60 protein-coding genes and 1 tRNA gene (1 of these 61 only partly in view) are annotated in these 55,023 nt (G+C 57.0%); 29 read left to right on the top strand and 32 right to left on the bottom strand.

What is annotated here, in order from left to right; all coding sequences use genetic code 11:
* Positions 1–590, bottom strand: partial view of a DUF4153 domain-containing protein gene (locus AC2FLO_RS06635; RefSeq protein ID WP_496753771.1) — the 5' portion only. It extends 937 nt beyond the left edge of the window; 590 of the gene's 1,527 nt are visible here — the first part of the coding sequence; it begins with the start codon at positions 588–590; the stop codon falls past the left edge of the window.
* A 280-nt stretch (positions 591–870) separates the two neighbouring features.
* On the opposite strand from AC2FLO_RS06635, the gene AC2FLO_RS06630 reads away from it, so the two are divergent.
* Positions 871–2,397 (top strand): malonate--CoA ligase, encoded by a 1,527-nt coding sequence (locus AC2FLO_RS06630; RefSeq protein ID WP_496753773.1) that lies wholly within the window; start codon positions 871–873, stop codon positions 2,395–2,397.
* A gap of 65 nt (positions 2,398–2,462) precedes the next feature.
* Complete coding sequence (locus tag AC2FLO_RS06625) at positions 2,463–4,148, top strand: tryptophan halogenase family protein (RefSeq protein WP_496753774.1); 1,686 nt, start codon at positions 2,463–2,465, stop codon at positions 4,146–4,148.
* 73 nt (positions 4,149–4,221) lie between these two features.
* On the opposite strand, the gene AC2FLO_RS06620 is transcribed toward AC2FLO_RS06625, so the two are convergent.
* From AC2FLO_RS06620 to ugpB, 5 genes are all read right to left on the bottom strand, one after another.
* A complete protein-coding gene (locus AC2FLO_RS06620) occupies positions 4,222–5,157 on the bottom strand; it encodes a glycerophosphodiester phosphodiesterase family protein (RefSeq protein WP_496753776.1) in 936 nt (311 codons plus the stop codon).
* Positions 5,157–6,212, bottom strand: coding sequence for a sn-glycerol-3-phosphate ABC transporter ATP-binding protein UgpC (gene ugpC / locus AC2FLO_RS06615; protein WP_496753777.1), 1,056 nt, complete (start codon positions 6,210–6,212; stop codon positions 5,157–5,159). Before ugpC ends, AC2FLO_RS06620 begins: the two co-directional genes overlap by 1 nt.
* Positions 6,213–6,215: 3 nt before the next feature.
* Complete coding sequence (gene ugpE, locus AC2FLO_RS06610) at positions 6,216–7,052, bottom strand: sn-glycerol-3-phosphate ABC transporter permease UgpE (protein WP_209506351.1); 837 nt, start codon at positions 7,050–7,052, stop codon at positions 6,216–6,218.
* 20 nt (positions 7,053–7,072) lie between these two features.
* Positions 7,073–7,954: a sn-glycerol-3-phosphate ABC transporter permease UgpA gene (gene ugpA / locus AC2FLO_RS06605; protein ID WP_209505975.1), complete on the bottom strand. Its 882-nt coding sequence runs from the start codon at positions 7,952–7,954 to the stop codon at positions 7,073–7,075.
* A gap of 63 nt (positions 7,955–8,017) precedes the next feature.
* Positions 8,018–9,328, bottom strand: coding sequence for a sn-glycerol-3-phosphate ABC transporter substrate-binding protein UgpB (ugpB, locus tag AC2FLO_RS06600; RefSeq protein WP_496753778.1), 1,311 nt, complete (start codon positions 9,326–9,328; stop codon positions 8,018–8,020).
* A gap of 178 nt (positions 9,329–9,506) precedes the next feature.
* Between ugpB and AC2FLO_RS06595 the strand changes: the two genes are divergently transcribed.
* Positions 9,507–10,412, top strand: coding sequence for a LysR substrate-binding domain-containing protein (locus tag AC2FLO_RS06595; RefSeq protein WP_496753779.1), 906 nt, complete (start codon positions 9,507–9,509; stop codon positions 10,410–10,412).
* A 99-nt stretch (positions 10,413–10,511) separates the two neighbouring features.
* Here AC2FLO_RS06595 and AC2FLO_RS06590 read toward each other — a convergent pair whose 3' ends face one another.
* On the bottom strand, positions 10,512–12,665 hold the full coding sequence (locus AC2FLO_RS06590; RefSeq protein ID WP_496753781.1) for a HEAT repeat domain-containing protein: 2,154 nt from the start codon (positions 12,663–12,665) through the stop codon (positions 10,512–10,514).
* A gap of 293 nt (positions 12,666–12,958) precedes the next feature.
* On the opposite strand from AC2FLO_RS06590, the gene AC2FLO_RS06585 reads away from it, so the two are divergent.
* The 6 genes from AC2FLO_RS06585 to AC2FLO_RS06560 all read left to right on the top strand — a co-directional run bounded on the left by AC2FLO_RS06585 (position 12,959) and on the right by AC2FLO_RS06560 (position 16,286).
* A complete protein-coding gene (locus AC2FLO_RS06585; protein WP_480483831.1) occupies positions 12,959–13,330 on the top strand; it encodes a YciI family protein in 372 nt (123 codons plus the stop codon).
* Between the two features lie 3 nt (positions 13,331–13,333).
* Positions 13,334–14,569, top strand: a complete 1,236-nt coding sequence (locus AC2FLO_RS06580; RefSeq protein ID WP_496753783.1) for an RNA polymerase sigma factor — start codon at positions 13,334–13,336, stop codon at positions 14,567–14,569.
* A gap of 68 nt (positions 14,570–14,637) precedes the next feature.
* The gene (locus AC2FLO_RS06575; RefSeq protein WP_480586555.1) at positions 14,638–15,024 is read left to right on the top strand and encodes a VOC family protein; all 387 of its coding nucleotides are present in this window, start codon (positions 14,638–14,640) and stop codon (positions 15,022–15,024) included.
* Positions 15,025–15,048: 24 nt separating this feature from the next.
* A complete protein-coding gene (locus AC2FLO_RS06570) occupies positions 15,049–15,270 on the top strand; it encodes an MAPEG family protein (protein ID WP_496753785.1) in 222 nt (73 codons plus the stop codon).
* Positions 15,270–15,614: a TfoX/Sxy family protein gene (locus AC2FLO_RS06565; RefSeq protein WP_496753786.1), complete on the top strand. Its 345-nt coding sequence runs from the start codon at positions 15,270–15,272 to the stop codon at positions 15,612–15,614. The genes AC2FLO_RS06570 and AC2FLO_RS06565 overlap by 1 nt, the downstream gene beginning before the upstream one ends.
* A gap of 12 nt (positions 15,615–15,626) precedes the next feature.
* Entirely contained in the window at positions 15,627–16,286 is a 660-nt protein-coding gene (locus AC2FLO_RS06560) for a DUF2461 domain-containing protein (RefSeq protein ID WP_496753787.1), read from the top strand.
* Between the two features lie 337 nt (positions 16,287–16,623).
* On the opposite strand, the gene AC2FLO_RS06555 is transcribed toward AC2FLO_RS06560, so the two are convergent.
* From AC2FLO_RS06555 to AC2FLO_RS06525, 7 genes are all read right to left on the bottom strand, one after another.
* Positions 16,624–17,058 (bottom strand): c-type cytochrome, encoded by a 435-nt coding sequence (locus AC2FLO_RS06555; RefSeq protein WP_496753789.1) that lies wholly within the window; start codon positions 17,056–17,058, stop codon positions 16,624–16,626.
* A gap of 11 nt (positions 17,059–17,069) precedes the next feature.
* Positions 17,070–17,936, bottom strand: coding sequence for a CopD family protein (locus tag AC2FLO_RS06550; RefSeq protein ID WP_496811653.1), 867 nt, complete (start codon positions 17,934–17,936; stop codon positions 17,070–17,072).
* A 2-nt stretch (positions 17,937–17,938) separates the two neighbouring features.
* Positions 17,939–18,280 carry a copper resistance CopC family protein gene (locus AC2FLO_RS06545; protein ID WP_480559583.1) on the bottom strand — a complete coding sequence of 114 codons (342 nt, stop codon included), beginning with the start codon at positions 18,278–18,280 and terminating at the stop codon, positions 17,939–17,941.
* A gap of 10 nt (positions 18,281–18,290) precedes the next feature.
* Positions 18,291–18,722: a c-type cytochrome gene (locus AC2FLO_RS06540; protein WP_480483822.1), complete on the bottom strand. Its 432-nt coding sequence runs from the start codon at positions 18,720–18,722 to the stop codon at positions 18,291–18,293.
* Between the two features lie 95 nt (positions 18,723–18,817).
* Entirely contained in the window at positions 18,818–19,183 is a 366-nt protein-coding gene (locus AC2FLO_RS06535) for a hypothetical protein (protein WP_496804395.1), read from the bottom strand.
* A 755-nt stretch (positions 19,184–19,938) separates the two neighbouring features.
* A tRNA-Ala gene (locus AC2FLO_RS06530) sits at positions 19,939–20,014 on the bottom strand.
* A gap of 143 nt (positions 20,015–20,157) precedes the next feature.
* Positions 20,158–20,484 (bottom strand): TIGR02300 family protein, encoded by a 327-nt coding sequence (locus AC2FLO_RS06525; RefSeq protein ID WP_267366159.1) that lies wholly within the window; start codon positions 20,482–20,484, stop codon positions 20,158–20,160.
* Between the two features lie 100 nt (positions 20,485–20,584).
* On the opposite strand from AC2FLO_RS06525, the gene AC2FLO_RS06520 reads away from it, so the two are divergent.
* The 3 genes from AC2FLO_RS06520 to AC2FLO_RS06510 all read left to right on the top strand — a co-directional run bounded on the left by AC2FLO_RS06520 (position 20,585) and on the right by AC2FLO_RS06510 (position 23,202).
* A complete protein-coding gene (locus AC2FLO_RS06520; protein ID WP_496753795.1) occupies positions 20,585–21,280 on the top strand; it encodes a M48 family metallopeptidase in 696 nt (231 codons plus the stop codon).
* A gap of 30 nt (positions 21,281–21,310) precedes the next feature.
* On the top strand, positions 21,311–21,958 hold the full coding sequence (locus tag AC2FLO_RS06515) for a GntR family transcriptional regulator (RefSeq protein WP_480473964.1): 648 nt from the start codon (positions 21,311–21,313) through the stop codon (positions 21,956–21,958).
* A 113-nt stretch (positions 21,959–22,071) separates the two neighbouring features.
* On the top strand, positions 22,072–23,202 hold the full coding sequence (locus tag AC2FLO_RS06510; RefSeq protein WP_496753797.1) for a lytic murein transglycosylase: 1,131 nt from the start codon (positions 22,072–22,074) through the stop codon (positions 23,200–23,202).
* A gap of 3 nt (positions 23,203–23,205) precedes the next feature.
* On the opposite strand, the gene AC2FLO_RS06505 is transcribed toward AC2FLO_RS06510, so the two are convergent.
* Positions 23,206–24,168, bottom strand: coding sequence for an acetyl-CoA carboxylase carboxyltransferase subunit alpha (locus AC2FLO_RS06505; protein WP_267366162.1), 963 nt, complete (start codon positions 24,166–24,168; stop codon positions 23,206–23,208).
* 185 nt (positions 24,169–24,353) lie between these two features.
* The gene (locus tag AC2FLO_RS06500) at positions 24,354–24,950 is read right to left on the bottom strand and encodes a LysE family translocator (protein ID WP_267366163.1); all 597 of its coding nucleotides are present in this window, start codon (positions 24,948–24,950) and stop codon (positions 24,354–24,356) included.
* Positions 24,951–25,023: 73 nt separating this feature from the next.
* Here AC2FLO_RS06500 and AC2FLO_RS06495 point away from each other — a divergent pair, with 73 nt between their 5' ends.
* Entirely contained in the window at positions 25,024–25,476 is a 453-nt protein-coding gene (locus tag AC2FLO_RS06495) for an Lrp/AsnC family transcriptional regulator (protein WP_496753798.1), read from the top strand.
* 119 nt (positions 25,477–25,595) lie between these two features.
* Positions 25,596–26,174 (top strand): PA14 domain-containing protein, encoded by a 579-nt coding sequence (locus AC2FLO_RS06490; RefSeq protein WP_496753799.1) that lies wholly within the window; start codon positions 25,596–25,598, stop codon positions 26,172–26,174.
* Between the two features lie 51 nt (positions 26,175–26,225).
* On the opposite strand, the gene AC2FLO_RS06485 is transcribed toward AC2FLO_RS06490, so the two are convergent.
* Positions 26,226–27,188: an L-malyl-CoA/beta-methylmalyl-CoA lyase gene (locus tag AC2FLO_RS06485; protein ID WP_496753801.1), complete on the bottom strand. Its 963-nt coding sequence runs from the start codon at positions 27,186–27,188 to the stop codon at positions 26,226–26,228.
* Positions 27,189–27,483: 295 nt separating this feature from the next.
* On the opposite strand from AC2FLO_RS06485, the gene dgcN reads away from it, so the two are divergent.
* The 3 genes from dgcN to AC2FLO_RS06470 all read left to right on the top strand — a co-directional run bounded on the left by dgcN (position 27,484) and on the right by AC2FLO_RS06470 (position 30,397).
* Complete coding sequence (dgcN, locus tag AC2FLO_RS06480) at positions 27,484–28,485, top strand: N-acetyltransferase DgcN (protein ID WP_267365121.1); 1,002 nt, start codon at positions 27,484–27,486, stop codon at positions 28,483–28,485.
* A 75-nt stretch (positions 28,486–28,560) separates the two neighbouring features.
* Positions 28,561–29,526: an N-acetyl-D-Glu racemase DgcA gene (dgcA, locus tag AC2FLO_RS06475; RefSeq protein ID WP_480586517.1), complete on the top strand. Its 966-nt coding sequence runs from the start codon at positions 28,561–28,563 to the stop codon at positions 29,524–29,526.
* 10 nt (positions 29,527–29,536) lie between these two features.
* The gene (locus AC2FLO_RS06470; RefSeq protein WP_480586515.1) at positions 29,537–30,397 is read left to right on the top strand and encodes a D-amino-acid transaminase; all 861 of its coding nucleotides are present in this window, start codon (positions 29,537–29,539) and stop codon (positions 30,395–30,397) included.
* A gap of 43 nt (positions 30,398–30,440) precedes the next feature.
* Here AC2FLO_RS06470 and AC2FLO_RS06465 read toward each other — a convergent pair whose 3' ends face one another.
* From AC2FLO_RS06465 to AC2FLO_RS06455, 3 genes are all read right to left on the bottom strand, one after another.
* A complete protein-coding gene (locus tag AC2FLO_RS06465; protein ID WP_496753803.1) occupies positions 30,441–30,755 on the bottom strand; it encodes a DUF1244 domain-containing protein in 315 nt (104 codons plus the stop codon).
* A gap of 88 nt (positions 30,756–30,843) precedes the next feature.
* Positions 30,844–31,083, bottom strand: coding sequence for a DUF6868 family protein (locus AC2FLO_RS06460; protein WP_480586512.1), 240 nt, complete (start codon positions 31,081–31,083; stop codon positions 30,844–30,846).
* A gap of 86 nt (positions 31,084–31,169) precedes the next feature.
* On the bottom strand, positions 31,170–31,907 hold the full coding sequence (locus AC2FLO_RS06455; RefSeq protein WP_496753805.1) for an N-formylglutamate amidohydrolase: 738 nt from the start codon (positions 31,905–31,907) through the stop codon (positions 31,170–31,172).
* A 143-nt stretch (positions 31,908–32,050) separates the two neighbouring features.
* Between AC2FLO_RS06455 and pyk the strand changes: the two genes are divergently transcribed.
* Positions 32,051–33,496, top strand: coding sequence for a pyruvate kinase (gene pyk / locus AC2FLO_RS06450; RefSeq protein WP_496753807.1), 1,446 nt, complete (start codon positions 32,051–32,053; stop codon positions 33,494–33,496).
* Positions 33,497–33,528: 32 nt separating this feature from the next.
* Here the strand turns inward: pyk and AC2FLO_RS06445 are convergent, their stop codons facing one another.
* A complete protein-coding gene (locus tag AC2FLO_RS06445) occupies positions 33,529–33,963 on the bottom strand; it encodes an Lrp/AsnC ligand binding domain-containing protein (RefSeq protein ID WP_480483856.1) in 435 nt (144 codons plus the stop codon).
* A 208-nt stretch (positions 33,964–34,171) separates the two neighbouring features.
* On the opposite strand from AC2FLO_RS06445, the gene AC2FLO_RS06440 reads away from it, so the two are divergent.
* The 6 genes from AC2FLO_RS06440 (at position 34,172) to AC2FLO_RS06415 (ending at position 38,306) form a co-directional block, all read left to right on the top strand.
* Positions 34,172–34,609, top strand: coding sequence for a universal stress protein (locus tag AC2FLO_RS06440; RefSeq protein WP_496753809.1), 438 nt, complete (start codon positions 34,172–34,174; stop codon positions 34,607–34,609).
* A gap of 13 nt (positions 34,610–34,622) precedes the next feature.
* Positions 34,623–36,173, top strand: coding sequence for an alanine/glycine:cation symporter family protein (locus AC2FLO_RS06435; protein ID WP_480487220.1), 1,551 nt, complete (start codon positions 34,623–34,625; stop codon positions 36,171–36,173).
* Positions 36,174–36,356: 183 nt separating this feature from the next.
* Complete coding sequence (gene rpmI, locus AC2FLO_RS06430; protein WP_010443552.1) at positions 36,357–36,557, top strand: 50S ribosomal protein L35; 201 nt, start codon at positions 36,357–36,359, stop codon at positions 36,555–36,557.
* Between the two features lie 15 nt (positions 36,558–36,572).
* Positions 36,573–36,938, top strand: a complete 366-nt coding sequence (gene rplT, locus AC2FLO_RS06425) for a 50S ribosomal protein L20 (protein WP_039523695.1) — start codon at positions 36,573–36,575, stop codon at positions 36,936–36,938.
* Positions 36,939–37,162: 224 nt separating this feature from the next.
* Positions 37,163–37,711 carry a YeeE/YedE thiosulfate transporter family protein gene (locus tag AC2FLO_RS06420; RefSeq protein ID WP_496811652.1) on the top strand — a complete coding sequence of 183 codons (549 nt, stop codon included), beginning with the start codon at positions 37,163–37,165 and terminating at the stop codon, positions 37,709–37,711.
* 4 nt (positions 37,712–37,715) lie between these two features.
* Positions 37,716–38,306, top strand: a complete 591-nt coding sequence (locus AC2FLO_RS06415; protein WP_496753811.1) for a YeeE/YedE thiosulfate transporter family protein — start codon at positions 37,716–37,718, stop codon at positions 38,304–38,306.
* A gap of 93 nt (positions 38,307–38,399) precedes the next feature.
* Here the strand turns inward: AC2FLO_RS06415 and AC2FLO_RS06410 are convergent, their stop codons facing one another.
* Entirely contained in the window at positions 38,400–39,791 is a 1,392-nt protein-coding gene (locus tag AC2FLO_RS06410) for an aminotransferase family protein (protein WP_496753813.1), read from the bottom strand.
* Positions 39,792–40,012: 221 nt separating this feature from the next.
* Between AC2FLO_RS06410 and AC2FLO_RS06405 the strand changes: the two genes are divergently transcribed.
* On the top strand, positions 40,013–41,641 hold the full coding sequence (locus AC2FLO_RS06405; RefSeq protein ID WP_496753815.1) for an acyl-CoA synthetase: 1,629 nt from the start codon (positions 40,013–40,015) through the stop codon (positions 41,639–41,641).
* On the opposite strand, the gene AC2FLO_RS06400 is transcribed toward AC2FLO_RS06405, so the two are convergent.
* From AC2FLO_RS06400 to hmgA, 7 genes are all read right to left on the bottom strand, one after another.
* A complete protein-coding gene (locus AC2FLO_RS06400) occupies positions 41,638–41,973 on the bottom strand; it encodes a DOPA 4,5-dioxygenase family protein (protein ID WP_496753816.1) in 336 nt (111 codons plus the stop codon). The genes AC2FLO_RS06405 and AC2FLO_RS06400 overlap by 4 nt on opposite strands.
* An 86-nt stretch (positions 41,974–42,059) precedes the next feature.
* Complete coding sequence (gene maiA / locus AC2FLO_RS06395) at positions 42,060–42,698, bottom strand: maleylacetoacetate isomerase (RefSeq protein ID WP_496753818.1); 639 nt, start codon at positions 42,696–42,698, stop codon at positions 42,060–42,062.
* A gap of 11 nt (positions 42,699–42,709) precedes the next feature.
* Complete coding sequence (locus AC2FLO_RS06390) at positions 42,710–42,907, bottom strand: DUF2783 domain-containing protein (RefSeq protein ID WP_209506076.1); 198 nt, start codon at positions 42,905–42,907, stop codon at positions 42,710–42,712.
* 5 nt (positions 42,908–42,912) lie between these two features.
* Positions 42,913–44,523, bottom strand: coding sequence for an FAD-dependent oxidoreductase (locus tag AC2FLO_RS06385; RefSeq protein WP_496753820.1), 1,611 nt, complete (start codon positions 44,521–44,523; stop codon positions 42,913–42,915).
* A gap of 134 nt (positions 44,524–44,657) precedes the next feature.
* Positions 44,658–45,608, bottom strand: coding sequence for an MBL fold metallo-hydrolase (locus tag AC2FLO_RS06380; protein WP_267365050.1), 951 nt, complete (start codon positions 45,606–45,608; stop codon positions 44,658–44,660).
* An 87-nt stretch (positions 45,609–45,695) separates the two neighbouring features.
* Complete coding sequence (fahA, locus tag AC2FLO_RS06375) at positions 45,696–46,952, bottom strand: fumarylacetoacetase (protein WP_496753822.1); 1,257 nt, start codon at positions 46,950–46,952, stop codon at positions 45,696–45,698.
* A gap of 215 nt (positions 46,953–47,167) precedes the next feature.
* Entirely contained in the window at positions 47,168–48,523 is a 1,356-nt protein-coding gene (gene hmgA / locus AC2FLO_RS06370; protein WP_267365046.1) for a homogentisate 1,2-dioxygenase, read from the bottom strand.
* A 57-nt stretch (positions 48,524–48,580) separates the two neighbouring features.
* Between hmgA and AC2FLO_RS06365 the strand changes: the two genes are divergently transcribed.
* The 3 genes from AC2FLO_RS06365 (at position 48,581) to AC2FLO_RS06355 (ending at position 51,188) form a co-directional block, all read left to right on the top strand.
* The gene (locus AC2FLO_RS06365) at positions 48,581–49,033 is read left to right on the top strand and encodes a MarR family winged helix-turn-helix transcriptional regulator (RefSeq protein ID WP_480586488.1); all 453 of its coding nucleotides are present in this window, start codon (positions 48,581–48,583) and stop codon (positions 49,031–49,033) included.
* Positions 49,034–49,093: 60 nt separating this feature from the next.
* Positions 49,094–50,344 (top strand): adenylate/guanylate cyclase domain-containing protein, encoded by a 1,251-nt coding sequence (locus tag AC2FLO_RS06360; RefSeq protein ID WP_496753823.1) that lies wholly within the window; start codon positions 49,094–49,096, stop codon positions 50,342–50,344.
* A 238-nt stretch (positions 50,345–50,582) separates the two neighbouring features.
* A complete protein-coding gene (locus tag AC2FLO_RS06355) occupies positions 50,583–51,188 on the top strand; it encodes a PIN domain-containing protein (RefSeq protein ID WP_496806822.1) in 606 nt (201 codons plus the stop codon).
* A 73-nt stretch (positions 51,189–51,261) separates the two neighbouring features.
* Here the strand turns inward: AC2FLO_RS06355 and AC2FLO_RS06350 are convergent, their stop codons facing one another.
* On the bottom strand, positions 51,262–52,071 hold the full coding sequence (locus AC2FLO_RS06350; RefSeq protein ID WP_496753827.1) for a division plane positioning ATPase MipZ: 810 nt from the start codon (positions 52,069–52,071) through the stop codon (positions 51,262–51,264).
* A gap of 486 nt (positions 52,072–52,557) precedes the next feature.
* Here AC2FLO_RS06350 and AC2FLO_RS06345 point away from each other — a divergent pair, with 486 nt between their 5' ends.
* On the top strand, positions 52,558–54,168 hold the full coding sequence (locus AC2FLO_RS06345; protein ID WP_496753831.1) for an MFS transporter: 1,611 nt from the start codon (positions 52,558–52,560) through the stop codon (positions 54,166–54,168).
* A 54-nt stretch (positions 54,169–54,222) separates the two neighbouring features.
* On the opposite strand, the gene rpmE is transcribed toward AC2FLO_RS06345, so the two are convergent.
* The gene (gene rpmE, locus AC2FLO_RS06340) at positions 54,223–54,444 is read right to left on the bottom strand and encodes a 50S ribosomal protein L31 (RefSeq protein ID WP_267366773.1); all 222 of its coding nucleotides are present in this window, start codon (positions 54,442–54,444) and stop codon (positions 54,223–54,225) included.
* Between the two features lie 11 nt (positions 54,445–54,455).
* Positions 54,456–54,839: a 50S ribosomal protein L19 gene (gene rplS, locus AC2FLO_RS06335; protein WP_496753832.1), complete on the bottom strand. Its 384-nt coding sequence runs from the start codon at positions 54,837–54,839 to the stop codon at positions 54,456–54,458.
* Positions 54,840–55,023 lie beyond the last annotated feature (184 nt).

The raw sequence follows: 55,023 nt of genomic DNA, 5'->3' as shown, positions 1-55,023 counted from the left end.
GCAAGGAAGACCGCACCCAATAGCAGCGGCAAGGCCAGCGAGGCTGCGTGGCGGCGGCTGTCGGACCCAAGATCGGCGGCCACAGCGGTGCGACATGTGTCGCGCAGTAAAAGCGTTGCGCCGATGGAAGGCAGGCGCAGGGCGGAGCGCAGCAGCAGACGTTCGTTTGCTGCTTGACCGAATAGCGCCCAGGTGGCCAGACTGACCAAACCAGCAAGGCTGAACAATAAAGATAGAAGCTGCAAATCGATGACTACCGGCAGGTTGGTCAATAACGCGAATGCGGCGGCTATGAGCCACTCCGTTGCAGTCGCCCGCCGGGGTTTCATCGCCATGATCGCGACGGACAAGACCAGCGCGAAGACTGAGACAGAAATGCCTAGCGGTTGTTCCCAAAACAACCAATCAGCAAGCGCTACCAGCGATGCAAGAAGTGGGATCGCATGGCGCATTTTCAGCGTGGACATCAGAGAACCACTTTGCTGTCGTCTGTTGCCTCCCCACCGCGGGGCCTCGTCCATCTTTCCCAGCCACCACGCGTCCAGCACGATGCTGTCCGGCACGCCGCGAATTGTCAGTTCCTGCCTCATGTCCTGTCTCCTGCTTGCAGGTTTCCTTTCCCGGCAGATTGCCTGCGGCGATTGCATCTTTGGCGCGACGTATCCGCAGCCCTCATGGGGCTTTCGTGCAGAAAATGTGCAGAGGCGGTGAAAGGCATTACCAACCACGATTTCCGAGCTGCAACTCGCGCCGCGCAATAAATGCGACGTGTCCAGACATTGAACTGCAAGCAAAAGCGCAGTGTGACACAGTTGAACCTTCCCCTGAGAAGCGGTTCGCCGTTATGGCTGGGGAAACGGAGGATCAAAAATGGCTAACCCTCTCTATGATGATCTGTTTGGCATTCACGCCGACAAAGATACGGTTTTCCTGCACCTGACAGACGGGACGACCATCACCTATCGAAACTTTCTGAGCACAGCCGCCCGGATCGCCCATGTGGCCACGCAACTGGGCCTAAAACCCGGGGACCGGGTTGCGGCTCAGGTCGATAAATCGCCTGAGGCGCTGGCGCTATACGCGGCATGCGCGCAGGCAGGCCTAGTTTTCCTGCCGCTGAACACCGCCTATACCGTGGACGAACTGACGTATTTCATCGAAAACAGCGGCGCGTCACTTGTTGTCTGCGACGGCCGAAGCAAAGACCAACTGACCCCGATTGCCGCGCGTTTTGGGGGCAGGGTGGAAACGCTGAATGCGGATGGCTCGGGCTCGCTGATGGATCTGGCGGTTGCAATGCCAGACAGCTTTGCGACCGTGGATCGGGACGGTGAGGATCTGGCGGCGTTTCTTTACACGTCGGGCACCACCGGACGTTCAAAGGGCGCGATGCTGACCCAGAACAACCTGTTGTCCAATGCGCGGACACTGGTCGAAGAGTGGCGGTTCACGTCGGAAGACGTTCTGTTGCACGCGCTGCCGATCTTTCACACGCATGGGCTGTTTGTGGCCACCAATATCATTTTGGCTGTCGGCGGAAGCATGATCTGGCTGCCAAAATTCGACCCGGATCAGATCATTAACAGGATGCCCGGAGCCACGTCGATGATGGGCGTTCCGACCTTCTATACGCGCCTGCTGGCAGACGCGCGTTTTACCAGCGAGCTTACCGAACACATGCGCCTGTTCGTTTCGGGTTCGGCCCCATTGCTGGCGGATACCCATGCACAATTCCAGGAGCGTACCGGGCATCGTATCCTAGAACGCTATGGCATGACTGAAACCAATATGAACACCTCAAACCCCTATGACGGCGAACGTCGCGCGGGCACGGTCGGGTTTCCCTTGCCAGGGGTCGAACTGAAGATATGCGATGTAGACGGCAACCCTTTGCCGCAGGGTGAAATCGGTGAGATCGAAGTGCGTGGCCCAAACGTGTTCAAGGGATATTGGCAGATGCCGGAAAAGACGGCTGCCGAGCTGCGCGAGAACGGGTTTTTCATCACCGGTGATCTGGGACGGGTCGACGAAGATGGGTATGTCCATATCGTCGGGCGCAACAAGGACCTGATCATCTCGGGTGGCTACAATATCTACCCCAAGGAAATTGAGCTGGTTCTGGACAGTCACCCCGGTGTTCTGGAGAGCGCAGTGATCGGCGTGCCGCATCCCGACTTCGGTGAAACCGTGCTGGGCCTGATTGTAGCGGAACCCGGGCAGTCTCCGGATCTCGACGCGGTCATGGGTGCAGTGCGCGACAGCCTGGCGCGGTTCAAACATCCCCGCACGCTTATTCAACTGGATGAATTGCCCCGCAATACAATGGGAAAAGTCCAAAAGAACATCTTGCGTGACCAGTTCAGGGACATGTTCAAAGCCGGGTCACAAGGCACATAATGGCAGAGCCTAGATAAGCGTCGGAAACTTGATATAGTCCTCAAAACCAATGGGGACAGAAGAATATGAACAATCGTTTGCGCAAAATCACCATCGTAGGTGGCGGCACGGCAGGCTGGATGACCGCGTTGATCCTGGACATGGTGTTTTCACGCACTTCAGCAACAAAAGACCGACCACATATCTGCCTGATCGAAAGCCCCAATATCTCGACCGTGGGTGTTGGTGAGGCTACGGTGCCGCGCATGCCGGTCACGCTCCGTCAGGCGGGCATTTCCGAACGGGATTTTTTCCGCGAGACAAACGCGTCCTTCAAGCTGGGTGTGAAGTTCTGCAACTGGAACAAAGACCCCAAAGGAAAACGCATCGATTACGTGAACCCCTTTGCCCATGGCCAGATGCTGGAAGGGTTGGACGCCGCCGAGTATTTCCTGCGCTTTGGCAACGGAGAGCGGGACTTTACACAGTCCATCTCGCCCCACGATCATCTGGGACGTCTGTGCAAAGGCGCGCGACAGCTGGGTCAGCCCGAGTTTGAACAGCGTTTTGGCTATGCCTATCATCTGGATGCGGTGAAGTTTGCGGGTATGCTTACCACGGTCTGCACAAAGCGCGGCGTCGAGCATATCCAGGACGAGGTACAGAAGGTCGAGCTGGATGAACAAGGCAACGTCAGCCATCTGATGCTGGAGCGGGCAGGACGTCATGACATCGAAATGGTTATCGATTGTACCGGGTTCCGTGGTTTGATCATCAATCAGGCGCTGGGCGAGCCGTTCTTGGATTATTCGGACTATCTGCCCAATGACCGCGCCATGGCGTTGCAGGTCGAACACCGCAATCCCAATAAAATCGAAAGCCTCACGCGGTCGACCGCGCTAGGCGCAGGGTGGACGTGGCGGGTGCCGCTCTACAATCGTGTGGGTACAGGCTATGTGTTCTCCTCGGCGCATCGAACGGATGATCAGGCGGCCGACGAATATCTTGAATGGCTGGGTGACAGCGGCAAGGGTTTGACGCCGCGGATCATCCCGATGCGCGTCGGGCGCGTGCGCAATGCCTGGGTCAAGAATTGTGTGGCAATCGGTCTGTCAGGCGGGTTTATCGAGCCGTTGGAAAGTACCGCGATCCACATGATTGACCACGCAGTACGCTGGTTTGCAGAACACTTGCCGACGCGCGACGTCGCCCCTGCACTGCGGGCAAGATACAACCGGCAGATGGACAAGCTTTATAACGAGGTTCTGGAATTCATCTGCCTGCACTACCGATTGGGCAATCGAAAGGATGATCCCTATTGGATCGACGCGCGGACAGAGATGAAGATACCGGATCGGCTGGCCGAGAATCTGGAGTTGTGGCAGCACCGTCTGCCGATGGATCACGATGTGGAATTTGCTACGCTGTTTGACCATCGCGTTTATCAGACGGTTTTGTTGGGCAAACAGGTCTATGATACGGGTTACGGTACCGGCATACGAGATCGTTTGCGGCCGTTGAAGAAAGTGATTTGGTTCCAGGGCATGCAGCGCGCGAAAGAGGATCTTGCGCAGATAGTCAAAGTGATGCCGGATCATAAAACGCTGCTGCGCGATATCCGGGGTGAGCTGGAAAAACCGGTCTTTGGGATGGCGAACGTGGCGAAACCGACGGTTGCGATGCCGGGCACGAAACCCGCACCTGTTACGATCCAGAACATGCCGAACTTTGCTGAAATCCAAAGCGGCGCGAAGGATTTGCAACTGTTCTAGCGGTTCTCTGCCTTTACGAAGGAAATTTAAGAAACTGAAGGACGAGGCATTCAGCCCCGGCCTTCAGGGCGGTTTAGCGCCAGCTCATACCCCGGTCAGACAAGTGCCTTTGAACCCGACCCGGATAATCAGAAACAATGGCATCCACACGCAGGTCGATCATCCTGGCAATATCTTCAGGGTCATTGACCGTCCAGACCGCAACGCAAAGGTCCAAATCCTTGGCCAGTTCGACGTTTTCAGCAGTTACATCCGCATAATACGGGCACCACAGTGAGCCACCCGCTTGCTTGACCAATCGCGGAATATCGCCTTCGCGGCCGCGAAAATCCGGGCAGACTGCCTTGGACGAATCCTCCCCTACATCCTCGGTGTTTTCGGGAAGTTGGGTCAGATAAGAAGATGGTATATCCGGCGCTTGCCGCTGACATTCTTCTAACAGATTCCAGTCGAAACTGTGCAGCACCACACGCGACGACAGGGCCTTGGAACGAACCTCTTGCAGGACAAGACTGACAAACTTCTCTCTGTAGCGCGCGTCATGGGCCAAATCGGAGTCCGATTTCAGCTCGAGCATCAGACAGGCATCGCTATGTTGGGGGTCACTCACCAGATCCAGCAGGTCAAGCAGCCTTGGAACGCGAACGCCATCCATTAGCGCCTGATCTGGAAATCGCCGACCATAGGCAGAATTCCCATCCAACCGCCCGATATCGAAATTCTGAATCTGCTCAAACGTCAGAGTTGAAACCTTCGGCTCTTCCCCGGTCAAAAACTGACCGTCAGCATCGCGAAAACTGGGGGCGTGCAGCCGGTGATTATGGGTTATGGCGGGGATGTCGTCAGCCGTGAGGACAACATCAAACTCCAGAAGCGGCACGCCAATGGACAGCGAAAAGTCGAAGCCAATCATGCTGTTTTCAGGCAACACACCTCGCGCACCCCGGTGGCCTACGATGCGGATCAGGTTGTCGCCCCCCCGGAAAGCCTCGACCTGTGGGAATGCCATCAGCCTTCCAGCCTTTCACCGGTGGATCGGTCAAACAGATGCATATGGTCTGAGGACACAGAAAACCGCATGTTCGGATGTCGGCCTTCGATCGGGTGCACACCCGGAAGGCTGATCGTGATCGGATCGCCCAAGCCGGTCAGTTGACCGTGTAACAGCGTGTTTGCCCCCAGTGGCTCTGCCATCTGAATCGTAGCCTCAATCGGGCCATTGTCATCCAGCAATAGATGCTCGGGTCGTACCCCCAGCTTGAAGGCAGTATCAGGGCCCTGCGACGAACCAACCGCGACCCCACCAATCATGACGGTTCCGTTTTCGCGTTGGGCCTCAAAGACATTCATCGCGGGGCTGCCGATGAACTGTGCTGCAAACAGGGTTCTTGGCGTTTCGTATACCTCTAGCGGTGTGCCAACCTGTTCGGCGATACCGCCGTTCATGACGATCATCCTGTCGGCCATTGTCATAGCTTCAACCTGATCGTGGGTTACATAAAGCGAGGTGATCCCCAGTTTTTCCTGTAGTTCACGAATCTCAAGCCGCATCTGCACGCGAAGCTTTGCGTCCAGGTTCGAAAGTGGTTCGTCAAACAGGAACACCGCAGGTTCACGGACAATCGCGCGCCCCATAGCCACCCTCTGACGTTGGCCGCCTGACAATTGTCTGGGTTTGCGGTCGAGCAATGGTTCAAGCTGCAACAGCCTGGCCGCCTCGGTCACTTTTTGATCGATCTGAGCCTTGGGCAACCCTGCGATCTTCAGGCCATAACCCATGTTCTGCCGGACCGACATATGCGGGTAGAGCGCATAGTTCTGGAACACCATGGCAATGTCACGATCCATCGGCTCTTTTTCGTTGGCCCGTTCCGCACCAATCCGGATTTCACCCGCGGTCACGGTCTCAAGCCCTGCCACCATGCGCAACAGCGTGGATTTTCCGCAGCCCGAAGGGCCGACGATGACAATGAACTCGCCATCTTCGATGTGGATGTCGATGCCATGTATGACATCTGTCGGGCCAAAGCTCTTTTTGACATTCTCCAGGGTTACTGTTGCCATTTTCTATTTCTCGCTATCGACAAGGCCGCGGACAAAAAGCTTTTGCATCGACACCACCACGATGACCGGTGGGATCATTGCCAGAATGGAGGTTGCCATGATGACCGGCCAATCAGCCACATCATCGCCAGACGGGAACATCTGCTTGATGCCCATCACAATGGTGTTCATTTCAGGGTCGGTGGTGATAAGCAGTGGCCACAGATACTGGTTCCACCCATAGATAAACAGGATGACGAACAGTGCCGCGATGTTTGTCCGACTCATCGGTACGACGATATCGATGAAAAACCGCATAGGCCGGGCACCATCCACACGCGCAGCTTCGGCCAGCTCGTCCGGGATTGTCAGGAAGAACTGACGGAACAGGAAGGTCGCCGTGGCCGAGGCGATCAGCGGAAAGATCAGTCCGTAGTAGCTGTTGAGCATGCCGAACCCGGCCACGACCTCAAATGTCGGAACGATGCGCACTTCGACCGGCAACATAAGGGTCAGGAAGATCAGCCAAAAGAACGTTGTTCGACCGGGAAAGCGGAAATAGACGATTGCAAATGCCGAAAGCAGTGAAATGATGATCTTGCCCACTGCAATCCCGATGGCCATTACAAGGCTGTTGAACAGCATCGTTGCGACGGGGACATTCACGCCGGAAAACAAGGCTGCCTTGTAGTTCTCCCAGAACTGATCACCCGGCAAAAGCGGCATGGGTGGTGATACAACTTCCGGCTGGGTAACGGTTGAGGCGACAAATGCCAGCCAAATCGGAAAGAAGATGACCAGGACGCCAAGGATCATCAGGGCATGTGTCAGCCAGATACCCGCTCCGCGCTTTTCGACCATTCCGTGCTGTTGGGCTGCCATCAGTAATGCACCCTCTTTTCCACGTACTTGAACTGAATGACGGTCAGAAGGCCGACGACAATCAGCAAAATGACCGATTGCGCCGAAGACGAGCCCAGATCCTGACCGACAAACCCGTCTGAAAAGACTTTGTAAACCAGAATGGTCGTGGCCTGCTGCGGTCCACCACCGGTGATTGTGTGGATTACGCCGAAAGTTTCAAAGAACGCATAGACCACATTCACTACAAGCAGGAAAAACGCTGTCGGCGACAGCAACGGCAGGACAATCGTGAAAAACCTGCGCCAGAACCGTGCGCCATCGATCGCTGCGGCCTCGATGACCGACCGCGGAACCGACTGGAGTGCGGCGAAGAAGAACAAAAAGTTATAACTGATGCGCCCCCAGGCCGAAGCGACAACCACAAGCCCCATCGCCTCGGTGCCATTCAAGACGTGGTTCCAGTCATAGCCCAGCTGTCCAAGATACCACGACACGACACCGACGCGCGTGTTGAACATGAACAGCCATAGCACACCCGCAACCGCCGGTGCGACTGCATAAGGCCAAATCAGCAGCGTCCGATAAGCTCCGGATCCTTTGATCAGCCGATCTGCAATGACTGCCAGAAACAGGGCCGGGATCATGGAGCAGAGCGTAACAAGCGTCGAAAACACGGCCGTGGTTACAAAGGATGCGCGATAAAACTTGTCGCTTAGCAGAAATTCAAAATTGCCCAGACCGACGAACTTGGACGACAACCCGAACGGATCTGGGATGAACAGCGACTGCCACACAGCTTGTGCAGCGGGATAAAAGAAGAATACGGCAGAAATGACGACCTGTGGGGCGATCAGCGCCAATGGCAACAGCCAGCCGCGGAATGTGACGCGTTTTTCCATCCTGATGACCCGCCGGGAATAGTGGATGCGGGCTCTGCCGAGCCCGCACCGGATTTCAGAGGTTTATTGATTCGCCGATTCGAACCTGCGCAGAAGCGCGTCACCGCGTTCTTTGGCGCTGTCCATGGCTTCCTGGGCGGTTTTCTCACCGGACCAGATGGCCTCAAGTTCCTCATCGATGATACCGCGAATTTGATCGAACGACCCCAGACGCAGACCTTTCGAATTTGCTGTCGGCTCTTTCGCGGTCATCTGGATCACAGCGATATCGGTGCCCGGGTTTTCATCATAGAAACCGGCCGCACGGGTCGCTTCACCGGCTTCTACGGTAATCGGAAGATAGCCGGTATTCTGGTGCCATGCCGCCTGAACGTCGGACGAGGACAAGAAGCTCAGGAACTCGCCAACGCCTTTGTATTCTTCGGGATCATGACCTTCCATCACCCAAAGGGATGCACCGCCGATGATGGTGTTTTGAGGCTCGCTTGTGACCGCTTCCCAATACGGCAGCGGGCGCACATCAAAGTCGAACTCGGCCTCGGCTTTGATCCCGGCATACCCGGCCGAGCTTTCGGTGAACAAGGCACATTCTCCGGCCCTGAAGTTTGCGCCGCCTTCATTTCTGCGACCGGTATAGATGAATTTCCCATCCTTGGCCCAGTCACCCATGGCGCTCAGGTGCGCGACCTGTACCGGGCCGTTCAGCATCAGTTCTGTGTCCAGACCGGCAAAACCATTGTCCTGCGATGCAAACGGAACGTTGTGATAGGCTGACAGGTTTTCCAGGTGAATCCAGCTTTGCCATGCCGTCACCAGCGGGCAGTCCTCGCCTCCGGCTTTGAGTTGCTCCAGCACATCGCCGACTTTTTCCCAAGTTGACAGGTCAGTATCAGGATCAACACCTGCCGCCTGCATGGCGTCGCGGTTGACCCACAAGACCGGCGTGGAAGAGTTGAACGGCAGCGACAACATATCTCCGTCGGTGGTGGTGTAGTAACCCTTCACCGCGCCGATATAGGCATCGGGATCAAAAGACGCGCCACTTTCAGCCATGACTTCGTAGACCGGCTTGATCGCGCCTTTTGCTGACATCATCGTTGCGGTGCCAACTTCGAAAACCATCAGGATGTGTGGCTGTTCGCCAGCACGGAAAGCGGCAATGCCAGCGTTCAGGGTTTCTGAATAGTTGCCCTTGTGGCTTTCGACCACGACAAACTCATCCTGACTGGCGTTGAATTCTTCAACCTGCGCTTTGACAAGTTCGCCAAGGCGGCCGGTAAAGGCATGCCAGAATTGAACTTCGGTTTGTGCCATTGCCGCCAAGGGGGACAAGGCAGTTGTAACGGCAAGAGCGCCAAGCAAATTCTTTTTCATGATTCCTCCCATGCATCAGGTTTGATGCTTCGTTGAGTACCGACTGCAACGCGTATTCGACACACATGACGATTTCACGACGTTACCGTTACAGAAATATAATTCAAGCCCTACTTATTGGCAAAAAACATAATACAATGTTATACAGCGTGAATAAAAAAGCGGAACTGGGTCTGCAATGAGACAAACTTTGAGAATTCGGCAATTGGAAGCACTCATGGCGGTGACCACCAATGGTTCGGTCACAGCAGCGGCCGCCGATTTGGGGGTGAGCCAACCAGCTGTCAGCAGGTTGCTGTCGGATCTTGAAAAATCGTTTGGATTTCAACTTTTTGATCGCCGCAAAGGGAGATTGGTGCCAACCCAGGAAGTTCGCTATCTGCAACCCAGCGTGGATCGTGTCCTGGAATTAATGAAGCAGATATCGGACGCGAGTCAGAATATCACACAGCGTAAAGCCGGGCACATCCGCGTCGCCTGCCTGCCCGGTTTCGCCACCAGCCATCTGCCGGATGTTGTGGCAAGTTTTCTGAAAGACCGGCCAGGTGTCACCATGACGATCGAACCGGACAGGCCGGAACGGATATTGGAATGGATGGTTGGCGAACAATATGACTTTGGAATCACCGATGGCTTCAACGGTCATCCGGGGGTCGAAAGCAGAAATGTCGATGTGCGCACGGTTTGCGTATTCCCGAAAAATCACGCGCTTGAGAACCTCTCGGAGGTGACGCCATCCGATCTTGCAGATGAGAACATCATACATACGCGGCGCGACAGCGATTTTTTCGGACGGCTTTCGAAGGCATTTCAGCAGGCCAACGTTACACTCAACTCTCATATCGAAGTCCGGCAATTTACGGCAGCATGTGAATTGGCCATAAAAGGCGTCGGTGTCTCAATCGTCAGCGAACTGGACGCTGTCCATTACACAGACCGGGAGCTAAGCTACAGGCCATTCAAGCCGTTTTTGCCGCATACTCTTTCGCTGGTACGCCCGGTTTTGAAGCAGCCGTCTTTGATAACACTGGAGTTCATCGAGCATTTCAGCGAAAGTCTGAATGCGTTCAGAACACTTGCGTGAGGCTGCGGTCACCGGGACGAAGGATACCTGCCCGCGTTTCCAGCCAACACTCTCCAGAAAAAGCAGGAGCCAAGGGATCGAATACGCCCAAAGCCGTCGTTATTGTGAGGCTCCGCGTATCTGTTCAATGGCTCGGGCGGCAAATCTACCCGACAAAGACCCGTCTGCGGCTGCTTCCAATGCAGGCAAAGCGGGGGATGCTTTCCCGCCGATTCCACCCAATGCGTTGGCGGCTTCTTTTCTGACAAAAACCGAAGGGCTGCCCAACAGCATGATCAGTTCCGGAACGGCTGGGGCTGCGTCAGCTCCAAAGAGCGCCAAAGACTGAGCCGCGTCACGTTGTTCCTTGGCATCTCCGCGCATCAGATCAGCTTTTAGGCTTGCAACTGTCGTGCTCGGCGGAAGCGCGGCCAATTGAAGGCCGTTTTTCAAGCGGTTGTTCAAATGCTGATGCTCGCCGATCCATCGCACGATAAAGAAATAATCGCGCACCGCTTCGCCCAGAACCTTCTCGTTTTTTCCATTCTGCCATTGTTCGATCATTGCACGCGCGCTGCTTCGATCGCCATTCAAGGCCAGAACCGACGCTGCAAATGGCATCAACTCAACTGCCTGCGGGTTTCGGTCCAGCTCAGACCTAATAACGGCCTCTGCACCTGTCAGATCATTCATCGCAAACAGCGCAGCACCTTGAAATAGCGCGTAGTGGCTGGGGTATTCCGGGTCGAGGCGCATTGCAGCCTGTACAAATGCCAGCCCTTCCTCTGGCTCGCCACCCGCGATCAAGGCCCATCCCATTGTCACATGCGCTTCGGGGTCGCTTGGTTGCAGGGCAATGGCTTTCGCGGCTTCTTGTCTCGCTTCTTCTGTTCCCCGACTTACACCCTCGGCGCTGTCCCAGTCCGGAAGGTTGAGAGCGACAATTGCCCTGATGACGTGGATAAGCGAGGTGTCCTGATGCGTCAGTTCACGGTAGTATTTATAGAACAGCCCGATATGCATCTGTTCTTCAGCATTCGCAAAGCCTGACCAGTGGTGGAAGATGTGCGGTCGCAAATGTACCATAGCTAACATCGCCCAGGCGCGCGCATAATTCGGGTCCAGCTCGACAGCCCGCTCAAAATGCGGAATTGCGGCCAGATTGTCCTGTTCATTGAAGCGTGAATAAAGCGCCCACCCGCGCTGGAACGCTTCGCGCGCCTCGATCTTTTCAGTCTCTATGCTTTCGATAGCAATCCGGCTTTGCGTGTCGAGCGGGACATCCAACTCGCGCGCAATCGCCAGTACAATGCTGTTTTGCAGGTCGAAGATCTCATCGATTTCACCGTCGAAACGTTCCGCCCAGATCAATCTGCCGTTCAACGTGTCCGTCAGGCGGATGTTGACCCGAAAACCCTCTCGGCTACGTCTAAGGCTTCCATCAACGACATAGCGAACGCCCAGTTTCTCGGCAAAACCTGCCACATCAATGTCGCGGTCCTGAAATGCAAAGGATGTGCTTCCGGCGATGACAAATAACCCTGATATGCGGGACAAGTCCGTTATCAGATCCTCGGAAACGCCATCTATCAACATCTTGTTGGACGCGTCGCTGGTGAAATTCGTCAAGGGAAGCACGGCGATCGAGGGCAGGTCCGGCAGAGGGTAAGCCATCTGTGCCTCAGAAGCGCGCAGCTGACCCTTTTCCCATATCTTCACTCCGAAAAACCCTGTTGTGCCTATTGCGACGATTACAGCCAGAACTATGAAATGAGGAACCTTCTTGGTTTTGTGCTTTACCGCCGGGGTCAACGCATCTGTTTCGACGCGGAACGCCTCAATAGGGTCCGCAATATTCTTGACAGATTGCGGGCCAATTGGCGTAAAGGCGAAGGGCACCTTGTTGCGCGCGTATCCGACAATCGCCTGCGAGGCAATAATCCCCCCAGGTTCTGCCAGTGCCTCAAGCCGTGCGGCAACGTTGACACCATCACCCAAGATGTCATCGGCGTTCGAGACGACATCGCCGACATTCAAACCGATCCGAAAAACGATTGCGCGATCAGGTTCGGTATCCGAGTTTCTTTTCGACAGTTCGGCCTGTATCTCGACTGCGGCGCGAACCGCACCGACTGCGCTGGGGAATTCGATCAGAAAACTATCACCGGCTGTGTTCGCAATGCGCCCTGAATACTCGGCGATCAAGGGCTCGATGACTTCAGCGCGGATCCGGCGCAGCTTGTCGATAGTGCCTTCTTCATCCAATCCAACCAATCTTGAATAGCCTGCGATATCGGCGGCTAAGATGGCTGCTAATCGACGATTTGGCCGGCTTTCCATAGTTTCGCAGCCTACCATTTGGACATTTTTCTGGGAACCGGTTTTCAAGGTACCGGTTTTGCTCCGGTTTTTAAAATCCCCCGACCTGTTATCTGGATGGAAATGGAAGCCCGGGCTGCTGGGTTTTCAGACAAAAGCGGCCTGGGCAATTTGTCGGCTCTGCGCGTTGTCGGATTTGCATGGCCTCGCGCGTCCTTGCACAATGCGACCAACGCATGGAGGCGAAAATGATCTACGCGATCACAATTTATGGGGAACCGGGCGTGTTCGAGGCATTGCCGAAAGATCGCCAGGACGAAGTGATGTCAGGCCATCGCGCCCTGCAAGCGGTTTTGTCGGAACGCGGAGAGTTCGTGTCGATAAAACTGATGCCGCCAACGTCAGCGGTAATGGTCGAACCGGCGGCGTCCGAAGGTGCTGCACCCCTAATCACCGATGGCCCGTTCTCCGAGACCAAGGAAAACTTTCTTGGGTTTTACGCCGCTGATTTCAAAGACCTTGAGGAAGCGTTGGAACATGCAAAACTGATCTCTTCACCGGTCGCGCGGCTGGAAGTTCGGCCCGTGGCCTGGGCCGGGGGTGCCATATCGTCGGAATAGATCATGTCAGACTGGCTGGAGGCCACATTTGCTGAACAACGCCCGCGCGCCATTGCTGCCCTCACGCGGGCTTTTCGGGATCTGGACACCGCAGAGGAGGCCTTTGCCGACGCCTGCCTGAAAGCCTTGGCGGTTTGGTCCCAGGACGGGGCGCCTCGTGATCCATTGGCATGGCTTCTGGCCACGGCCCGGAATGCGGGTCTGGACGAATTACGCAAATCCCGGCGGCGCGCGGCAATCCTGTCGCGCCACGCAGAGGAGTTTCAACCGATGCCGGCGGAAACACCCGACCCTGACGAGATGCGGGATGATGTCCTGCGCTTGCTGTTCATCTGTTGTCATCCGGAACTGGATCGGCGGGATCAGATCGCCATCGCCTTGCGGGTAGTCGCGGGGCTGAGCGTCGATGAGATCGCCAGCGGATTTCTGGTCAAATCCAAGACCATGGAACAGCGCATTACCCGCGCCAAAAAGAAAATAGCAAATAACCGGGTCGCCTTTGAAACGCCGAGCCCGGCTGAGAGGCAAGCCCGGTTGGGCGAAGTCTCGACAATGGTTTATCTGATGTTCAGCGAAGGGTGGTCGACCTCGGCCGGGCCGCAGCAAATCAAGCTCACGCTGTGCAAAGAAGCGATCCGGCTTGCCCGCCTTCTTGTCGCATTGTTCCCTGCAATGGGTGAGCAGGCCGCATTGCTGGCGCTATTGTTGTTTCAACACGCCCGGCGCCAGGCCCGGATTGACACCGAAGGCAAGCTCGTCGCGCTCGACGATCAGAACCGCGATCTTTGGGATCGCTCGAATATCGCTGAGGCTACATCGCTGTTGCAAAAAGCCCAGCGGATTGGCCACCGCGGGGTCTACATCATCCAAGCTGCAATCGCCCAGGCACATGCCTGTTCAACCTCGTCCGAAGAAACCAACTGGGCGTTAATCGAAAGCCACTACGCCGCCCTTTACGCATTGCAGCCGACACCTGTGATCCGGCTCAACCAGATTGCCGCACAGGCCAAGCTACACGGCCCACAATATGCTTTGAAGGCAATGGATCCGCTGTCACAGGAGCTGTCCAACTATCGTTGGTTTCACGCGATGCGAGGTGGCCTTTTGCAAGAAGCGGGGGATCATAAAGACGCCATTTCCGCCTTTGAAACCGTGTTGGCGCTTTCTCCCACCGCGTTGGAGTGCGACGTGATCAACGAAAAAATCAAAATCAGTCAAAAAGAATTGGAGGGCCTGTAGGAACACACACTCCTCATACGTCCTTGGGTCAGAACCGTATGTGGCGGGCGTAACCAACGGAGGTACCCATGAGTATACTTGAGATGACGGCTGTCGGAAATTCAGGATGGATCGGGCATTCTGGGCCGGATCAGAGCAAGGCCAAATCCTTTTATCAGGATGTGCTGGGCTGGAAGATCAGCGACATGCCGATGCAGGATGGGTCAAGTTATTCGGCCGCAGTTGTGGGCGAGACCGCTATCGGAGGCTTTTCACCAATGCCAGAGGAGCGTGGAAGCTGGACGATCTTCTTCACGGTGGCCGACGTGGATGCGAGTGTTGCAAAGGCCGAAGCCAAAGGCGCCACAGTTCTTCAACCCGCGATGGATATGCCGGGTGTCGGGCGCATGGCCACGCTGAACGACCCGCAAAGTGCACGCTTTGCATTGATCACCTACGAAAGCATGAGACCCTGAGAACTGCCTGAAAGGAGGGCGCAGATGGAACAATATTCGCACATCGTGCGGGTTATTGCGGCGGTATTGGTCTGGGTGAGCATTCCACTGGCGACTGCTTTTGGCCTGCGTCGATCTAGGGCGGGTATCCATCCGTTATGGGATGGGGGCAACAGGCTCTTGCGCGTAATGCGGTCACATGGAAACTTCGTCGAATATGTTTCGTTCGCGCCGTCGATCCACCGGCAGCCTGAGGCATCCAGCTGATGCCGGTGGATGAAACCCTCAACGCACGCATTCGTGACGCTTTGGCCGCGCATGTGGGCATTTCAGAAAAGCGCATGATGGGTGGCAATTGCTTTTTCTTGAACGGCAACATGCTGTGCGGGGCGCGGCGGCATAACGACGGGCTGGGCCGTTTCATGTTCCGGGTGGGCAAGGACAACGAAAGCATTGCGCTGGCGGACCCTGCGGCTCAAGAAGTGATTCACGGTGCACGCAAACTGGGTGGTTTTATCCGCGTGGATGAGAGTGATTGCGATGACGCCGCTTTGCTGCGCTGGTTACACCTTTGTCTCGAACTCGCCGCAGCACTTCCCGCGAAAGACTGAACGGAGAAATCAATGGCCAAATTTGAAAGTTTCTCACCTGCAGCGCTTGGTTTTCTAAGGGACTTGCGGGCCAACAACACGAAGGAATGGTTTGCAGCCAACAAGGCAATTTACGAGACCCATTTGAAGGAGGCCAGCAGGCACTTCGCGGATAACATGGCGGATGCATTGCTTGATCTGACTGGCCAGACCCACAGCAGCAAGATTTTTCGTATTCATCGGGATGTCCGATTTTCCAAGGACAAAACACCTTACAACGCACACCTGCATATTGCGTTTATCCCTGACGGGAATGCGGATCAGCCACCGATGTGGTTCTTTGGGCTCTCACCCGATGATCTGGCGCTTGGCTGCGGGGTATTTCAGTACGAAAAGGAAGCGTTGGATGCCTTTCGAACAGAGATGGCAGGCCCCAAAGGGGCAGAGGTGATACAGCTTGCCGCTGAGATGCGAAAGCGTGGATTCCGGGTCGGGGATCCTGAATTGAAACGTGTTCCCTCCGGTTTTGACAAAGATCATCCAAATGATGAAGCATTGCGCCGCAAAGGCTTTACCGTCTGGACGGATCTAGGCAATCCCGCCTTTGCTATCGAACCAAACCTCATTGAACGAACGACAGAATTGTTCGACGACCTCTTACCTGTTTTTCTGCTGCTTTCTCGGGTCGAGTAACCCCATCTTTCCATATGCGGGGAACATAGGCTCGATGGATATCGCCAAGGTGCCGACCTCAATCGTTCAACGCTGTGTCTGAACGGCGAGAGATAAGTATGCAGCTTCATTTTGGGTCGCACCTGTGTGCCACGCCGCTCCAGTGTTTGCCCTCTGTTTTTTTGTTTGGATATGGTGGAGCCTGCCGGAAACGCCGCCGAACGCCTAATACACTGATCGTAAATACTATTGTAGATTTCTTGTTTGCACTGTGGCTTCTCTTGAAGTCACACTTGATGTTGCACAACCTGCTACGGTGTACTGTGTACGTCCAAACCTTTACGAGGCCAGCTGTCTTTTACTGGTGGGGAAGGTTGCGGCTGGCCTGCATTTGCTGAACATCGTCGGGCCATGTGGAGCGTATGTAACCCAGCACGTCCAAAATATCTTCGTTAGTCAGCGTGCCCTCGAATCCCGGCATACCACTGTTGAAGTCTTTAATGCCGCGTGCTGCCAATGCGTCTGCCCCACCTAGTTTGGTGTACTCGAACAGTAGCTGGTTGTCGTGGTGCCAAGTGTGCCCTGTCACGTCATGTGGTGGCGCGGGCAACACCCCGTCTTCGTTGGGTGTTTGCCAGTCGGGTTGGCCTTCCAGATTCACTCCATGGCATGAGGCACAGTGCACTGCGTAAAGTTCCTGCCCATTCGCTAGGTCTCTATCTAACAACTCATGATCTGCAGCAAGGCTCGTACCAATGCTGCATATAGCGAGTGCGCAAAGGTGTTTGTTCATCTCTACCTACCTTAACTCGGAAGCGTTAGTACGCTCGTGAGTGTTGCCGTTGTCGCCAGCACCACTAATACGATTATTGCCTCAACCTCGATGGATCGGGCGAGGCGTTGCGCTGCTATTGCCTCTCCACTTTGCATGGCCGGAACAAATTGGAGCTTGTTGGCAGCGGCGAGGATCAACAGCAGTGCCACAAGAAACACCTTGATCAACAGCGCCTGCCCGTAGCCAGTGAACAAGAGCCCTTGGAGATTGCCGACAAGCAACCAAGCCATCCACAGACCCGCCGCGACTAGCGTTGGCACAATAAGTGCAGCAGCCTGTCCAAACCTGTGCCCTAACACTGCTGCATCTGTCAGGTGTTCAGGCATGAGAGCCATACTCCGCAGCGGGCCAAATATACCCACCCAAAAGGCCACACACAGCAGGTGCAACAGCAGCAACAGTTGGACGCCAACACTCTCCAGTTCCGGTACATGTCCGATCTGTGCAAAGGACCACATGGCCAATGTGCCACCCAACAGCGCGATCCATAGACCAAAGCGAGGAACAGACAGTCCCACAAGGATCAAAACTGCGCCTGAAAGGCGATAAGCAAGTACGTCGCCTACGGAGGTCTGCCAAAGCAAGCCAAGCATCTCTGGATCGACCATGCCGTCAACTCCGCCCGTTAAGGCGGCTCCTCGGAGCATGAAACCAAATACCGTTGCTGCGAGGGAAAGCCACGCCAAGACCAAGGCTTGGCGCTTCATCGCAAGGCTTACCGGCGCGACTAGTTCGGAATAAAAGCACTTAACGGCGACAAGCCCGGTGGACCCAGCAAAGCCGATGTAGAGCACCAGCTTTGCGAGGATTGCGACAACTCCGCAAATGTCTGGCATGCTCATTCCACGGAAAAGGAAAACTCGCCCTGCATCGCATGGCCGTCTTTACCTAAACCACGCCACTCGATGACATAGGTGCCGGTTCCATTGCCCGGCAGTGGGATCGTGAACTCCTGACTAAAACTTGTCTGGTCCCCCAAATCTAGGCTTACTGCCGAGTGTTCTTCATGGGCCATCTCTATCCGCGTCAGCCGGATGTCCTTGGTGAAGCTGAGGCCAATTTCAGCGGGCACAGAGGTTACAGTCGCCCCATTGGCAGGTGTCGTTTCTTCGGCCTTGGAATGCGCCAGTACCCCGCTGGGAATAGCAGCCATGATTACGAGAGTTACGATCTTTTTCATGGTCCTGTCCTCAATTTATTCCGTTGGCACGTTGAATTTCACGAATGTACGCGATCACCATGGCAACGTCACCTCGCGTCAATCCCTCGACCGGCGGCATGTCACCAAACTGCCAATGATGGCTTCTTACACCTTGTGAAACCGCCCTCTGAAAGGCTTCGTCAGCGTGGTGGCTGGGCTCGTATATCTTGTGGATCAGAGGCGGTCCTGCGCCTTCTACACCGACCGCATTGACGCCGTGGCAAGCAGCGCAAGAGACATCAAAGACACGCTGACCGATTACTGCATTGCCCTCGATTGGCGGCATCTGAATTGCGACTATGGCGCCGCCTGTGCCTGTCTCTGGCGATGTGGCCTCTTCGATTGGGCCGGGCCGAAGGGTTATGAAAGCGGCGACGGCTGCGACGGTGCCTGCGCCGATGAATAAGAGACTTTTTCTCATGAGTTGATCCTGACTTTTGGAAGCTGGTAGTGCTGCGGTTCACTGCGAACAGCGGCACGCGCAGGTCGCAGAATTTCGCAAGGATTTACGCTGCTTCAAAAGTCAGGGGGCTTGTAAGGGTTATCCGGCTCAATCGGCTTGGCTTGGGCTCCAACCTGGAACTCGGGTGCGATTTCACGTTGACCCTGCGCGGCTTCCCCGTTTTGGGCGAGCAAAATAACTGCTTGGCAGATAGAGGGATTACACTCGCCGGTTCCTGAATAGTCCGGGTCGTGGTGGCTGTGTAGGGTCGATTTATCGCCGCTGTTATTCGCCACTAAAATGTGTTCTGCCGATTGCATGTGGCTTTCACAGCCAAGACCGATGCAGCCATCCGATCGCGCGTGAGCAACGCCACCAAGCCCGGTCAGGATGACCAGAATGCCAGCGAGTACCAAAAGTGAGTATCGTCGGATGACCATGGTTCAGGACGCTACTGCAGTAGACCAAGCATGACAACGCCATCACGTTTAGAATTAAGGATTATGACTAACTTAATTTCGAGCTTTTTAGGCCTGCCTCCTCGTAGTTAGCAACACGAGAAGGTCCTTCGTACTAAACCCCAAACTGCAGTGATGTGGACGACGTTGCAGTTGAGTGTTGACATATGTCAAAGCGTAGTTTGCCAAGTTGTTGGCAAGGTGCTTCGCAAATGGGTCAGAGCTTCAGCATAAAAGCAACCCGGAGAACGGTGGCGTTTTTGGCTATACTCATAGCTATGGCCGCATGCACGGACAGGCATCACCACGGTGACTGGCACGGCCATGGTGTAGAGGGTTGCTATGCACCCCACCATGACGCTATCGGCGAAGCTCGTTGTGGGGTGTTTGAGTAAGCTACTTAGCAAAGGCGCACTCGCAAACAACCAGTCTAGCCAGTTTATGTTTGGTGATCACGAGGCCGCTGTTGATAGTGAACAGCCTCATCTGACTGGTCCAGTTTGATTGTTAGTGCATCGTCGGCCTCTGATCCGTTGGAATGATGTTTTCCGGGGCTGGTGGGCGATAGACCAATGCACTGCCCGACGTTTGGTGCTTGGTCTTGTGCCGGGCAGTGGCCAACGGAAGTAGTAGATGCCGTGTTGGGACAGAGAGAGATACGCATACAGCTTCATTTTGTGTCACACCTGTGTGTCACACCGCTCTAATGCTTGCTATCTGGTTGTATTGTTAGGTTTTGGTGGAGCCTAGGGGAGTCGAACCCCTGACCTCTTGCATGCCATGCAAGCGCTCTCCCAACTGAGCTAAGGCCCCATCATTGTACCATCGGTACGGTGGACGGACGTTTAGGAGACAGCGGCAGCGAGTGCAAGTCCAAAGTTTGAATCGGGCGCGAATTTTCACCCGAGCTGCTCCTCAGGTGAAAAAGGCGACCCTGGGGATCGCCTTTTACTAGGTCAGTTGTCGTCGTCTGATGACATGTCGGTGATGTCGTCCAGAGAAACATCATCATTGTCGTCATCATCATCGTCCAGCAGATCGTCATCCAAATCCACGTCGACGTTGTCATCATCGTCCAGAACCAGATCGTCATCCGCCGTGTTTTCACGTGCTTTGACTGAAGCTGCGTCTTCTGCATCCGCCGAGATCATACGGCTTTTGGATGTTTCAAGCTCCACGATCTCGCCAGTGTAGGGGCTGATGATCGGGTCCTTGTTCAGGTCGTAAAACCGCTTACCGGTTGTCGGGCAAACACGCTTTACGCCCCATTCTTCCTTGGGCATGTCAAATCCCCTTGATATCAGGTGAGTCGTCTAAATGATTCAGCTCACCTGCCACAGGCAGAGGGCACTGTCAAAGTCTTTGCGCAAGAGAGGTCACGATATGGGAGAGCACGCATTGCCAGGGACACCGCCGGTGCCACTGAGATTGCGCAAATCGGCTCGGGCGCGGCGTATCAGCCTGCGGATCTCTCAGTTGGATGGGCGCGTAACGTTGACTTACCCGAATGGCGTGCCGGAATCTGAGGCCTTGAGTTTTGCGCGCACCAAAGAAGGGTGGATCCGGCAGCATCTTCAGGGTCGGCCCGATATTGCCACCGTGCAGTTTGGGCAAGTAATCCCGATCGAAGGGAAAGCGCGCCGAATCGTTCCTGCAACCGGGCGGCGGGTTTTGCTGAATGCAGATGAGGTTGCCGTGCCCACAGGGGCCGAGGCCCGCAGGTTGGGCCGGTTCCTGAAGGAACTGGCGCGGGACCGGTTGACCGGAGCCTGTGATGATTATGCAGCCATGCTGGGGCGTTCGTACACGACACTCAGCCTGCGTGACACGCGGTCGCGTTGGGGGTCGTGCAGCTCGCATGGCGGGTTGATGTTTTCGTGGCGCCTTATTCTGGCGCCTCCTGATGTGTTGCACTATGTCGCGGCGCATGAGGTGGCACATCTTGCCGAGATGAACCACTCGCCTGCCTTCTGGGCGCAGGTCGAAAAGATATTTGGCCCGTATAAGCCGCCCCGCCGCTGGTTGCGCGACAACGGGGCCGAGTTGCATCGCTACAGATTTGATACCGAGCCGAGTTGACGTGGCGCCTTTTTGTGATCACATGAGCATATGTTGACCGCACGCCCTTCCGAAACCCAGACCGCAACACATGACCGGGTGTACCGGGCACTGCGATCCCGGATCATGCATGGTGAGATGGCACCGGGGCAGGCCCTGACCCTGCGGGGCATCGGCAAGGAGTTCGGCGTCTCAATGACCCCGGCGCGAGAGGCGGTGCGCCGCCTGGCCGCAGAAGGGGCATTGTTCCTGTCCACATCGGGCCGGGTATCGACCCCAGAGCTGACGAATGACCGGATTGAGGAACTGGCTGCCTTGCGCGCCTTGCTTGAGGTCGAACTGGCAAGCCGGGCCTTGCCCAGGGCACACATGGCCCTGATCGATAGGTTGCAGAGCATCAACATGACAGTTGCCGAGATGGTGACCAAACGGGATGCGGTTGGCTATATACGTTCGAACCTGGAATTTCACAGAACCCTGTATCTGCGCGCTCAGGCTCCTGCGATGCTGGCCATTGCCGAAACCGTCTGGCTGCAGCTTGGGCCGACGATGCGGGCGCTTTACGGACGCCTCAGACGCGCAGAGCCGCCACATTACCACAAGCTGATCATCGCCGCGCTCAAGGCCGGGGACGAGCCGGGATTGCGGCTGGCAGTGCGCTCGGATGTGACACAAGGGCTGCGTTTGCTGGTCAGCTGAGCGGCTTCCTGCCGACATCGTTAAAGCGCCCTTCCAAGGTGTCACTGTTCTGGCCTGTGCAACCCGGCTGGGTTACTCTTGCGGCAAATCACAAACAAGAGCAGACCCAAACCATGATCACTCGCCGGACCTTTTCCATTTGCCTCGGATCAACGCTTTTGGCCGCCTGCACGGGTGGTGCCGCTCCGTCCGGCACGCCTGCAACCCGGATGCGGGCTGTTCCCAATGCCGGGTGGGATGCCTGGGTTGCCGGTTTCAAGGGCAGGGCAGTGTCGCAGGGAATATCTCGGACAACCGTTGACCGCGCCTTTCAGGGGGCTGGGTATTTGCCCGACGTAATCGAACGCGATCGAAATCAGGTCGAATTCAAGCGCAGCCTCGAAGATTACCTAGCCATCGCGGCGTCGGACGAGCGGATCAGCACCGGCCAGCAGATGCTGCGGCAACATAACGGCACCCTGTCGCGGATCGAGGCGCAATATGGCGTGGACAAGGAAATCGTCGTGGCCGTCTGGGGGCTGGAAAGCCGCTATGGCGCGCGCCGCGGTGATGTGCCTGTTGTATCGGCGTTGTCGACGCTGGCTTATGATGGCCGGCGCGGGCAGTTCTTTGAAAGCCAGCTGATCGCGGCGATGAAGATCCTCCAGAACGGCGATACCACGCCTGCCAACATGACCGGCAGTTGGGCCGGGGCGATGGGGCACACGCAGTTCATTCCGACCTCGTATCTTGCCTATGCCGTGGATTTCACCGGCGACGGGCGGCGCGACATCTGGTCAGATGATCCAAGAGATTCGCTGGCCTCGACGGCGGCTTATCTGGCGCGTGCAGGTTGGGTGCGGGGCCAACCGTGGGGCGGAGAGGCGGGGCGTGTATCCGGTGCTCCGGTAGCCGTGTTGCAGCCGCAAATACCCGGACCCCGCATCGCTGTGTTTCGCAATTTCCAGGTGATCAAACGCTACAACAACTCGGACAGCTACGCGATTGGTGTCGGTCATCTGGCGGACAGGATCGCGGGCGGCGCGCCGTTTCAGGCCTCGTTTGGGCCGGACGCAAGTGGGCTGACGCTGGACGACCGCAAGGAATTGCAGCGCCGCCTGACATCTGCGGGGTATGACACGCAGGGCGCAGATGGCGTGATCGGAAACAACACCACCACAGCCATCAACGCTTATCAAAGCGCCAACGGACTGCCCGTGACAGGTGAGCCTTCGGTTGCGTTGTTGCGCAGGTTGGGTGGCTGACCGTTACGCCGCCAGCCCTTTCGACCCGATATCAAGGAATTTCTGACGGCGGTCTTTTATCAGGGCCGCCCCATCCTTGCCGTCCAGTTCCGCCAACATGGCGGTGATGGCCGCACGCACCGACTCAACCGTTGACGGGCGATCGCGATGTGCGCCACCCTTGGGCTCCGGGATGATCCGGTCACACACACCCAGTTTGTGCAAATCCTGAGCGGTCAAACGCAGCGCCTCGGCCGCTTCACGCATCTTTTCGGCATCTTTCCACAGGATCGATGCACAGCCTTCCGGCGAGATCACCGAATAGACCGAATGCTCCAGCATCGCCACACGGTTAGCGGTCGCAAACGCCACAGCGCCGCCCGAGCCGCCTTCGCCGATGATGACCGAAACCAGCGGCACGCCGATTTTCAGGCACATCTCGGTCGACCGGGCAATCGCCTCGGATTGGCCGCGTTCCTCGGCCCCTTTGCCGGGATAGGCACCGGCGGTGTCGATCAGGGTAATGACAGGCAGGCCAAAACGCCCGGCCATCTCCATCAGACGCACGGCCTTGCGATACCCCTCGGGGCGGGCCATCCCGAAATTGCGTTCGATCCGCGACTTGGTATCGCTGCCCTTTTCGTGGCCGATCACCATTACCGGCTGATCGTTAAAGCGCGCAAGACCACCGATAACGGCCAGATCGTCGGCAAAGTTCCGGTCACCAGCCAGCGGTGTGAACTCGGTGAACAATGCGTCCACGTAATCCTTGCAATGCGGGCGTTCCGGGTGACGCGCCACCTGGCACTTCCGCCACGGTGTCAGGTCGCGATAGAGTTCATCCAGCAGCTTGGAGGCTTTGGCATCCAGCGCGGCGGCTTCTTCGGCCACATCCATTTCTTCGTTGGCACGGGCCAGCGCGCGCAGCTCTTCAGCTTTGCCTTCGATCTCGGCCAGCGGTTTTTCGAAATCCAGATACTGGGTCATGACGCCTCATCTGCGTGAAATTTCCTAGCTATATGCCGCTGGCTGGCCTCAGATGCAACTAGATGACACGGAAGCGGCATCTTTCATGTCAAAAGCCGTTGATCAGATTGAGAGATTCGTTTGCTTGCGAGTACATTCCCGACATGCCCAGCAAAACAATCGCTGAAATCGACCTTTGAGGAAACTCACCCCGGCCAAAGCACGGGATAGAGCGAAACCACAAGCAGCACAGCCATTGTCCAGTTGAATACGACCAATCGGCGAGGGTTCGTCAGCATTCGGGCCATCTGCTGTCCCAAAACGGTCCATGTGCTGACGGACGGTAAATTGACGGCTCCGAAGACAAACGCAACGATGGCAATCGCATACATCGTCCGATCTGGCGTATAGGCCGTGGTGGCGGTCAGGGCCATGGCCCAGGCTTTTGGGTTTACCCATTGAAACGCTGCGGCTTGCAGAAATGTCATGGGCACGCCGGTGGCCTCGGCGCTGTTTGCCGGCGCGGCGTGCGCGATCTTCCAGGCCAGATAGAGCAGATAGATCACCGACAAGACTTTCAACACCGTATAGCTGACGGGATACCGGTCAAAGACCTGCACCAGACCGGCCCCGACAAGCAGCACCATGAAGGTAAAGCCAAGCCCAATGCCCAACATATGCGGGATCGAGCGTCGGAAGCCGAAATTCGCCCCCGAAGCCATCAGCATCAGGTTGTTCGGCCCCGGTGTGATCGAGGTTACGAAGGCAAAGGCGATCAGGGCCATCAGGATGTCATAAGTCATGGAGCGAAGTATTGTCCGCGCTGCGGCAAATGAAATTGCTTTTTTGTGCGTGTTTCCTGTAATCGTGCAATCAATGATGAAAAATGACCGAATAAACCGCCAGATATTGCAAGAGCTATCTCGCGACGGACGGATCAGCAATCTGGATCTGGCCGAGCGTGTGGGCCTTTCCCCTTCTGCTTGTCTGCGCCGCGTGCAAGAGCTTGAAAAGACTGGGGTGATCACGGGATATCGCGCGGTTCTGGACCCGGCGGCGATTGGTATCGGCTTTGTCGCCTACATCGGTGTAGGGCTGGGCGAGCATACGAAGGCCGCGCAGGAGGGGTTTGAACGCGCGCTCCAACAAGCGCCGGAAGTTGTTGAGTGCCACAACATCACGGGAACAATCGAATACTTGCTGCGGGTCGAATGTGCAGACCTGCCGTCTTACAAGACCTTCCATACCGAGGTGTTGGGAACGCTGCCGCATGTCACCTCGATCACATCCTATGTGGTTATGGGTTCGCCCAAGAATTTACGGGCGTGACGTCTTGAATTGTGAAGGCACACTCACTTGCAGGGCGAAAACTCACGGCCTAATGTCGTGGAAATGACGTTGCCAGTGGATATGCACAGCCATAACGGCACGCAAACAGGGAGATTACGATGAAACGCGTTCGAACAGTGGCGGCCGCAGTTGCCTTGTCAGTGGTTGCCGGGGCCGCCTTGTCTGCCCCGCTGAAACTGCAACCTGCCAACCCGCAGCCTTCTCCGAAGGCGGGGCTGAATGTGAAATACATTGGCACGGGCAATCAACACAAGAAGATCCGCGATCTGAGTCAGGCAAAAAGCATGCTGTCCAAAGCACAGCCTGGGCAACCGCTGCGGGGTTTGGATTACAGGGACACCAGTCAGGGTGACGATGTCATGACATTCGACGGAGCTTACAATGTTGCCGCCGAGATTACGGGATATATGCGGTTCGACTCGCCTGGGGTTTACGAGTTGGAAACCTGGTCGAATGACGGGATAGAAGCATTCGTCGGAGGTCAGAATATCGGCTATGTCACGGGTATTCAGGGCTGCGAGGCCAACCAGCGGACCGAAGTCGAAGTGCCCAAGGCCGGGTGGTACCCGCTCAAGATCATCTATTTCCAGAAGCTTGGAACATCCTGCCTGATGATGAAGTCGGGTAAAAAAGGCGAAAGGTTCACCTGGACGCCGAATGCTGTCTTTGGGCGGTGACGCCAGAAAACACCTGAAAAAGGCGCCGGGTCAGGCGCCTTTATTTGTTTCTCAGCCGTTGGCCGCGATCAGTTCGGCCTGTGCCACGATCACCTCGGCCTGCTTGATCGACGCGATGTCGACCAGACGTCCTTTGTAAACTGTCGCACCTTCGCCATTGGCTTTGGCCTGTTCCATCGCGGCGAGAATTTCTCGGGCCTCTGACACGGCTTCTTCTGATGGGGTGAACACCTGATTGGCCAGCGCGATCTGCTTGGGGTGGATCGCCCATTTACCGACCATGCCCAGCGTGGCCGAGCGTTTGGCCTGCGCAATGTATCCCTCGTCATCGCTGAAATCACCGAAGGGCCCGTCGACTGGCAGCACGCCATGGGTGCGGCACGCGGCAACGATGGCGGCCTGTGCCCAATGCCATGGGTCGGACCAGTGTTTCGCACCCTCGTGCAGCATGTAATAATTTTCCTGCGTGCCGCCGATGCCGGTTGTCTGCATCCCCATTGAGGCAGCAAAATCCGCAGCTCCCAGGCTCATAGCCTGCAAACGGGGCGAGGAGGTCGCGATTTCTTCGGCATGGGCGATGCCAGCTGCGGATTCGATGATAACCTCGAAGCTGATCGGTTTGGCACGACCTTTGGCGCGTTCAATGGCAGTGACCAGTGCGTCCACCGCATAGACATCCGCCGCGCAGCCGACTTTGGGGATCATGATCTGATCCAGACGGTCGCCCGCCTGTTCCAGTACATCGACAACGTCGCGATACCAGTACGGGGTGTCCAATCCGTTGATGCGAACGGACATGTATTTGTTGCCCCAATCCACGGTGTTCAGTGCTTCGATGACATTGGCGCGGGCCGCATCCTTGTCCGAAGGTGCAACCGAGTCTTCAAGATCGAGGTTGATCACATCTGCGGCGGATGCTGCCATCTTCGGGAACAGTTTGGTGTTCGATCCCGGGCCAAACAGCTGACAGCGATTGGGGCGCGCCGGTGCGGCAGGTTGGATGCGAAAGCTCATCTGGACCTCGTCTGAGTAATGAAATTACGATTTTTCTGCTCAATGAGGTATTAAATTGCGTGGTGCGGCGCAAGAGCGATTGTGCATCTGCGGCAATGCGGTTGCAGAATGCGGCTTCAAAACTGCCCAACTGGGGCGATTAAAGTTTAATCATTTTGAAAACTTCGAAGATTTTTGCGCACATTGCGAATATTGCACAAGAAACTCGCGCATAGCTCGTGGTTGACGGGCCAAAACGCGAAGCGCTCGTTTTGCCGCTTCTCTAGCCTGCCCCGGAATCAAAGGAGTGACCGCAATGATCGAGACACCGTACCTGCTGTTCCTGGGCGATGCGCCCGACCAATTAGCGGCCAAAGTGGCTGTTGGGATCAAGGACTGGCGTCCGGAAAACGCCGTGGGCCAGTATCGAATGGATGGCTGCAAGGCCGATCTGGGCCTGACTGACATGACCCTGACCGAAGCGAAAGAAGCCGGAGCCAAGACGCTGGTGATCGGCGTGGCAAACCGCGGCGGTGTGATCAGCCAGGACTGGAAAAAGGTTCTGGTTATGGCGCTTGAGGAAGGGTTCGACCTGGCCTCGGGGTTGCATAATCTGCTGCGGGATGAGCCCGACCTGGTAGCGGTTGCCGAAGCAACAGGACGAAAACTGCACGATGTACGGGTGCCCGAGATCGATTATCCGATCGCAAACGGGATCAAACGCAAGGGCAAGCGGTGTCTGGCCGTCGGAACAGACTGTTCGGTTGGCAAGATGTACACCGCGCTGGCGATGGACGCCGAGATGCGTGAGCGCGGGATGAAATCGACCTTCCGCGCGACCGGCCAGACCGGCATCCTGATCACCGGTGACGGTGTGCCGCTGGACGCAGTCATTGCCGATTTCATGGCTGGTTCGGTCGAATGGCTGACACCGGACAATGACGAGGATCACTGGGATTTGATCGAAGGGCAGGGATCATTGTTCCACGTATCCTATTCCGGCGTGACCATGGCACTGATCCATGGCGGCCAGCCGGACGCCCTGATCCTGAGCCATGAACCGACCCGTGCGCATATGCGCGGCTTGCCAACCTATCAACTGCCGACATTGGAAGCCCTGCGCGACACCGCGCTGGCGCTGGCCAAAGTGGCAAACCCGGATTGTCAGGTTGTTGGCGTTTCGGTCAACACGCAGCACATGTCTGAGGCTGACGCGACCGCCTACCTGGCCAAGATCGAAGCGGATATGGGCCTGCCTGCGACCGACCCGTTCCGCTTTGGTTCGGGCAAGCTAGTGGACGCGCTGGCCGCAATGTGATCTGAACAATGCGCCGGTGGCGGGGCTGTTTCGCCTCCGGCGTGAGTATTTGGGAAAAGATGAAGGAACGGGTGCGTGCAGATTGAGGTTTCTCGCGATGTGTTCCGGCTGGCGCAGGTCTTCACAATCTCGCGCGGGTCGCGGACCGAAGCAAAGGTGCTGACAGTTCGGGTGTCGGACGGAACTCATCAGGGCTGGGGTGAATGCGTTCCTTATGCGCGTTATGACGAAACGCTGGAGTCCGTTGAGGCCGAGATTGCCGGTCTGCCCGCGGATGTCACCCGCCGGTCGCTGATGGATCTGCTGCCAGCAGGTGCCGCGCGGAACGCCGTGGATTGCGCCTTGTGGGATCTGGAGTGCAAACGAACCGGCAAACGCGCCTGGGACCTGGCAGGTCTGCCCAAGCCCGGCCCCGAGATCACCGCCTATACATTGTCGTTGGACACCCCCGAGGCAATGCAGGCGCAGGCCGCCGGGAACGCGCATCGCCCGCTTCTGAAGATCAAGCTGGGCACGCCCGATGATATGCCCCGGCTTGAGGCAGTGCGAGCAGGGGCTCCGAACTCCAAGATCATTGTGGATGCGAACGAAGGCTGGTCGGCCGAGGTTTACGCCGACCTCGCGCCGCATCTGGTGCGGCTGGGCGTGGCGTTGGTGGAACAGCCCTTGCCCGCAGGAGATGACGACGCATTGATCGGGATGAAGCGCCCGGTGCCAGTCTGTGCTGACGAGTCCTGCCATGACCGCGCCAGCCTGCCGAAGTTGAAGGGCAAATATGATGTCATCAACATCAAGCTCGACAAGACCGGGGGCCTGACCGAGGCGCTGGAGTTGCGCAAAGCGGCGATTGCCGAAGGCTATGACATTATGGTGGGATGTATGGTCGGCAGCTCGCTTGCCATGGCACCTGCGACATTGCTGGCGCAGGGTGCAATGGTAACGGACCTTGACGGCCCGCTTCTGTTGGCCGAAGACCGCGACACCCCGCTGGATTTTGACGACGCCGGAGTGCACCCGCCTGCGGCCGCACTTTGGGGTTGAGGAGACGAACATGACCCGCACCGTTTACGTAAATGGCGAATATCTGTCGGAGACCGAGGCCAAGGTTTCCATTTTTGACCGTGGCTTCCTGTTTGCGGACGCGGTCTACGAAGTCACCAGTGTGCTGGACGGCAAGCTGATCGACTTCGAAGGTCACTCAGTCCGTCTGAAGCGCTCGCTGGACGAGCTGGAGATGGCCGAGCCCTGCACCAAGGATGAACTGTTGGAAATCCACCGTAAGCTGATTGAGCTGAACGGTATCGAGGAAGGTTTGGTCTATCTGCAGGTTTCGCGCGGCAGCGATGGCGACCGGGATTTCGTGTTTCCGTCGGCAGATACCCAGCCCAGCCTCGTTCTGTTCACGCAGAACAAGCCGGGGCTGGCTGACAGTCCGGCGGCAAGGAAAGGCGCCAAGATCATCTCGATCGAAGACATCCGCTGGGGCCGCCGCGACATCAAAACGGTGCAATTGCTCTACCCGTCGATGGGCAAGATGATGGCCAAGAAGGCAGGTTGCGACGACGCATGGCTGGTCGAGGACGGCTATGTGACCGAGGGCACCAGCAACAACGCCTATTTCGTCAAAAACGGCAAGATTGTCACCCGCCCGCTGTCCAACGATATCCTGCACGGCATCACCCGAAAGGCCGTGCTGCGCATGGCGGCTGAGGCGCAGATGGAAATCGAAGAGCGCCTGTTCACCATCGACGAAGCCAAAGAGGCGGACGAAGCATTCACCACCTCGGCCAGTGCCTTTGTAATGCCGGTGGTTGAAATCGACGGAGTTGCGCTGGGTGACGGTACGCCGGGGCCGATTGCAAAACGCTTGCGCGAGATTTATCTGGACGAAAGCCGCAAGGCGGCGATCTAAAGAAAAAGGCCCGCCAATCTGGCGGGCCTATTTCGTATTGGGCCTAGCCCTTTTTCGTTACATTCTCTTCAAACGCGACCTTGAAGGCGGCCTGTTTTTCAGCGCTGGCCTCGGTTTGATAATTGGCTTTCCATTCATCCATGGTCATGCCGTAGAAAAGTTCTCGGGCCTCGTCCTTGCTCATCTCGATCCCCTTTTCATTGGCCGCTTCCTGATACCAGCGTGACAGGCAGTTGCGGCAGAACCCGGCCAGATTCATCATGTCGATGTTCTGCACATCGGTGCGGTCTTCCATCAGGTGCTTTTGCAGCCGACGAAAGGCGGCAGCCTGAAGTTCGATTTCGGTTTGCTTGTCCATCATGTGGCTCCGGAAGGAAGTGTGTATTGCGTCTGACCTAACAATCCTGCCGTGTCGTTACAACAACGGCGCTTGTGGTCAGCGGTATCTACATCAGTTTCAAGGCCAGCCAGGGCACGATGCAAAAGATCAGTGTCAGGATCTTGTAGTTGGCAAGGTATCTGAAATAGGCACGTTTCACGTCGGCGCGATCCATCTGAAACATCCTGCCGTGAATGTCAGCGATCCAGTCCTGCAAAAGCAGTATCATGACAGTGGTGAACAGCAAAACCGCGATATTAAGCGTGGCCATCCAACCGAAAAACGTTGTCAGAAACTCATGTGTCATGACGATCCCCTTTCCCGCATTATATGGGGATCAGAGGCATTGCTCACAATGGCGTGAGGGGTGGAACGTCCCTGCAAACCTTGCGGTCAAAGGTCGCTAGTGTCCAACGCTTCTTGCAGGATTATCGCCAGCCGCTCGGCCCAATGCCGTTGCCCGTCATGGTCGGCGATCAGGTCGTTGCGTAGCTCGATCAATGCATTGGGACGGCCAAAAGCGGTGCAGTGCTTGTCAATCGCATCACCCGACAAAACGCCGGTATAGGGTTCATTGACACCAACGCACAGGTCATCTTCCTGTTGCAGCCGTTCGATCAAAGGACGCGAGAACCGCTCGTCCGGCGTGTGCAGCACACCAATGTGCCACGGACGCGGATCACGTCCGCGCAGCTGACGCGTGAAGGAATGCATCGAAACAATTACCGCATGTGGCAGTGCTGCCATCTCGGACAACGCTGTGTGGTAGGGGCGATAACACATGTTCAGGCGGTGTTCGCGCTCGGCGGCATCGGCATGGCGGTTGCCGGGAATGATCGACCCGTCATACAGTTTCATCAACAACGTGGGGTCATCTTCCCCTCGGTTCGGGTCAATTACGAGGCGCGAGAAATTGGCGGCGATCACCGGCGCGTTCAGAATCTCGCCCAGATGTTTTGATACCTCATACGCACCGACATCATAGGCGATATGGCGCTCCATATCCTCGCGCGGCAGGCCAAGGTCTCCGTCATTGACCTCGGGTGGGACGGTGTTGGTTGCGTGGTCGCATGTGACCAGCCATCGGGACGGGCGATCCGCGCCGTGAACAAAAAACGGTGTGTAAGTCATAAGCCTGTCATCTAGTTTGTCGCAGGTGTAGGGCAGTTGCTTTAAAAAGGGAATTGCGCAATAAGCGCCACAGCAGTGTTTGCGGTAACATTTTGCAAAAGCTGATCTGCGCAACCTGAACCGGCATGAGGAGGTCAAGACCAATGCGACGCCTGAGGAATGTAAAAATCGTGGCGACGCTGGGACCGGCGTCCAGTGACTATGACACCATTCGCGCCCTGCACGAGGCCGGGGCGGATGTGTTCCGTCTGAACATGAGCCACGGCAGCCATGACGAGATACGTGAACGCCACAGGATAATTCGGCAGGTTGAAAAGGATCTGGACAGCCCGATTGCCATTCTGGCTGACCTTCAGGGTCCCAAGCTGCGGGTTGGTGTTTTTGCAAATGATGCGGAGGATCTGGAAGAAGGCGCGGCGTTCCGTCTGGACCTTGATCCAGCTCCCGGCGACACCACCCGCGTGTGCCTGCCGCACCCCGAGATTTTCGCGGCCCTTGAACCGGGCGCGCGCCTTCTGGTCAATGACGGCAAGATCCGTCTGATCGTTCAAGATTGTGGTCAGGACTTTGCCAATTGCACAGTTGAGGTCGGCGGTACGATCTCGAACCGCAAGGGTGTGAACGTCCCGGATGTGGTACTGCCGCTGGCGGCCTTGTCGGAGAAGGACCGTGGTGATCTTGAGTTTGTCTGCCAGTTGGGCGTTGACTGGCTGGCGCTGAGTTTCGTGCAACGCGCCAAGGATGTGTTCGAGGCCAGGGCGCTGGCTGATGGACGCGCTGCGATCCTGTCGAAGATCGAAAAGCCGGCGGCGGTCGAGGCGTTCGACGACATCCTAGATGCGTCGGACGGGATCATGGTGGCGCGGGGGGATCTGGGGGTGGAGCTGCCGGTATCTGCGGTGCCGCCCATTCAGAAGCGGCTGGTCCGCAAGTGTCGTAGTGCCGCCAAGCCGGTCATTGTCGCCACCCAGATGCTGGAAAGCATGATCGAAAGCCCGATGCCCACCCGCGCCGAAGTGTCGGATGTGGCCACCGCGATCTATGAGGGCACGGACGCCATTATGCTCAGCGCGGAATCGGCGGCAGGTGCTTATCCGGTTGAGGCTGTGCAGACCATGAATAAGGTCGCCATCGAGGTCGAGGCCGACCCGACCTATTCCCAGATTATCGCCGCGTCCCGCACGGCAAAAGGAAGCACTGTGGCCGATGCCATCGTCGCGGCTGCCCGCGAGATTGCTGAAAAGACCGATATCAAGGCCATCTGCTGCTTTACGCAAAGCGGAACCACCGCCTCATTGACAGCCCGTGAACGTCCCGGTGTTCCGATCATTGCGATGACATCGCTGATGGGAACTGCGCGCAGGCTTTGCCTGAGCTGGGGCTGCAATTGCGTCATGACGCCCGAACTCCAGCGGTTCAAAAGCGCCGTGGTCAACGCGGCCCGCGCGGCGCGGGCAGGGGGGTTTGCAACCGAAACCGATCAGATCGTGGTTACGGCCGGTGTCCCCTTCAACGTACCGGGCACGACTAACATTCTGCGCGTGGCCCCGTGTGATGAACGGCTGATCTACAGCACGGATCCGGAATAACCGAACCCCGACACTCGGGCCCGAGTGTCGTGTCAGCCAACCGGCTCTTTTACAATCTCCATAACTGTAAAAGAGCTGGTCTGGTGTATGCCCGGCAGCTTGTTGATCTTCTCGCCCAGCACCAGCCGGAAATGCGCAATATCGCGCGTTCGAACGGTCAGAAGATAATCAAACGAGCCCGCCACCATCAGGCAGCTTTCGATTTCCTGAACACTCCGAACGGCTTCATTGAATTTCACAAGGGATTGTTCCGCAGTTGCGACCAAGGATACCTGCACCACGGTCAGCAGTGCCAGCCCCATTCTTTCTTTGTCGACAACGGCTCTGTACCCTTTGATATAGCCATTCTTCTCAAGTCGTTTTACACGCTCGGAACAGGGCGTATTGGTCAGGTTCACGCGCGCCGCCAACTCAACTATCGAGAGCCTGCCATTGGCCTCCAGCTCGTGCAGGATGCGTTGATCGATATTGTCTAAATCTCTGCTAATCAGTAAAATTCCCTGTATTTTTGGCGTAATACGACAAATTACACTGAAATTGGCCCAAAAAAATCTCCAATCCCTAGTGAATATTCCTAATACTTACCAAAGGGCGGTCTTGTTGAAAAGTTCCAAGTTCCGGCCGCCTTGCCGGGGGCGTGGGCCCCGGCCTTAACAACAAAAACGGAGGAACGAAATGACAACAAAGATTGTCATAGGACTCGACGGGACTGAAACCGGCGAGCGTGCGATTGCATTTGCCAAGGATTTGGCAAAGCTGATCGGAACGTGCGATTTGCTGGTCGCTTATGTGATCGAATGGTCACCTTACACATTCCAGACACCTGAAGAAAACGCCCAGCGCCACAAGCGCCGCGAAGAAGAGGTTGATCTGGCAATGTCGCGTGTCGTGATACCTGCTGTAGAGGCCCTCAGGACTGCAGGATTCGAGGCGCAGGGCATTGTGCGCCATGGCGATGTGGCGGAAACGCTGAACGCCATCACGGTCGAAAACGGAGGTTCGCAAATCGTCGTGGGCCGGGCGTCGGCGGACGGGATCAAGAAACGTCTGTTCGGAAGCTCGACGCAATATCTGGTAATGCATGCCGACGTTCCGGTTACGGTCGTGAACTGAGGGGAGGGCTAAAATGAGAACGCTAAAAACACTTGGCGCCGTAACGGCCGCCACCATTGCCGCCAGCCCTGCCCTTGCACAAGAGGCGCCGGGACTGGATGAAAAAATCAATCAGGCCTTTGCAAACCTGACCGGACCGTTTGTCAGCTTCATCTTTGCACCGCTGCCCGGAACCAGCTTTCCGTGGATCGTCATGTGGCTGGTGATTGCTGCATCGGTTTTCACACTGTATTTCGCGCTTGTGCAGTTGCGGTTCTTTGGTCACGCGATCAGCCTTGTCAAAGGTGACTATTCCGATCCCAACGACGCGGGCGAGGTCAGCCACTTTCAGGCTTTGGCCACGGCGTTGTCCGGCACGGTGGGCCTGGGGAATATCGCGGGTGTGGCCGTTGCCATTGGCATCGGTGGGCCGGGTGCAACCTTCTGGATGATCCTTGCGGGCCTTCTGGGCATGGCATCAAAGTTCACCGAATGTACGCTGGGCGTGAAATACCGCAACGAATACGAAGACGGCACTGTTTCTGGTGGCCCGATGTATTACATGTCCAAGGGCTTTGACGAGTTGGGCCTGCCCGGTGGCAAGATCCTGGCGGTGCTGTTCTCGATCTTCTGTATTCTGGGCGCATTGGGCGGCGGGAACATGTTCCAGGCTAACCAGGCGCATCAGCAGATCGCGGGTATCGTTGGCGACTATCCAGGCTGGATTACCGGTATTGTTTTTGCTGCGGTCGTGTTCATGGTCATTGTTGGCGGTCTGAAATCCATTGCACGGGTGACCGAAAAGGTCGTGCCGTTCATGGGTGTGCTGTATGTTGCCACTGCACTGGTCATCATCGCGATGAATGCGGACATGATCGGCTGGGCCTTTGGTCAAATCTTTGCCGGTGCCTTCACGGGGCTGGGCGTTGCAGGGGGCATGGTCGGCGCGCTGATCCAGGGCTTCAAGCGCGCGGCATTCTCGAACGAGGCGGGCGTGGGTTCGGCGGCGATTGCGCACTCGGCGGTTCGGACCAAGGAACCGATCACCGAGGGTTTTGTATCGCTGCTTGAACCGTTCATCGATACCGTCGTGATCTGTACCATGACGGCACTGGTGATCATCATCACGCAACAGCTGATCATCGATCCCGAAACCGGAAACTACATGCTGAACGAGGCGGGTTCCGCCATCGCAACAGTGGATGGCAATTCCGGCGTCAGCCTGACCTCTGCCGCGTTTGGCAGCGCGTTCAGCTGGTTCCCGTACATCCTTGCGATCGCGGTGATCCTGTTTGCCTTCTCGACTATGATCAGCTGGTCCTATTATGGCCTCAAGGCCTGGACCTACCTGTTCGGAGAAGGACACACAAAAGAGCTGATCTTCAAGGTCATCTTCTGCGTCTTCGTGGTGATCGGCGCTGCGGCCAACCTCGGCCCGGTTATCGACTTCTCGGATGCGGCGATCTTTGCGATGGCGGTTGTGAACGTCTTTGCCCTCTACTTCCTGATGAAAGTGGTGCGGCAGGAACTGGCGTCCTACTCCGCAAGGCTGAAAAGCGGTGAAATCCGCAAATTCGAACACTAAATCTAATCACCGGGGCGGCCTGTGTCGCCCCGATGCCTGACCAGCCTGCAAAAAGCGTAGATTCTGGTCCAAACCCCCTTGCCAGTATGACCGAACTTGCGTAAACGGCGCTTCTGATCGCGTGACCGGCCGAGATGGCATGCCGAGTCGCGTCTGAAACCGAACCCGAAAAAGGAGACGGAAATGCCTAAGATGAAGACCAAATCAAGCGCCAAGAAGCGCTTCAAGGTGACTGCGACCGGTAAGGTCCTTGCTGGCCAGGCCGGCAAACGGCACGGCATGATCAAGCGGACCAAAAAATTCATCCGCGATGCCCGTGGCAACACCACCCTGTCCGCCCCCGACGCAAAGATCGTCAAGGGCTACATGCCCTACGACCGCTAAGAGGAGATGTAAGAGATGTCCCGCGTTAAAGGTGGAACCGTAACTCACGCCCGTCACAAGAAGATCATCAAGGCCGCAAAAGGCTATTATGGTCGTCGCAAGAGCAACTTCAAAGTCGCAACTCAGGCCGTCGACAAGGCCAACCAGTACGCGACCCGCGACCGCAAGAACCGCAAGCGCAACTTCCGCGCGCTGTGGATCCAGCGGATCAACGCTGCTGTGCGCAGCCATGACGAAGCTCTGACATATTCCCGCTTCATCAACGGTCTGAACCTGGCCGGTATCGAAGTGGACCGCAAAGTTCTGGCCGACCTGGCCGTGCACGAACCGGAAGCGTTCGGCGCGATCGTCGCCAAAGCTCAGGCTGCTCTGGCTGCCTGAACCTCTGAAAAGAGACAGTGAAAGAAAGGCCGTCCCATTGGGGCGGTCTTTTTTGTTGCAACATGCGGCGCATTCCAAGCGCCTCTTGGATCAGGACATCCACCCCTTCTGCATTGGGATGACGCCCACCAGTTTCAGGCATGGCCGGTTTGATCTAGATCATGTAACAGCCCTCGGATCATATTATATATGATTTTATGAATATAAGTGAGAAGGGTGAAATCATGACACTAAACTGGAAAGTTGGAGGTGTTCTGCTAGGGCTCGTGTTCTTCGGGGCAGTTCTTCTGGTGAAGCCGATCGGTGTTTCGACCCAATTCGTCATCCTTGACGGAATTATCGCGGACACCGTCAATTCAGAATTCGTAACACAGACGGATGACGGTTACAGTTCAACCAACGCATACATGGCGAAATCCAATGGTAAATACGCCAAATACGTATCCAATCCGTTGAATTACGGCTTTGTCTTCGTTTTGGCTATGGCCGCGGGGGCGTTCTTGTCGGTCAAGGCGCGCGGTGGCCTGGAACGCGGCGAGGGCAAGCTGCCCATGATCTGGCGCGAAAACTATGGCGATACGCCCTGGGCCCGAAACCTGGTCGCGCTATTGGGCGGCTTTGTCGTCCTCTATGGCGCCAGGTTGGCAGGAGGGTGCACATCCGGTCACATGATGTCCGGTATGATGCAGACAGCCCTGTCAGGTTACATCTTTGCAGCCGGGGCATTTGCGGCGGCAATTCCCACGGCAATGCTGATCTACCGGAAAGGATAAGGCGATGGAAATCATTCTTGCGATCATCATTGGTGCCGCTTTCGGAGCCGTACTTGACCGGATTGGCGCGGCGAATCCAAATTGGATTGTGGGCATGTTGACACTGCGTCGACTCCACCTGATGAAAACGATCCTCCTGGCAATCGGAACCGGTTCGATCCTCATGTTCGGCGGGCAGATGCTGGGGTTTGTGGATGTCGGCCATATGTCGGTGAAATCGGCCTATGTCGGTGTCTTCATTGGCGGATTGTTACTGGGTGCGGGCTGGGCTGCATCGGGCTACTGTCCGGGAACAGGGGTCTGCGCCGCTGCGTCCGGTCGCCGGGACGCCTTGTTCTTCATCGTCGGCGGTTTGTTAGGGGCAGCGGCCTATATGGTGACATATCCGGCCTGGAAGGCCACGGGCCTGCTCGATGAAATTGCTGGCGGCAAAGTCACCTTGGGAACAGTTCCGGGATCCGCTTACGAAGGTGTTTTGTCACTGTCCGGCGATATCCTCGGTATCGCACTGGGTGCCGTCTTTGTTCTGGTTGCATTAGTTCTTCCGGACAGCCTGATCGCAACTGGCGAAAAGGTTGGTGTCGCGGCTGAATAATCACGGCTGAGCGTACACATTCACGACCGGCATCCCGACAAAAAAAACCGGCGCAACACGCGCCGGTTTCTTTTTTAGCCAATATCGGTGATCTTACCCGAACACACGCCCCAGTGCGCCGTCAACCGCGTCGGTGATCTGGTCAATGTCGTCGGCCGTAGCGATCAGCGCAGGCGAGAAGCACAGCGTGTTGTTGCGACCGGGGATCGAGCGGTTGGTCACGCCGATGATCACGCCCTGCGCCATACAGTCGGCGGTAACGGCCTGCGCCAGCTTCTCGTCCACCGGCTCTTTGGTGCCACGATCCACAACCAGTTCGGCCCCCAGGAACAGGCCCTTGCCGCGCACATCGCCGATGACCTTGTGCTTGTCCATCAGCGCCAGAAGGTTGTTCGTCATGCGCGCGCCCATATCCGTGCAGTTCTGCAACAGGTTTTCATCCTGAATGATGCGCATGTTCTCGATGGCCGCTGCCGGACCAGCGGTGCACCCCCCAAAGGTCGAGATATCGCGGAAATAGTTCATCGGGTCCGCGGCATCGTCTTTGAACAAGTCAAAGACTTCTTCGGTGGTGACCATGCAGGCAATCGCGGCATAACCCGATGCAACGCCCTTGGCCATGGTCACGAAATCGGGTTTGATACCGTATTGCTGGTACCCGAACCACGTGCCGGTGCGGCCCACGCCACAGACAACCTCGTCGATATGCAGCAGCACATCGTATTTCTTGCAGATCTCCTGCACACGCTGCCAGTATCCTTCAGGCGCTTCGATTACACCACCACCCGCTGTTACAGGCTCAAGGCATAGCGCACCTACGGTATCGGGGCCTTCGCGCAGGATGACGGCTTCAATCTGATCTGCGGCCCATTCACCGAAATTCTCTTCGGGTGCGCCATCCAGCTCGTGCTTGCGATATTCCATGCAATGCGGCACGCGCACGAAATCAGGTGCAAAGGGGCCGTATTGCGCCGTGCGCTCGTCCTGACCGCCTGCCGACATGGTCGCCAGCGTCGAGCCGTGATAGTCCCGATCGCGGTACAGGATCTTGGTTTTTTTGCCGCCGTATTTTTTGTGCGCGATCTGGCGCACCATCTTGAACGCCTTCTCGTTCGCCTCGGATCCCGAGTTGGTGTAATAGACCCGGCTCATGCCCGGCATCTTGTCGATCAGTTGCTCGGCAAACAGAGCACCCGGGATCGAACCGGCCGAATTGGCGAAATAGCACAGCTTCATCAGTTGGTCGTAAACCGACTTGCAGATCGATTCGCGGCCATAGCCGACGTTGACGGTCCAGACGCCGCCGGAAACCGCATCCAGGTGCTCTTTGCCTTTCTGGTCCCAGACACGCATGCCCTTGCCCTCGACAATGATGCGTGGGTCATTGGTTTCAAAGGGTTTATGCTGGATCAGATGGTGCCAGATATGGGCGCGGTCGGCCTCGACCACGCGGGAAAGATCGTTTTCGTTGAACGTGCCGTCCATGACATGTCCTTTCAGTGAGGAAGCGGTGCACGGGATATGGAAATGCCTCATCCCGGCATGTGTTTAAGATGCTTCAGATCACCGCGAAAGCCCGGATGTAGATAGGGCCAGATCGTATCATCCCGTATCGCCAGTCAGTTTTGCCGCCGTATTTCTACGGGTTTGTCAGAACGCGAACTTTGTGCTCAATTCGCCCAAACTGCGTTTCGGGAGGACAGCGGATGGCAGCGACACATATCTACGAGCGTCATTTGGACAAATGCCGGGCAAATTACACACCCCTGTCGCCCCTTACGTTCATTGAACGGACGGCGCAGGTCTACCCGGATTATCCATCCGTGGTTTATGGGGATCGCCGGTATTCCTGGGCTGAAACCTATGCCCGTTGCCGGCGTCTGGCGAGTGCGTTGACAGCGCGTGGGATTGGACGGGGCGATACCGTTTCGATAATCGCGGCCAACATCCCGGAAATGTACGAGGCGCATTTTGGCGTGCCCATGACGGGCGCTGTTCTGAACGCAATCAACACGCGGCTGGATGCGCCGATTGTCGCATTCATCCTGAACCATGCCGAAGCCAAGGCGCTGCTGGTCGACCCCGAGTTTTCGGATGTGGTGAAAGATGCGCTGCAACAAGTCGATCATGACATTCTGGTCATCGATATCGAAGACCCCACCTTCGACGGCGGTGAAAAGCTGGGCCGCCTGACCTATGATGCCCTGCTGGCCGAAGGCGACCCAGCGTTTGACTGGTCACTGCCAGCGGACGAATGGGACGCGATCACATTGAATTATACCTCGGGCACCACGGGCAACCCCAAGGGCGTGGTTTACCACCATCGCGGCGCGACTCTGAACGCACAGTCGGATTTGCTGGACTGGGATATGCCCAAGCATTCGGTCTATCTGTGGACCCTGCCGATGTTCCACTGCAACGGCTGGTGCTTCCCGTGGGCCATGGCAGCCAATGCAGGTGTTTCCGTTTGCTTGCGTGCGGTGCGGGCCGAACCGATCTATGCTGCTTTCCGGGACGAGAAAGTGACCCATTTCTGCGGTGCGCCGATCGTTCTGAACATGCTGGCCCACGCTCCGGATGAGTTGAAGGACTTTGACCACCAGATCAAGGTGATGACGGCAGGTGCCCCGCCGCCTGCGGCCGTGATCGAAGCGATGGAGGCGATGGGTGTCGAGGTCACGCATGTCTATGGCCTGACCGAAACCTATGGGCCTTCGGTTGTCTGCGCATGGAAAGAAGAATGGAACAGCAAAGGGCCTGAAGACCGCGCGGCCCTCAAGGTGCGGCAAGGGGTGCGCTATACCGCGTTGTCCGGACTGATGGTGGCCGACCCGGAAACGCTGGAACCGGTTCCGGCTGATGGCGAAACCATGGGTGAGATATTCATGCAGGGCAACGTGGTGATGAAAGGATACCTCAAGAATCCCGACGCTACCGACAAGGCCTTTCACGGTGGCTGGTTCGCGTCCGGTGATCTGGGTGTCATGCACCCCGATGGCTATATCGCGCTCAAGGACCGTTCAAAGGACATCATCATCTCGGGCGGCGAAAATATCTCATCTGTCGAGGTCGAAGGTATCCTCTACAAGCATCCGGCGGTGATGGAGGCTGCAGTGGTGGCCCGTCCCGATGAGAAATGGGGCGAAACGCCCTGCGCCTTTGTCGAGTTGAAACCCGGCGCAGCCGCAACCGAGGCAGAGCTTATCGCCTTCTGTCGCGACCGGATGGCCCATTTCAAGGCACCCAAAACGGTGGTGTTCGGCACCCTGCCCAAGACATCAACCGGCAAGGTGCAGAAATTCGTTCTGCGGGATCAGGCACGGGCGCTGGGTTAAAGGTTGTCGAATATCGACAGGTCCAACGCCAGCATCTCACCCATCCAGATCGCGCGGTCGCGGTGATCCTCCAGATGTTCACCGGTTTCCGGGTGCGTGAAGACCGTCAGACCCTGCCGGTTCAGCATCAGCCATGGGATGACCTGATCGAACGCCCCAGCGGCAAAGCCCAGCTGGCAGCTCCAGCGCGGATGGGGGCCGACGTTTCGGGCGTGCATCCGGCCCATTTGAACAGGGAACAGGCGGGCCGCCTCTTCACAGACCTGCTGCGCGGTGTTCTGCGTGTCGGCATCGAAATAGATATGGGCGTGATAACCGGTGATCTCGGGCATAGAAACCTCATCTGCTTTGTTGGCTCAAAGCTAAGGCTCAAAACGACAAAAACCTAGCTGCACATGCAAACAGGGTCTGTGCAGGTTTAGTGCGGCGCATGTGCGTCGGGATGCGCCGTGACAAAGGCGGGGTGATCGGCGCAGGCCTCTTCAACCCGCAGCAGGCGGGGCATATCCGACAGATCAACCTGCCACCGGCGTGCGTTATAAATCTGCGGGATCAGGCAGAGGTCGGCGAGACCGGGCTTTGACCCAACACAATAGGGGGTCTGTTCGAAATCCCCCAACATGGTTTCGAACGCCTGCAACCCGGGTTTGATGAAATGCAGCATCCAGTCGCCGGGCATGTCGGGGGCGTTATGGCTCAGGGTGGTGGCATAGCGCGCAACGGAAAGGTTGCAGACCGGATGGATGTCGACCGCAATCGCATAAGCCAGCGCCTGAACACGCGCGCGTTCCGCCGGATCATCAGGCAGAAGGTTCAACTGCCGGGTCCGGTCCAGATAGTCGAGGATGGCAAGCGATTGCGTCAGCCGTAGCCCGTCAATATCCAGAACCGGCACAAAGCCCTGTGGGTTTCGCGCGATATGTTCATCGCCCTTTTGTGCGCCGCCCACCAGATCGACAACAACCGGGCGATACGCGATCCCGGCCAGATTCAGGGCGATCCGCACCCGGTAACTGGCCGAGGATCGCCAATAGTCATAAAGGACGACCTCGCTCACGCCCGGGCCTGTCAACTGTCAGTCAAGGCGGCAGCGCGAAGGGCGTCCGTCAGCACCGTACTGTCACCGATGTGATTGGCCAACACCAGTACCAGCCGCGCATTCAGCGCGTCGCTGTCTGCTTTTTCCAGGCCTTCATGCGCGGCCAGAAGTTCGGCATAGAAGTCATCGGCGTTTTTGATGTTCGGGGTTAGGATCAGGTCTGACATGGGGCTTACTCCTTACCGCAGGCTCTGCGGATCGCGTGCCGGAAGGTGTTTTCTTCGTAACTGTCACGCCGGGCGGCCACATGCTGGTCCGGGCGGATCAGGTAGACTGCGCTGGTCGCGTCGCCCAGATAGCGGCGTTTGAGGGCCAGCGTCATATCATCCTTGACCGACAGCGCCAGTCGCGTGACCTTGATCCCATCTTCTTCCAGGGTATCAGGGGCGTCTGCATCGATGGTCAAAAGCGTGAACTTGCCTGCAAGCTTGGGCAGCAGAAACTCGTCACCAAGCGGAGCGTCGGGACAGGCCGAACCCGGGCGCGTTCCGGCCGGGCCGTTCAGCGCGTCCGCGGAATTCAGCGAGGATCCGTCATAGGTGCAGGGCTGGCTCAGGCGGCCCGAATTCACCAACGGGCGCGCGAAGTCATAATGTTCGCTCAGGTCCAGAACCGCATCGCGCAGGATCCGCGACATTTCGGATTTTGGGGTGATGAAATCGGTCGACCGGCTGGAATTCAGGATGTTCTCGTCGGCCCCGTACACGCGTTCTGTGTTGTAGCTGTCCAGCAGAGTTTCAGGCGCTTTCCCATCCAGAACCAGCTTCAGTTTCCAGCACAGGTTATCGGTGTCCTGAAGGCCGGAATTGGCCCCACGCGCGCCAAAGGGGCTGACCTGATGCGCGCTGTCGCCCGCAAACAGGACACGTCCCTTGCGGAAGCTTTCCATGCGACGGCACTGGAACGTATAGATCGAGACCCATTCCAGCTGAAACTCGACATCATCGCCCAGCATCGCCTTGAGGCGGGGGATCACGTTCTCGGGGCGCTTTTCGCGTTCCTTGTCGATGTCCCAACCCAGTTGCAGGTCGATGCGCCACACATTGTCGGGCTGTTTGTGCAGCAAGGCGGATTGCCCGCGATTGAACGGCGGATCGAACCAGAACCAGCGTTCAGACGGAAAATCCGCATCCATGATCACGTCTGCAATCAGGAAGTTGTCTTCAAATATCCGTCCTTCGAAATCAATGCCCAACATCCGCCGGGCAGGGGATGTCGCGCCATCACAGGCAATCAGCCAATCGGCTTCGATTGTGTAAGGTCCTTCAGGCGTCTCGACTTCCAGCCGCACGTGATCGTCATGCGTGCCAATCGCCTCGACCTTGTTGCGTCCGCGTATCTCAATCGGTGCGCCTTCTGCCTGCAACTCGCGGACCCGTTCAACGAAATAGTTCTCAAAATGGTATTGCTGAAGGTTGATGAAGGCAGGGTTGGCATAACCTTCATCCGGTTGCAGGTTGAAGTCATAGACCTGCCGATCATCGAAGAAGACCTTGCCCCGGTCCCACAGGACGCCCTTGTCGACCAGTCGGCGCCCGCATCCCAGCCGGTCGGCAATTTCCAGCGTGCGTTGCGAGAAACAGATGGCGCGGCTGCCGAAACTGACCTTGTCATTCTCGTCCAGAACCACGACGTCAACCCCTTGCTGCGCCAGATCAATCGCGGCGGCCAGACCAACCGGGCCCGCGCCGATCACGATAACCTTGCGCCGAACTGGCGTCGGGCTGTCCTGATCGGGGCTGCGTTCATAGCCGTAAAGCGGAGTTTCAAAGATCTTGTTCATGGGCTTCCCCCCAAGCAGATGGGCCAAAGTGCTGCATGTCCTGTGCCCCGGCAACATGTGCCGAAGCCTTTGGCATATGGTTTCATTGAATCCCGCCGCCTAAAACGATCTGGATCAAACTGGGTCGTTTTTCCTTACCCCTGCAGGGCCTCCCACATCTCAAGATCGCGCTGGGCGGTCCAGATGCGGGGTGTGTCGATGCCACGGGCTTCGTCGTAGGCGCGGGCGACGTTGAACGGCAGGCAGTGTTCGTAGATCGCGTAACTGGCGAATTTCGGGTCACATTCGGCACGGACTGCATCCCAGGCCTCTTTCAGGCTGCCACCGCGCGCCGCAACCCTGGCTGCCGGGCGGTAGGTGCTTTCGACGAAATCGCGAGTGTTTTCGATGGCGGCATTGACCATGTCCTTGCCAACCAGCGCATCGCCGCGTCCCGGTGCGATGGCGTCGACATCGAACCACTTGATCTCGTCCAGCGTGTCGCCCCAGTCGTTGAAATGCCCGTCACCGCAATAGCAGGCCGAGTGATATTCGACGATGTCGCCGGTGAACATCACGTTCTGGTCTGGCACGTGGATGACGATATCACCGGCGGTATGGGCGCGCCCCAGATGCATCAGGTCGATCCGGCGATTGCCCAGATAAACGGTCATCGTGTCGCTGAATGTGGTGGTGGGCCAGGTCAGGCCAGGAATGCTTTCATGCCCTTCGAACAGGCGCGGGAAGCGCTGGAATTCGCTGTCCCAGTCTTCCTGACCGCGTTCCACCACCATGGCGCGGGCCATGTCGGACATCAGGATCTGTTGCGCGCCAAAAGCGCTGGCACCCAAAACCCGCACTGCGTGGTAATGGGTCAGCGCCACATGGGTGATCGGCTTGTCGGTCACAGACCGCACGCATTCGATCACCTTGTTGGCCAGGCGCGGGGTCGCCTGCGCCTCGACGATCATCACGCTGTCATCGCCGATGATCACGCCCGAGTTCGGGTCACCCTCGGCGGTGAAAGCATAGAGCCCTTCGCCCACTTCGGTGAAGCTGATCTTCTTCTCGCTCATGTCGCCTTGCGACGCGAATGCTTTGGCCATCTTGGTTTTGTCCTTTTGCGGTTGCGCGGAAGGCAGAGGTTGGATGCCTCCGGCGGGAGTATTTGGAAAAAGATGAAGCTCAGTGCGTCATCGCTCGAATGGGGAAATGACTGCAGGCAGAACGGTGCCGGTACAGTCGCCGAACCCGATAGTATAGCCGTCGCCCTTGGCAGCGCCGGTCAGGGTCATCGTGTCGCCGTCTTCGATGAAGCTTCGGGTTTCACCTGTGTCCAGCGTCAGCGGCTCTTTCCCGCCCCAGCTGAGTTCCAGAAGTGATCCGCGTTCGGGCTTGGTTGGGCCGGATATGGTGCCTGACCCCAGCAGGTCGCCCGTGTTCATCGGGCATCCCGATGTGGTGTGGTGGGCCAGTTGTTGCGCGGCGGAATAGTACATCTGGTTGTAGTTGGTTCGCGCGATGGTCGTGGCGTCTTTGCCTTCGGGTGCCATGGAGACGGCCAAATCGATGTCATACAGCATCGGGCCGCAATCCTTGAGGTGGTCCAGCAGCGCGAACTCGCGGGCTGGCGTGTCACAGCGGAACGGCTCGAGTGCAGCCTTGGTCACGATCCAGGGGCTGATCGAGGTTGCGGTTGCCTTGGCCTGAAACGGGCCCAGCGGTTGGTATTCCCAGGCTTGTATATCACGTGCCGACCAGTCGTTCAGCAGAACGTAGCCGAAGATATGGTCGTCAGCTTCCTGCACGGTTATCGGGCCATCCGAGGGGGTGCCCACGATGGCGCCCATCTCCAACTCGATATCAAAGCGGCGGCAGGGCAGGAAGGCGGGCAGATCCTGATCGGGGGATTTCAGCTGTCCCCACGGGCGGCGGATATCCGTGCCGGACACCACGACCGAGGACGCCCGTCCGTTATAGCCAATCGGAATGTGCAACCAGTTCGGCGGCAGCGCGTTTTCCGGGCCACGGAACATGGTGCCCACGTTGAAGGCATGGTTTCGCCCGGCGTAGAAATCGGTGTATTCGCTGACCGCGAAGGGCAAGTGCATCTGGGCTTCGGCCTGCGGTACAAGCAGCGGTTCGATCTTGCTTTGCTCGTCCGAGCCCTCGGCCAGAAGGCTGATCAGCCGCTCACGCAGGGCCGCCCAGACGGCGGGGCCTTCCTCCATCAAAGGGTTCCAGAACGGCAGATCGAACAGCGGCTCATCGCTTAGGGTGATTAACCCCTCGGCTTCGGCGGCGGTAACGTCGAGGATCATGTCACCGATGGCCACGCCGCAGCGCGGATCATCGCCTTCGGCCGAGAAGACACCGTAAGGCAGGTTGTTCAGTGGAAACGGATGCGCCGCGTCATTGGCCGAGGCCACCCAGGATTTCATCAAAGGCATATTTTGCCCCTATTTTGTTATATTTGGTACGTGGTTCGAAACGATCATACCCGCGAAAAGACAGGCGCCAAAGCCCACAGCGGGCGCGGTTGCATCATGTCGACTGCCAGGGCCCTGTCTTTGTTTTCCGGTTGCAGGCGTACTGTCGCCGCAACCGGAATGGATATGTTCATCGCCATCAAGATGGGTGCCGTCTGGGGAACCCGGTCTGAGGGTCATTTCTTGCCCGGTGTGCCGTCGAACTTCTTCTCAAGCGATGTCCAGCAGTCGATATAGTCGTCCTGCAGCGGTGCCTCATTGGCGGCAAACGGTGTCAGGTGCTGGGGGAACCGGGTTTCGAACATGAACGACATCGTCTGGTCCAGCTTTTCCGGCCCCAGATTGGAATAGGACGCCTTGTCAAAGGCTTCCCTGTCGGGGCCATGCGGGATCATCATGTTGTGCAGGCTGGTGCCACCGGGAACGAAGCCCTGCGGTTTCGCATCGTATTGACCGTAGATGTTGCCCATCAGTTCCGACATGATGTTCTTGTGATACCAGGGCGGGCGGAACGTATCCTCCATCACCATCCAGCGTTCGCGGAACAGGACAAAGTCGATATTTGCGGTGCCGGGCTGGCCAGAGGGTGCCGTCAGAACGGTAAAGATCGACGGGTCGGGATGGTCAAACAGGATCGCGCCAACCGGGCAATAGTTGCGCAGATCGTATTTGTAGGGTGCATAATTGCCGTGCCACGCCACCACATCCAACGGGCTGTGTCCGATTTTAGTGGTATGAAACTGGCCGCACCATTTGATCGTCACGGTCGACGGGGTTTCACGATCCTCATAGGCAGCGACCGGAGCTTTGAAATCGCGCGGGTTGGCCATGCAGTTGGCCCCGATCGGACCGCGACCCGGCAGTTCGAATTTCTGGCCGTAATTCTCGCACACAAAGCCGCGTGCCGGGCCTTCCAGAACTTCAACCCGGTAGAGCAGTCCACGCGGGATGATCGCGATTTCCTTGGGCTCGAGGTCAATGATTCCCAGTTCAGTCGCAAAGCGCAGGCGTCCTTCCTGTGGCACCACCAGCAACTCGGAATCGGCCGAGAAGAAATAGTCGTCGACCATGGATTCGGTGACCAGATAGATATGGCAGGCCATGCCAACCTGGGTGTTCACGTCCCCCGCCGTCGTCATGGTCCGCATCCCGGTCATCCAGTTCAGACCTTCGTCGGAATGCGGCACCGGATCCCAACGATACTGGCCCAGGCTGATCACATCCGGGTCGATGCAGGGAGCCGATTTCCAATAGGGCAAGTCGATTTTTTCGTAACGGTGCGAATGCTTTACTGACGGGCGAATACGATAGCACCAGGTGCGTTCAGGCGGGTTGGCGGTAAAGGCCGTGCCGCTCAGCTGTTCACCGTAAAGCCCGTAGTTGCACCTTTGCGGGCTGTTCATCCCCTGCGGCAGCGCATCGGGCAGCGCCTCGGTTTCAAAGTCGTTGCCAAAGCCGGGCATGTAACCGGCATGGGTACCAACAGGCGTTGCTGCTTGCGTCAATGAATGCGGATCCGTCGGACGGTTCATTACGTATTCCTCCGTTTGCTGCTTGTCGGTTAATAGTTGATTTTGTAACTAACAAGCATGGCACACGACGAATCTGAAAAAAATGATGACTTTTTCCTGCAGAATTTTCTGCCGTTCCTGTTGAACCAGGCGGCCGAGCGCGCCTCGTTGGAATTTCAGGCTGTCTACAAGGGACGGTATGGAATGCTCAGAACCGAATGGCGGGTGCTGTTCCATCTGGGGCTGTTTGGCGAAATGACCGCCAAGGAAATTGGTGAACGAGCCAGAATGCACAAGACCAAGATCAGCCGTGCAGTCTCCAAGCTCGAGGAGCGCCGGTACCTGAAACGCACACGGGATGAGGCTGATCGTCGGGCGGAATGGCTGACACTGACACCCGCCGGGCAAGCCGTGTATCGTGACTTGTACGGGGTGGCTGCAAACTATGACGCCAGGCTGTCGGGCCTGTTCAGCGAAAAAGAGGCCGCCTTGCTGCGCCAGATGTTACGACGGTTGGCTGGCGTCGATTGACCACTGGTAATTGGCGCCTGCCGCCCCCAGATGTGTGTCATGCTTGATACGGAATTTGAAATGACGTCATTTGAACCTGCCAAGGTATCCACACACACCCTGATCGACTGGTTGGTCCAAAAGGGGCTTGAGGGTGCCGGGCAGGAAGAGTTGCTGGAAGGGTTCTGCACCAGTCTGCTCGATATGGGGATTCCGCTAATGCGGTTTCATGCGGCGCAGTCGACCTTGCACCCGGTTTATGGCGGAACCGGATATAGCTGGTACAAAAGCACCGGCGGTGAATCCGAGAAGTTTGAAAACACAGATACGCCCAGCCCGATGTGGCAACAAAGCCCGCTCTATGCCTTGCTGAACGAGGATCTGGATGAAATCCGGGTCAAACTGGTCGACCATAATGAACCCAGCCGATTTCCGTTGTTGAACGACCTGAGAGAGGTTGGGGCGACTGATTATTATGCCACCGGCATCTCGTATGAGGGGTCAGGGAAGATGCGCCCCGACGGTACCAAAAAAGTCAGTGATGGCGTCCTGATGTCATGGACCAGCGATGCGCCGTCCGGGTTTGATGACAGCGATCTCAGGCACATTCACGCGGTATTGCCGCATCTGGGGCTGGCGCTCAAATCCGCCAAGAACCAGAACCTGACCGAGGACCTGATGCGGGTCTATCTGGGTCGTGATGCCGGGCGCCGCGTCCTGTCAGGTGAGATTCGCCGCGGATCATTGCAGCAGATCGATGCGGTGATCTGGAATTTCGATCTGGAAGGGTTCACCAACCTGTCAGAAGACCTGCCGGGTCACGAGATCATCGACATGCTCAATGATTACCTGGCCGTGGCCGTGGGCGTTGTGCACGATAAGGGCGGAAATATCCTGAAATTCATGGGCGATGGGCTGATGGCCATGTTCGATGTCGGCGAAATCGACGAGGACGCCCGTGCCGCGCTCAGCGCAGTGCCCTTGCTGCAAGCCCGTATGGATGAATTGAACGCCAGACGTCAGGCGCAGGGGCTGCCGGTTGCGAATTACACGCTGGCCCTGCATTCCGGCGAAATCCTGTATGGCAATATCGGCTCCGAAACACGGCTGGATTTCACGGTGATCGGCCCCGCCGTCAATCAGGCCGCCCGCATCGCGGGAATGCACCGGTCGCTGGGTCAGCGAATCCTGATCTCGGACGACGTCGCGGTCGCGGCACGCCCCTGCGCACAAGACCTCATCTCGGTCGGGCGCTATATGCTGCGCGGGGTGAACGAACCCAAAGAGCTGTTCACGGTATACAGTCCCGGCGGGCCATCAGTTACCGGGTGAAACCGAGGCTGTTCCGTTCAGCGGTTCCGAAACTGAAAGTCGTGAAGGAGCATCTTTGTTTCGCTGGGTACGAGCGGCTGGTTGGAGCGGATGTTCGAGGGCAGTGAGGGTTTGAACTAGCAGTTGGGTTGAGCCCATTGCTGACAATGCGGTTTTTGGCAGGGTAATCAGGGAAACCTACATATTGACCTGATCCGGCATCCTGTATTTGCATTGAGCTCGGATTGGAGTGCGGCCTTTGAAAAACAACTACATACTAATCGACTTTGAAAATGTTCAACCCAAGAACCTGGAACTCCTCCGGGGACATGTTTGCACATTGATTGTTTTCGTAGGAGCCAATCAAAAAAGCATACCCTATGACTTTGCACAAGCACTGCAAAGCTTGGGAGAAAATGCTGTTTATCAGAAGATAGCAGGGAATGGTTCGAACGCCTTGGACTTTCATATCGCGTTCTACTTAGGAGAACTCTCTGCCAAAGACGCCAATGCGTGTTTTCATGTTATTTCTCGTGACAAAGGCTTCGACCCACTGATTGCACATCTGCGACAAAGGAAGCTCCCCGCTTTCCGTCATGCAGACCTATCCGAGATCCCATTCGTCAAAATCTCGAATGCAAGCTCGCTGGATCAAAAAATTGATGCGATTGTTGACAGCTTGAAGTCTAGAGGAACTTCACGTCCTAGGAAGATCAAAACCCTTAAGGGAACGATGAACGCCCTTTTTCTAAAGACCTTGGAGCAGAAAGAGCTGGAAAGGCTGGTTGATGAGTTGAAAAGACGTGGTCACGTAGTCTTTTCGGATCAATCAGTCAGTTATGGCCCCGACATTACCCAGCACTGACTGGTTTAGGGGCCGAGAATTTCGCGTTTTGAATGGCCCATTTGCCCCGCAGACCGGCTTCCAATACAACTAATCAGAAATCGACTTCGACACCTGGCAGGTTCAGCTCTCGCATCATGTCGCGCAGTTCCTGCCGTGCTGCGATGTTCGAGATGTTCAGCTGTTTGACGCCAATATCCTTGAGGTCCAGCAGGGTCAGGCCGCGCGGAAACAGTTCGCGAAAGATCACCCGTTCGGAAAAGCCCGAAGCGACGCGGAAGCCGATACGCTGCGACAGCATTTCGATCGCGCGCTGCATCTTTTCCTTGTTGACCATGCGCTGGGTACCGACGCGGTTGCGCACAACGACCCAGTCGATGGGCTTCAGCCCGGCCTGCGCCCGCAATTGCCGGGCGTTCCAGACCATCTCGGAATAGACGGACGGGCCAAGGATTTTCTCACCCTTTGAATCAATCCGTGCCAGCAAGTCAAAATCGATGAAACTGTCGTTCAAAGGGGTGATCAGCGTGTCGGCCAGCGAATGGGCCACCTGGCTCAGGCGGGTATGAGAGCCGGGGCAGTCGATCAGGATAAAGTCGCTGTCGCTTTCCAGTTGCGACACGGCAGCAGACAGGCGGTGGTCATAGATGTTTTCGCCCGGTTTCAACGTGCTGGCATCGATTTCGGGCAGGTCGTGATGGCGTGGGCCGGGCAGCCTCAGGCCCGAACTTTTCAGAAAGTTGTTCCGGTTCTCGAAATACCGTCCAAGGCTGCGTTGCCGCAGGTCCAGATCCAGAGTGCTGACCTTGTGCCCCAGTCGGGCCAATGCGGTTGCCACATGCATCGACACGGTCGATTTGCCAGCGCCGCCTTTTTCGTTCCCGACCACAATGATATGTGCCATGCTTGTATTCCCAAGTCTTGCCGTGTTTGACTACACGTTGTTAGGACCCACTATATGTTGTGTCGCTTGCGATGAAAAGAACCTCAAGCGGCGCTTTTGGGCATTATCGGACTCTATTTTGGAAAACACAGCGCCGTGCGCGGGTTACGCGAAGGCGCCTGTCAGGTGATCTGCCATGATCTGCCATCTGATCACGGTTTTGGCAGCGAAATCGCCGCGTCAGTGCCTGTTTCCGAACGCATACACCAACCGCTGCCTGCAAAGATCCGCGTCGGAATCAATCGCGCCTTTTGCCTGATTCATACACTCACAGATCGCCCGCCCAAAGGGTCCTTTCGCGGTGGCGCCGATTGGGCCGGATCGTGAAAACTATGCGGGGGGCGGAAAATTTGGTTAAATACCAAACAGATTCACACCGAATAGCCTCGCAGGCTTTGTACGGGTCCTCTTCGGTTTATCTTCAAGGCAGGTGAAAGGGGCATAGGCATGCCGGACACTGCTGCGGACAGTTCAGGCGGTTCACACGTTGTTCTTGCAATGACGGCCATTTGCATGATGGTCGTTGGCTTCAACACCACCGCTGTTGCGACCATCCTTCCATATCTGAAGGCCGAGTTCGATCTGACGCCCTCGGGTCTGCAATGGGTGATGGCGATCTACACAGTGGCCAGCGCGACCCTTGTGACGATTGTAAGTCGGCTTGGGGATATCACGGGCAAGATGGGTGTCTTTTTCTTCGGCATGATTGTGTTCGCATGCGGTTCAGCTTCGGTGCTGTTTTCACAGAATGCAGCGATGCTGCTGATTGGGCGTGGCGCGCAGGGGGCAGGGGCTGCGGCCCTGTTCGGCACTTCATTATCCCTGCTGACCGCCGCAACGCCCGAGGAACGACGGGCCAGCGTGACCGGTGTGTGGGGCGCAATCGTGGGCCTTGCGATAGGCGTCGGGCCCATAGTCGGAGGAAGCTTTGCCAACTTCCTAAGCTGGCGCGGGGTATTCGCCACGGACCTTGTGCTGCTTGCCATTGCGTTTGTGATCGGCCTGCAGGTCAGCAGGAAAAACTATGTCCCGGATACGCGCCTTCGGGGTGCGAAATTCGATACCGCAGGGGCGATTGCCATTGTCTTGCTGCTGGGTCCATTGTCATTCGCACTCAGCAACGGTGAAGCACGCGGATGGGACAATGCCCTGACCATTGTTCCTTTGGGGGTCGCCGCTTTGGCGGCTGTCGGTCTGGTTTATACCTCGCGGCGCAGCGACGATCCGCTGGTCGAGTTCCGCTATTTCCGGCACCCGCGCTACCTTATGGCGGCAACGGGGATGTTCTTTGTGGGATTTGCGTTGTTTTGTTTCTTTATCTATTTCAACGTGTTCGTCCAATCCCCGGACGCGTTCGGCTATTCACCGGTTGAGGCAGGCGTCGCGATACTGCCGCTAAGCCTGAGCATGTTTGTCATTTCCGTCACCGCTCCGCGCCTGCTTGCGCCATACAGTTTTCAATGGCCGGTGACCGTCGCAATGGGATTGATGGCCTGCGGCTTCCTGCTTTTGACAACAACCTCGAACTTCGACAGCTATGCTGAAATCTGGTGGAAGCTGATCATTGTGGGGGTTGGCATCGGCATTTGTTTTTCGTTGCTGCCCCGACTTGGGCTTCGGTTGCTGCCCGACGAACATGTCGGACAGGGGTCCGGGGTGATCAACGCATTCCTGTATTTCGGGGCAACGATGGGATCGGTTGTTGGCGGTCTGGCCGCGTCCCTGACCATCCGCTCCGGCCTGTCCGAAGTCATCGCGGCGCTACCCGATGGGTCGGCACAGCGCGGCGACCTTGCGCGCGCTCTGACGCATGGCAGGGCAACACAGGTGGAACAGTTGATTGCCGGACTTGACCCGTCAACAGGCTCAACACTGGCCAAAGCATTGCGTGACCTGCAGGATAATGCACTTGATGCGGCGATGCTCATGGCTGCTATCGCGGCCTGTATAGGGCTTGTGATCGCGCTGCTCCTGCTGCGCGGTCCGGTTCCGCCATTGCACGATGCGGCCGAACTCACGAAACCCAAGGATCAGAAACCGGGGAAAGCAGGGGCCTAAAACGAAAGAAGGCCGCCCGCTGGCGACCTTCCTTTAAAAGACTGTGGCAAAGGTTTAGAAACCCAGGCCTTCGTATTTCTTCTTGAACTTCGACACGCGGCCGCCAGCGTCCAGCAGGCGCGACGAACCACCGGTCCATGCAGGGTGAACCGAAGGGTCGATTTCCAGTGCCAGCTGGTCGCCTTCGCTGCCCCAGGTTGATTTCATCTGAACGACGGTGCCATCGGTCATCTTGACGTCGATGACGTGATAATCGGGATGGATGTCTTTTTTCATCTTTCCGCTCCTTACGCTTCGGCGCCAGCTTTGGGCTTGTAGTTGGTGACCTCTGCGATACGTGCGGATTTACCGCGACGCGAGCGCAGATAGTACAGTTTGGCGCGGCGAACGCGACCACGGCGGACAACAGTGATGCTGTCGATATTGGTCGAATACAGCGGGAACACACGCTCCACGCCTTCGCCAAACGAGATTTTGCGAACGGTGAACGAACCGGCAACGCCGCTGCCGTTGTTGCGCGCGATGCAGACGCCTTCGTAGTTCTGCACACGGGTGCGCGACCCTTCGGTCACCTTATAGCCGACACGAATAGTGTCACCGGCTTTGAAATCGGGGATGTCTTTCCCCAGGGCGGCAATCTGTTCCGCCTCAAGCTGTGCGATCAGGTCCATCGCAGTTTCTCCTATCTGCTCGTGGTTGGTCCACGAAGTTGGGCACGGCCTGAGAGCTCTTGGTCTTCACCGGGTCCTGCGTACAGCCCGCCAGAGGTCAGATCGAATGTTCCTTTGGTCTGGCCTGACCCGACGCATCCCTGCCGAAGAAAGCGGGATGTCACGCCATGGTGCAAACCAAAAC

This window comes from Ruegeria sp. TASC047, from assembly GCF_059612445.1.
Note: the sequence above shows the minus strand (reverse complement) of the source record. Positions and strands in the feature narration are given on the sequence as shown.

Coding starts and splice junctions, on each gene's coding strand:
- AC2FLO_RS06575 (WP_480586555.1), top strand. CDS start 14,638: ATGAGTATACTTGAGATGACGGCTGTCGGAAATTCAGGATGGATCGGG.
- AC2FLO_RS06380 (WP_267365050.1), bottom strand. CDS start 45,608: ATGGCCAAAGCATTCGCGTCGCAAGGCGACATGAGCGAGAAGAAGATC.
- rpmE (WP_267366773.1), bottom strand. CDS start 54,444: ATGAAAAAAGACATCCATCCCGATTATCACGTCATCGACGTCAAGATG.
- AC2FLO_RS06580 (WP_496753783.1), top strand. CDS start 13,334: ATGTCAGACTGGCTGGAGGCCACATTTGCTGAACAACGCCCGCGCGCC.
- ugpC (WP_496753777.1), bottom strand. CDS start 6,212: ATGGCAACAGTAACCCTGGAGAATGTCAAAAAGAGCTTTGGCCCGACA.
- AC2FLO_RS06545 (WP_480559583.1), bottom strand. CDS start 18,280: ATGAAAAAGATCGTAACTCTCGTAATCATGGCTGCTATTCCCAGCGGG.
- AC2FLO_RS06520 (WP_496753795.1), top strand. CDS start 20,585: ATGGGAGAGCACGCATTGCCAGGGACACCGCCGGTGCCACTGAGATTG.
- AC2FLO_RS06570 (WP_496753785.1), top strand. CDS start 15,049: ATGGAACAATATTCGCACATCGTGCGGGTTATTGCGGCGGTATTGGTC.
- AC2FLO_RS06555 (WP_496753789.1), bottom strand. CDS start 17,058: ATGAACAAACACCTTTGCGCACTCGCTATATGCAGCATTGGTACGAGC.
- AC2FLO_RS06495 (WP_496753798.1), top strand. CDS start 25,024: ATGATGAAAAATGACCGAATAAACCGCCAGATATTGCAAGAGCTATCT.
- hmgA (WP_267365046.1), bottom strand. CDS start 48,523: ATGAACCGTCCGACGGATCCGCATTCATTGACGCAAGCAGCAACGCCT.
- AC2FLO_RS06490 (WP_496753799.1), top strand. CDS start 25,596: ATGAAACGCGTTCGAACAGTGGCGGCCGCAGTTGCCTTGTCAGTGGTT.
- AC2FLO_RS06510 (WP_496753797.1), top strand. CDS start 22,072: ATGATCACTCGCCGGACCTTTTCCATTTGCCTCGGATCAACGCTTTTG.
- AC2FLO_RS06630 (WP_496753773.1), top strand. CDS start 871: ATGGCTAACCCTCTCTATGATGATCTGTTTGGCATTCACGCCGACAAA.
- AC2FLO_RS06585 (WP_480483831.1), top strand. CDS start 12,959: ATGATCTACGCGATCACAATTTATGGGGAACCGGGCGTGTTCGAGGCA.
- AC2FLO_RS06540 (WP_480483822.1), bottom strand. CDS start 18,722: ATGAGAAAAAGTCTCTTATTCATCGGCGCAGGCACCGTCGCAGCCGTC.
- AC2FLO_RS06345 (WP_496753831.1), top strand. CDS start 52,558: ATGCCGGACACTGCTGCGGACAGTTCAGGCGGTTCACACGTTGTTCTT.
- AC2FLO_RS06410 (WP_496753813.1), bottom strand. CDS start 39,791: ATGGACGGCACGTTCAACGAAAACGATCTTTCCCGCGTGGTCGAGGCC.
- AC2FLO_RS06435 (WP_480487220.1), top strand. CDS start 34,623: ATGAGAACGCTAAAAACACTTGGCGCCGTAACGGCCGCCACCATTGCC.
- ugpE (WP_209506351.1), bottom strand. CDS start 7,052: ATGGTCGAAAAGCGCGGAGCGGGTATCTGGCTGACACATGCCCTGATG.
- dgcN (WP_267365121.1), top strand. CDS start 27,484: ATGATCGAGACACCGTACCTGCTGTTCCTGGGCGATGCGCCCGACCAA.
- AC2FLO_RS06470 (WP_480586515.1), top strand. CDS start 29,537: ATGACCCGCACCGTTTACGTAAATGGCGAATATCTGTCGGAGACCGAG.
- rplT (WP_039523695.1), top strand. CDS start 36,573: ATGTCCCGCGTTAAAGGTGGAACCGTAACTCACGCCCGTCACAAGAAG.
- AC2FLO_RS06500 (WP_267366163.1), bottom strand. CDS start 24,950: ATGACTTATGACATCCTGATGGCCCTGATCGCCTTTGCCTTCGTAACC.
- fahA (WP_496753822.1), bottom strand. CDS start 46,952: ATGCCTTTGATGAAATCCTGGGTGGCCTCGGCCAATGACGCGGCGCAT.
- AC2FLO_RS06440 (WP_496753809.1), top strand. CDS start 34,172: ATGACAACAAAGATTGTCATAGGACTCGACGGGACTGAAACCGGCGAG.
- AC2FLO_RS06515 (WP_480473964.1), top strand. CDS start 21,311: ATGTTGACCGCACGCCCTTCCGAAACCCAGACCGCAACACATGACCGG.
- AC2FLO_RS06385 (WP_496753820.1), bottom strand. CDS start 44,523: ATGAACAAGATCTTTGAAACTCCGCTTTACGGCTATGAACGCAGCCCC.
- AC2FLO_RS06485 (WP_496753801.1), bottom strand. CDS start 27,188: ATGAGCTTTCGCATCCAACCTGCCGCACCGGCGCGCCCCAATCGCTGT.
- AC2FLO_RS06595 (WP_496753779.1), top strand. CDS start 9,507: ATGAGACAAACTTTGAGAATTCGGCAATTGGAAGCACTCATGGCGGTG.
- AC2FLO_RS06400 (WP_496753816.1), bottom strand. CDS start 41,973: ATGCCCGAGATCACCGGTTATCACGCCCATATCTATTTCGATGCCGAC.
- AC2FLO_RS06620 (WP_496753776.1), bottom strand. CDS start 5,157: ATGGCATTCCCACAGGTCGAGGCTTTCCGGGGGGGCGACAACCTGATC.
- AC2FLO_RS06365 (WP_480586488.1), top strand. CDS start 48,581: ATGGCACACGACGAATCTGAAAAAAATGATGACTTTTTCCTGCAGAAT.
- AC2FLO_RS06455 (WP_496753805.1), bottom strand. CDS start 31,907: ATGACTTACACACCGTTTTTTGTTCACGGCGCGGATCGCCCGTCCCGA.
- pyk (WP_496753807.1), top strand. CDS start 32,051: ATGCGACGCCTGAGGAATGTAAAAATCGTGGCGACGCTGGGACCGGCG.
- AC2FLO_RS06350 (WP_496753827.1), bottom strand. CDS start 52,071: ATGGCACATATCATTGTGGTCGGGAACGAAAAAGGCGGCGCTGGCAAA.
- AC2FLO_RS06565 (WP_496753786.1), top strand. CDS start 15,270: ATGCCGGTGGATGAAACCCTCAACGCACGCATTCGTGACGCTTTGGCC.
- AC2FLO_RS06535 (WP_496804395.1), bottom strand. CDS start 19,183: ATGGTCATCCGACGATACTCACTTTTGGTACTCGCTGGCATTCTGGTC.
- AC2FLO_RS06420 (WP_496811652.1), top strand. CDS start 37,163: ATGACACTAAACTGGAAAGTTGGAGGTGTTCTGCTAGGGCTCGTGTTC.
- AC2FLO_RS06415 (WP_496753811.1), top strand. CDS start 37,716: ATGGAAATCATTCTTGCGATCATCATTGGTGCCGCTTTCGGAGCCGTA.
- rpmI (WP_010443552.1), top strand. CDS start 36,357: ATGCCTAAGATGAAGACCAAATCAAGCGCCAAGAAGCGCTTCAAGGTG.
- AC2FLO_RS06550 (WP_496811653.1), bottom strand. CDS start 17,936: ATGCCAGACATTTGCGGAGTTGTCGCAATCCTCGCAAAGCTGGTGCTC.
- AC2FLO_RS06560 (WP_496753787.1), top strand. CDS start 15,627: ATGGCCAAATTTGAAAGTTTCTCACCTGCAGCGCTTGGTTTTCTAAGG.
- AC2FLO_RS06465 (WP_496753803.1), bottom strand. CDS start 30,755: ATGGACAAGCAAACCGAAATCGAACTTCAGGCTGCCGCCTTTCGTCGG.
- AC2FLO_RS06625 (WP_496753774.1), top strand. CDS start 2,463: ATGAACAATCGTTTGCGCAAAATCACCATCGTAGGTGGCGGCACGGCA.
- AC2FLO_RS06405 (WP_496753815.1), top strand. CDS start 40,013: ATGGCAGCGACACATATCTACGAGCGTCATTTGGACAAATGCCGGGCA.
- AC2FLO_RS06460 (WP_480586512.1), bottom strand. CDS start 31,083: ATGACACATGAGTTTCTGACAACGTTTTTCGGTTGGATGGCCACGCTT.
- AC2FLO_RS06360 (WP_496753823.1), top strand. CDS start 49,094: ATGACGTCATTTGAACCTGCCAAGGTATCCACACACACCCTGATCGAC.
- ugpB (WP_496753778.1), bottom strand. CDS start 9,328: ATGAAAAAGAATTTGCTTGGCGCTCTTGCCGTTACAACTGCCTTGTCC.
- AC2FLO_RS06390 (WP_209506076.1), bottom strand. CDS start 42,907: ATGTCAGACCTGATCCTAACCCCGAACATCAAAAACGCCGATGACTTC.
- AC2FLO_RS06505 (WP_267366162.1), bottom strand. CDS start 24,168: ATGACCCAGTATCTGGATTTCGAAAAACCGCTGGCCGAGATCGAAGGC.
- ugpA (WP_209505975.1), bottom strand. CDS start 7,954: ATGGAAAAACGCGTCACATTCCGCGGCTGGCTGTTGCCATTGGCGCTG.
- AC2FLO_RS06525 (WP_267366159.1), bottom strand. CDS start 20,484: ATGCCCAAGGAAGAATGGGGCGTAAAGCGTGTTTGCCCGACAACCGGT.
- rplS (WP_496753832.1), bottom strand. CDS start 54,839: ATGGACCTGATCGCACAGCTTGAGGCGGAACAGATTGCCGCCCTGGGG.